Source organism: Paenibacillus sp. J31R120 (assembly GCF_056269225.1).
Genome location: NZ_JBWDNN010000002.1, coordinates 747,708 through 805,378, shown reverse-complemented (window position 1 = coordinate 805,378; position 57,671 = coordinate 747,708). Strand labels below are relative to the sequence as shown.

Annotated in this window: 51 protein-coding genes (1 of these 51 only partly in view); 11 read left to right on the top strand and 40 right to left on the bottom strand. The window is 51.6% G+C overall.

What is annotated here, in order from left to right; all coding sequences use genetic code 11:
* From AC0YNW_RS10150 to AC0YNW_RS10105, 10 genes are all read right to left on the bottom strand, one after another.
* A protein-coding gene (locus AC0YNW_RS10150) for an ABC transporter ATP-binding protein (protein ID WP_475831842.1) crosses the window boundary here: on the bottom strand, window positions 1-107 show its start. The gene continues 631 nt to the left of window position 1, outside the view; the window shows 107 of its 738 coding nt (coding positions 1-107); the start codon lies at window positions 105-107; the stop codon falls past the left edge of the window.
* Window positions 108-210: 103 nt separating this feature from the next.
* Window positions 211-1,884: an alkaline phosphatase gene (locus AC0YNW_RS10145; protein WP_475832203.1), complete on the bottom strand. Its 1,674-nt coding sequence runs from the start codon at window positions 1,882-1,884 to the stop codon at window positions 211-213.
* A gap of 258 nt (window positions 1,885-2,142) precedes the next feature.
* Complete coding sequence (locus tag AC0YNW_RS10140) at window positions 2,143-2,301, bottom strand: hypothetical protein (RefSeq protein ID WP_387469861.1); 159 nt, start codon at window positions 2,299-2,301, stop codon at window positions 2,143-2,145.
* Between the two features lie 113 nt (window positions 2,302-2,414).
* Window positions 2,415-2,537: a hypothetical protein gene (locus tag AC0YNW_RS10135; protein ID WP_475831841.1), complete on the bottom strand. Its 123-nt coding sequence runs from the start codon at window positions 2,535-2,537 to the stop codon at window positions 2,415-2,417.
* Between the two features lie 210 nt (window positions 2,538-2,747).
* Complete coding sequence (locus tag AC0YNW_RS10130) at window positions 2,748-3,092, bottom strand: hypothetical protein (RefSeq protein WP_387469865.1); 345 nt, start codon at window positions 3,090-3,092, stop codon at window positions 2,748-2,750.
* 72 nt (window positions 3,093-3,164) lie between these two features.
* The gene (locus AC0YNW_RS10125) at window positions 3,165-3,833 is read right to left on the bottom strand and encodes an HD domain-containing protein (RefSeq protein WP_475831840.1); all 669 of its coding nucleotides are present in this window, start codon (window positions 3,831-3,833) and stop codon (window positions 3,165-3,167) included.
* Window positions 3,814-5,109 carry an MFS transporter gene (locus AC0YNW_RS10120; protein WP_475831839.1) on the bottom strand — a complete coding sequence of 432 codons (1,296 nt, stop codon included), beginning with the start codon at window positions 5,107-5,109 and terminating at the stop codon, window positions 3,814-3,816. Before AC0YNW_RS10120 ends, AC0YNW_RS10125 begins: the two co-directional genes overlap by 20 nt.
* A 138-nt stretch (window positions 5,110-5,247) precedes the next feature.
* A complete protein-coding gene (locus tag AC0YNW_RS10115) occupies window positions 5,248-6,021 on the bottom strand; it encodes a class I SAM-dependent methyltransferase (RefSeq protein WP_475831838.1) in 774 nt (257 codons plus the stop codon).
* 100 nt (window positions 6,022-6,121) lie between these two features.
* On the bottom strand, window positions 6,122-7,114 hold the full coding sequence (locus tag AC0YNW_RS10110; protein ID WP_475831837.1) for an acetylxylan esterase: 993 nt from the start codon (window positions 7,112-7,114) through the stop codon (window positions 6,122-6,124).
* A gap of 98 nt (window positions 7,115-7,212) precedes the next feature.
* The gene (locus tag AC0YNW_RS10105; protein ID WP_387469875.1) at window positions 7,213-7,920 is read right to left on the bottom strand and encodes a helix-turn-helix domain-containing protein; all 708 of its coding nucleotides are present in this window, start codon (window positions 7,918-7,920) and stop codon (window positions 7,213-7,215) included.
* Window positions 7,921-8,181: 261 nt separating this feature from the next.
* On the opposite strand from AC0YNW_RS10105, the gene mgsA reads away from it, so the two are divergent.
* From mgsA to AC0YNW_RS10090, 3 genes are all read left to right on the top strand, one after another.
* Entirely contained in the window at window positions 8,182-8,616 is a 435-nt protein-coding gene (gene mgsA, locus AC0YNW_RS10100; protein WP_387469877.1) for a methylglyoxal synthase, read from the top strand.
* A 151-nt stretch (window positions 8,617-8,767) separates the two neighbouring features.
* The gene (locus tag AC0YNW_RS10095; RefSeq protein WP_475831836.1) at window positions 8,768-9,379 is read left to right on the top strand and encodes a TetR/AcrR family transcriptional regulator; all 612 of its coding nucleotides are present in this window, start codon (window positions 8,768-8,770) and stop codon (window positions 9,377-9,379) included.
* The gene (locus AC0YNW_RS10090; RefSeq protein ID WP_475831835.1) at window positions 9,369-10,562 is read left to right on the top strand and encodes an Acg family FMN-binding oxidoreductase; all 1,194 of its coding nucleotides are present in this window, start codon (window positions 9,369-9,371) and stop codon (window positions 10,560-10,562) included. Before AC0YNW_RS10095 ends, AC0YNW_RS10090 begins: the two co-directional genes overlap by 11 nt.
* A gap of 95 nt (window positions 10,563-10,657) precedes the next feature.
* On the opposite strand, the gene AC0YNW_RS10085 is transcribed toward AC0YNW_RS10090, so the two are convergent.
* From AC0YNW_RS10085 to wsfD, 16 genes are all read right to left on the bottom strand, one after another.
* Window positions 10,658-11,323, bottom strand: a complete 666-nt coding sequence (locus tag AC0YNW_RS10085) for a GntR family transcriptional regulator (protein ID WP_387469883.1) — start codon at window positions 11,321-11,323, stop codon at window positions 10,658-10,660.
* 292 nt (window positions 11,324-11,615) lie between these two features.
* Window positions 11,616-12,761 (bottom strand): Ger(x)C family spore germination protein, encoded by a 1,146-nt coding sequence (locus AC0YNW_RS10080; protein WP_475831834.1) that lies wholly within the window; start codon window positions 12,759-12,761, stop codon window positions 11,616-11,618.
* Complete coding sequence (locus AC0YNW_RS10075; RefSeq protein WP_387469887.1) at window positions 12,758-14,236, bottom strand: spore germination protein; 1,479 nt, start codon at window positions 14,234-14,236, stop codon at window positions 12,758-12,760. The genes AC0YNW_RS10080 and AC0YNW_RS10075 overlap by 4 nt, the downstream gene beginning before the upstream one ends.
* Entirely contained in the window at window positions 14,233-15,330 is a 1,098-nt protein-coding gene (locus AC0YNW_RS10070) for a GerAB/ArcD/ProY family transporter (RefSeq protein WP_475831833.1), read from the bottom strand. Before AC0YNW_RS10070 ends, AC0YNW_RS10075 begins: the two co-directional genes overlap by 4 nt.
* Before the next feature lie 201 nt (window positions 15,331-15,531).
* Entirely contained in the window at window positions 15,532-16,641 is a 1,110-nt protein-coding gene (locus tag AC0YNW_RS10065; protein ID WP_475831832.1) for a GerAB/ArcD/ProY family transporter, read from the bottom strand.
* A gap of 32 nt (window positions 16,642-16,673) precedes the next feature.
* A complete protein-coding gene (locus AC0YNW_RS10060) occupies window positions 16,674-16,883 on the bottom strand; it encodes a hypothetical protein (RefSeq protein ID WP_475831831.1) in 210 nt (69 codons plus the stop codon).
* 21 nt (window positions 16,884-16,904) lie between these two features.
* Window positions 16,905-18,089 carry a Ger(x)C family spore germination protein gene (locus AC0YNW_RS10055; RefSeq protein ID WP_387469895.1) on the bottom strand — a complete coding sequence of 395 codons (1,185 nt, stop codon included), beginning with the start codon at window positions 18,087-18,089 and terminating at the stop codon, window positions 16,905-16,907.
* Between the two features lie 12 nt (window positions 18,090-18,101).
* Window positions 18,102-19,679, bottom strand: a complete 1,578-nt coding sequence (locus AC0YNW_RS10050; RefSeq protein ID WP_475832202.1) for a spore germination protein — start codon at window positions 19,677-19,679, stop codon at window positions 18,102-18,104.
* A 112-nt stretch (window positions 19,680-19,791) separates the two neighbouring features.
* On the bottom strand, window positions 19,792-21,396 hold the full coding sequence (locus tag AC0YNW_RS10045; RefSeq protein WP_475831830.1) for a response regulator transcription factor: 1,605 nt from the start codon (window positions 21,394-21,396) through the stop codon (window positions 19,792-19,794).
* Window positions 21,371-23,212 (bottom strand): cache domain-containing sensor histidine kinase, encoded by a 1,842-nt coding sequence (locus tag AC0YNW_RS10040; RefSeq protein ID WP_475831829.1) that lies wholly within the window; start codon window positions 23,210-23,212, stop codon window positions 21,371-21,373. The genes AC0YNW_RS10045 and AC0YNW_RS10040 overlap by 26 nt, the downstream gene beginning before the upstream one ends.
* 24 nt (window positions 23,213-23,236) lie before the next feature.
* Window positions 23,237-24,070, bottom strand: a complete 834-nt coding sequence (locus AC0YNW_RS10035; RefSeq protein ID WP_475832201.1) for a carbohydrate ABC transporter permease — start codon at window positions 24,068-24,070, stop codon at window positions 23,237-23,239.
* Entirely contained in the window at window positions 24,070-24,951 is an 882-nt protein-coding gene (locus tag AC0YNW_RS10030; RefSeq protein WP_387469903.1) for a carbohydrate ABC transporter permease, read from the bottom strand. Before AC0YNW_RS10030 ends, AC0YNW_RS10035 begins: the two co-directional genes overlap by 1 nt.
* 135 nt (window positions 24,952-25,086) lie before the next feature.
* Window positions 25,087-26,469: an extracellular solute-binding protein gene (locus AC0YNW_RS10025; protein WP_387469905.1), complete on the bottom strand. Its 1,383-nt coding sequence runs from the start codon at window positions 26,467-26,469 to the stop codon at window positions 25,087-25,089.
* A gap of 283 nt (window positions 26,470-26,752) precedes the next feature.
* Complete coding sequence (locus AC0YNW_RS10020; RefSeq protein WP_475831828.1) at window positions 26,753-27,376, bottom strand: hypothetical protein; 624 nt, start codon at window positions 27,374-27,376, stop codon at window positions 26,753-26,755.
* Window positions 27,377-27,519: 143 nt separating this feature from the next.
* Window positions 27,520-28,479 (bottom strand): alpha/beta hydrolase, encoded by a 960-nt coding sequence (locus AC0YNW_RS10015; RefSeq protein WP_475831827.1) that lies wholly within the window; start codon window positions 28,477-28,479, stop codon window positions 27,520-27,522.
* Between the two features lie 192 nt (window positions 28,480-28,671).
* Entirely contained in the window at window positions 28,672-30,102 is a 1,431-nt protein-coding gene (gene wsfD / locus AC0YNW_RS10010; protein WP_475831826.1) for a glycan biosynthesis hexose transferase WsfD, read from the bottom strand.
* A 167-nt stretch (window positions 30,103-30,269) separates the two neighbouring features.
* Here wsfD and AC0YNW_RS10005 point away from each other — a divergent pair, with 167 nt between their 5' ends.
* Window positions 30,270-31,115, top strand: coding sequence for an ROK family protein (locus AC0YNW_RS10005; protein ID WP_475831825.1), 846 nt, complete (start codon window positions 30,270-30,272; stop codon window positions 31,113-31,115).
* An 81-nt stretch (window positions 31,116-31,196) separates the two neighbouring features.
* Here the strand turns inward: AC0YNW_RS10005 and AC0YNW_RS10000 are convergent, their stop codons facing one another.
* The 4 genes from AC0YNW_RS10000 to AC0YNW_RS09985 all read right to left on the bottom strand — a co-directional run bounded on the left by AC0YNW_RS10000 (window position 31,197) and on the right by AC0YNW_RS09985 (window position 38,044).
* Window positions 31,197-31,880, bottom strand: coding sequence for a PspA/IM30 family protein (locus AC0YNW_RS10000; RefSeq protein WP_387469915.1), 684 nt, complete (start codon window positions 31,878-31,880; stop codon window positions 31,197-31,199).
* An 89-nt stretch (window positions 31,881-31,969) separates the two neighbouring features.
* The gene (locus AC0YNW_RS09995; protein WP_475831824.1) at window positions 31,970-33,304 is read right to left on the bottom strand and encodes an ABC transporter substrate-binding protein; all 1,335 of its coding nucleotides are present in this window, start codon (window positions 33,302-33,304) and stop codon (window positions 31,970-31,972) included.
* On the bottom strand, window positions 33,301-35,955 hold the full coding sequence (locus AC0YNW_RS09990) for a putative bifunctional diguanylate cyclase/phosphodiesterase (protein WP_475831823.1): 2,655 nt from the start codon (window positions 35,953-35,955) through the stop codon (window positions 33,301-33,303). The genes AC0YNW_RS09995 and AC0YNW_RS09990 overlap by 4 nt, the downstream gene beginning before the upstream one ends.
* 352 nt (window positions 35,956-36,307) lie before the next feature.
* The gene (locus tag AC0YNW_RS09985; protein ID WP_475831822.1) at window positions 36,308-38,044 is read right to left on the bottom strand and encodes an ABC transporter ATP-binding protein; all 1,737 of its coding nucleotides are present in this window, start codon (window positions 38,042-38,044) and stop codon (window positions 36,308-36,310) included.
* A 222-nt stretch (window positions 38,045-38,266) separates the two neighbouring features.
* Between AC0YNW_RS09985 and AC0YNW_RS09980 the strand changes: the two genes are divergently transcribed.
* The 5 genes from AC0YNW_RS09980 (at window position 38,267) to AC0YNW_RS09960 (ending at window position 44,543) form a co-directional block, all read left to right on the top strand.
* Window positions 38,267-39,709 carry an ABC transporter permease gene (locus AC0YNW_RS09980; RefSeq protein WP_475831821.1) on the top strand — a complete coding sequence of 481 codons (1,443 nt, stop codon included), beginning with the start codon at window positions 38,267-38,269 and terminating at the stop codon, window positions 39,707-39,709.
* Between the two features lie 14 nt (window positions 39,710-39,723).
* Window positions 39,724-41,232 (top strand): ABC transporter permease, encoded by a 1,509-nt coding sequence (locus AC0YNW_RS09975; protein ID WP_475831820.1) that lies wholly within the window; start codon window positions 39,724-39,726, stop codon window positions 41,230-41,232.
* Window positions 41,233-41,363: 131 nt separating this feature from the next.
* A complete protein-coding gene (locus AC0YNW_RS09970; RefSeq protein ID WP_475831819.1) occupies window positions 41,364-43,193 on the top strand; it encodes an ABC transporter substrate-binding protein in 1,830 nt (609 codons plus the stop codon).
* A gap of 99 nt (window positions 43,194-43,292) precedes the next feature.
* On the top strand, window positions 43,293-43,751 hold the full coding sequence (locus AC0YNW_RS09965; protein WP_475831818.1) for a hypothetical protein: 459 nt from the start codon (window positions 43,293-43,295) through the stop codon (window positions 43,749-43,751).
* Between the two features lie 321 nt (window positions 43,752-44,072).
* A complete protein-coding gene (locus tag AC0YNW_RS09960; protein ID WP_475831817.1) occupies window positions 44,073-44,543 on the top strand; it encodes a hypothetical protein in 471 nt (156 codons plus the stop codon).
* Between the two features lie 43 nt (window positions 44,544-44,586).
* Here the strand turns inward: AC0YNW_RS09960 and AC0YNW_RS09955 are convergent, their stop codons facing one another.
* The 3 genes from AC0YNW_RS09955 to AC0YNW_RS09945 form a co-directional block, all read right to left on the bottom strand.
* Window positions 44,587-45,036, bottom strand: a complete 450-nt coding sequence (locus AC0YNW_RS09955) for a hypothetical protein (protein ID WP_475831816.1) — start codon at window positions 45,034-45,036, stop codon at window positions 44,587-44,589.
* Between the two features lie 205 nt (window positions 45,037-45,241).
* Window positions 45,242-46,318, bottom strand: coding sequence for a DUF1835 domain-containing protein (locus AC0YNW_RS09950; protein ID WP_475831815.1), 1,077 nt, complete (start codon window positions 46,316-46,318; stop codon window positions 45,242-45,244).
* 78 nt (window positions 46,319-46,396) lie between these two features.
* A complete protein-coding gene (locus AC0YNW_RS09945; protein WP_475831814.1) occupies window positions 46,397-46,879 on the bottom strand; it encodes a DinB family protein in 483 nt (160 codons plus the stop codon).
* A 201-nt stretch (window positions 46,880-47,080) separates the two neighbouring features.
* Between AC0YNW_RS09945 and AC0YNW_RS09940 the strand changes: the two genes are divergently transcribed.
* Window positions 47,081-48,643, top strand: a complete 1,563-nt coding sequence (locus tag AC0YNW_RS09940; protein WP_475831813.1) for a class I adenylate-forming enzyme family protein — start codon at window positions 47,081-47,083, stop codon at window positions 48,641-48,643.
* A 133-nt stretch (window positions 48,644-48,776) separates the two neighbouring features.
* Here the strand turns inward: AC0YNW_RS09940 and AC0YNW_RS09935 are convergent, their stop codons facing one another.
* The 5 genes from AC0YNW_RS09935 to AC0YNW_RS09915 all read right to left on the bottom strand — a co-directional run bounded on the left by AC0YNW_RS09935 (window position 48,777) and on the right by AC0YNW_RS09915 (window position 55,753).
* Entirely contained in the window at window positions 48,777-49,886 is a 1,110-nt protein-coding gene (locus tag AC0YNW_RS09935; RefSeq protein WP_475831812.1) for a threonine aldolase family protein, read from the bottom strand.
* Window positions 49,887-49,959: 73 nt separating this feature from the next.
* Window positions 49,960-50,355, bottom strand: coding sequence for a ribosomal maturation YjgA family protein (locus AC0YNW_RS09930; protein ID WP_475831811.1), 396 nt, complete (start codon window positions 50,353-50,355; stop codon window positions 49,960-49,962).
* A 119-nt stretch (window positions 50,356-50,474) separates the two neighbouring features.
* Window positions 50,475-51,209 (bottom strand): class I SAM-dependent methyltransferase, encoded by a 735-nt coding sequence (locus tag AC0YNW_RS09925; RefSeq protein ID WP_475831810.1) that lies wholly within the window; start codon window positions 51,207-51,209, stop codon window positions 50,475-50,477.
* A 165-nt stretch (window positions 51,210-51,374) separates the two neighbouring features.
* On the bottom strand, window positions 51,375-51,914 hold the full coding sequence (locus AC0YNW_RS09920) for a GNAT family N-acetyltransferase (protein ID WP_475831809.1): 540 nt from the start codon (window positions 51,912-51,914) through the stop codon (window positions 51,375-51,377).
* A 362-nt stretch (window positions 51,915-52,276) separates the two neighbouring features.
* Entirely contained in the window at window positions 52,277-55,753 is a 3,477-nt protein-coding gene (locus tag AC0YNW_RS09915; protein ID WP_475831808.1) for a choice-of-anchor I family protein, read from the bottom strand.
* Window positions 55,754-55,950: 197 nt separating this feature from the next.
* On the opposite strand from AC0YNW_RS09915, the gene AC0YNW_RS09910 reads away from it, so the two are divergent.
* A complete protein-coding gene (locus AC0YNW_RS09910; RefSeq protein ID WP_387469951.1) occupies window positions 55,951-56,451 on the top strand; it encodes a DUF2062 domain-containing protein in 501 nt (166 codons plus the stop codon).
* Window positions 56,452-56,466: 15 nt separating this feature from the next.
* Here the strand turns inward: AC0YNW_RS09910 and AC0YNW_RS09905 are convergent, their stop codons facing one another.
* Both AC0YNW_RS09905 and AC0YNW_RS09900 read right to left on the bottom strand, forming a co-directional pair.
* Window positions 56,467-57,033, bottom strand: coding sequence for a dihydrofolate reductase family protein (locus AC0YNW_RS09905; protein WP_475831807.1), 567 nt, complete (start codon window positions 57,031-57,033; stop codon window positions 56,467-56,469).
* Window positions 57,023-57,586 carry a dihydrofolate reductase family protein gene (locus tag AC0YNW_RS09900; RefSeq protein WP_475831806.1) on the bottom strand — a complete coding sequence of 188 codons (564 nt, stop codon included), beginning with the start codon at window positions 57,584-57,586 and terminating at the stop codon, window positions 57,023-57,025. The genes AC0YNW_RS09905 and AC0YNW_RS09900 overlap by 11 nt, the downstream gene beginning before the upstream one ends.
* Window positions 57,587-57,671 lie beyond the last annotated feature (85 nt).

The following is a 57,671-nucleotide window of genomic DNA, read 5'->3' as shown; positions in this document are numbered from 1 at the left end:
GCATCACCGCTTTGAGCGCCCCACTCTTCAATATCAATAATGAGCTGCGCGCCTTGCTGGTGAGGGAATGACTTCTGCAAGCCCTTTACCTTAATCATGTCCGCCATGCCCGAACCTCCCTGACCTCACCTTGCTTATTCATCCCAAACAGCAAACAGGAGAGCAACGCTCCCCTGTTTGCGATCTCATTCCTTCAAGCGAAGCGAATGCTTATTTCACGATTCTTTCGGATAAAACATCCCAGGTCATCTTTTGGCCAGTCAATGTGTTGAAAGCTTCAAGCGGCAGGTACAGCTTGCCGTTGTCCACGTCGCTCGCCAGATTGGAGGCAGCACCGTTAACGGTTACTTGCTTGCTGTCCAGATTAACCGCAATCGTATTGCCGTTATGCGTAATCGATGCCGTACGGTTCGACTCATTCCATACCACTTTCGCTCCAAGCGTCTCAGCAAGCGCTTTGGCCGGATACAGCACTTGGCCGTCTCTTGTTACTTTGAATTTCGGGTACAGGTACTTGGCTTGCAGCTTAGCCGTTGCATCAGCCAAGTCTACACCGATGACTTCAGCGGAAGCTGTTGCGATGCGCGTATTGTCGATTTGGCCTTTCACCAGATCAGCGATTGGTCCGTACGCCCATACGCCTACATCGACTGCGGAGTGGCCATGGCCGCTCCATCCGATCAGCAATCTTTTGCTAATAACCGCATTGTAGCCGCCTTCCTGTGCATAGGAGGAACCATCGCCTGCCAAAATGTATGCCGCTTCTTCATCCGACAAGTCCTTAATCCATGTGTTGGCATGTACAATTGTCTTCACTTCTTCAATCGTTTTGGCTTCTTTCAGCTTGCCTGCGATGAATTCAGACGAATTATTTTGCTGATCCCACAGGTCCAGATTCAATTCGTAAATGTTGTCGCGGGACAGGGACAAGCCGCCAGTCTCATGGTCAGCTGTAATGACAACGGATGTGTTGCCGTCCTTCTTCGCGAAATCAAGAGCAACCTTCACGGCTGCATCGAAATCAAGCACCTCTTGAACTGTCGTCGGGAAGTCGTTCGCATGGGAAGCGTGGTCAATGCGCCCGCCTTCGATCATGACCGCAAAGCCTTTCTCCTCTTTCGAAAGAATGCTCAGCGCCTTGTTCGTCATATCCGCTAGCGTTGGCACCGCATCCGTACGGTCAGGCACGTAGGAGACATGGGAGCCGCCGAATAATCCAAGCACTTTGCCATTGTCAGCGCCCAGCCCGTTAAGGCCTGCTTTATCCGTCACATAGTCGTAGCCCTTCGATTCGAAGTCCGCGATAATGCTTTTGTCGGAGCGTTTGCCCTTCTCATCCTTGCTCAGGAAGAAAGAGCTGCCGCCGCCCAGAAGCACGTCTACGCCGCTCTCCAAATATTGCGAAGCGATTGCCACTTCATTGTCGCGGCTTCTGACATGGGATGCATATACAGCTGGTGTAGCATGCGTAATACGCGCCGTAGTGACGAGGCCAGTCGCTTTGCCCGACAGCTCAGCTGCTTCGAGGACAGATGCGAATGGAACAGCTACATCTTCATTGGAAATACTGATTGCCGCGTTATATGTCTTGTTGCCCGTTGCAAAGGCCGTACCTGCGGAAGCGGAATCCGTTACGACGCCCGATACAATTGTGCCGCCGTCTTCTCCGCGGTCTGCATACGTCGTCGCTTGTCCGACGTAGATGCTGTCCAGCGTCAGGTGGTTGATGCCTTTGTTGTACATGAGATAGTTGCGTGCCGCACTCACTTGCGCAGGACCCATGCCATCGCCGATGAGCACGATCAAATTCTTCGATGGGGAGGCTTTGACGGGAGTCACATCTTCAGCGGATACCGCCGATGCGGATAATACGGATAATGCCATACAGCCTGCGAGAATAGCGCGTACTGCTTTTTTCTTCAACACAATCTCCTCCAAATCGAATACAAAATGTCTAGCAGAATTAGTTCCAATTATGAGAGGAGAATATAAACGGCATATTATGCAGGCGTTAAGAAATAGTAAAGGGTTGCACGGGCTGCAGCCTAATGGCGGACATCACAAAAAAACATACGGTCCTTAAGCAGGGGGGCTTAAGGACCGCATGTTTATGAGGGGGGTTTGGAGAACGTATAGTTAATGTTATACTGCGTAATACCAGTTCGTATCGAGGCCGGTCACGGGACAGTACGGAAACTTATCCCCTTCCTTGAGCGCAGTGCGGCGGCCTGCTTCGCAAATATAGTCGCCTTCTTGCTGAACATATTCACCTGTTCGGTATGCCGTATCTGTTTGACTCATGGACATGCACCTCTTTCGTTTTAGTTGGCAAGCCGCCGCCGGTTCCGAAGGTCCTGCAACGACTTGCTTGATCTTCCTTAACCCTATTCCGCCAGTTTGAAACAGCGAACCCATTATTTTTTAGATCGAGAAAATGCTTGGAGCGCGTGACCGATCTTCTGGCGTGCCGTTTTGTTCTTCAGCAAATAAGTCGCACCCATGCCGATTGCCGCAAACAGCCATTTTTTGCCCTTCATCGTCATGACCTCCTTTTCCTTTGTTAGCCATGAATACCCCGAAGTTGGATGTGCTAATCAGCCAGCCTCCTGTAATTCCTGCGCAGGTCCTTCGAATACGCCAGCGGTCGGCTCACGACAAAGAGACCGCTCGGCGCTTCCCGCCAAACGGTCTCTTCCAACTAATAAGTAAGAATAGCCTAACAAGGATAGGCTTTGTGAGTCCTTAACTTATAGCGGAATCCGGTATTCCGAATTCAGTTCAATAATATGCTCGCCTTCATTGTACACCCAGCTGAAGTGGAAGGCATTGCCTTCATAGCGGGTCCGCGTTCGTATATCCGGTACGATCGTGGAGTCCATATGGCTTATAATGATCTCTTCCATCTCCCGCAGCTTCCGCATCGTATCGGCCGCAAGCGCCTCGGCTACATCCTCTGGCTGCGAATGAAGGAAGTAGCGAAGTGCGATCTCCTCATACGATAATCCATCCTCCAGCACATAACCGGACTTGTTCAACACTTCCTTGACCGTATTGATCCAGTCGGTGACCAAATCCATCGTAATTTCGTACATGATGTATACCCCTATTCCCATAATCGTTGCTTTGTTTACCCTATCATAACCGAACAAGGGCATGCAACAAAGCTAGAGAAGTCCGTCCCACTCCGCATGAAATTGTGCGATATACTGCTCCATGTAGCGATGCCTCTCCTCGGCAATCGCCTTGGCGGATGGCGTATTGATCCGATCCTTGAGCTTCAGCAGCTTCTCATAAAAGTGATTGATCGCCGTACTGCCTTCGTTGCGGTACTGCTCCTTTGTGATCGAATCACGCGGCTTAATGCCCGGATCATAGATGGGATCGCCAATCTTGCCCGCATACAGGAAACACCTTGCAATCGCAATCGCCCCGATCGCATCCAGCCGGTCCGCATCCTGCACCACCTGGCCCTCCAAGGTGCGCATCGGCGGGTTCAGCCCCGCATTATATGACATCGTCGAGATAATCTCGATTACATGCCTGCGATCCTCCGCTGCAACAGGTTGGCTCTCCAGCCAGTCCTGCACCCGGCGCAGTCCGCTTTCCTTCGAATCGTTCAGCTTCTCATCCGCCACATCATGCAGCAACGCGGCAAGCAGCGCTACGAACCGATCCGCACCTTCCGCATCGGCAAGCCGCTCCGTCATCTTCGACACGCGGTGGATATGCCACCAGTCATGCCCTGTATCATCCTTCTCATGAAATGCTTTGGCAAAGGCCACAGCCGCCGCAATGAGGTCGTCTTGCTGCGCTTTATCCGTGATGGCCGACATCCTCGTCACCTCTTAATCGAACAAAATAAGATAAGATATAGGATACCAAAAGCAGCAGCAATGGCACAACTGAAATCAATACGCGGAATGTCGTCTCAGGATCATTACCCGGGTTTTCCCCGCTCTCATAACCGAATATCATGCCCACAATGAGGAAAGCGAGCGCGGAGATCAGGCCACTGGAGCGCGTAATAAAGCCGCTGACTGCCGTGTAGACGCCCTCGCGCCTGCGCCCTGTCTCCGCGAAGTCGCGGTCGATGATCAAGCTATTGACGACAGGCGGCGTGACAAGGAAGCCCGCCAGTCCGAAGCCGACGATAATGCCGGCTAGAATGCCGCCCAGCAGTGTGCTGCCGAACCAGAGCGGAATGACCGACACCGCATAGGCCAGCAGCGACAAGCGCCATGCCTTGACAGGGTCCAATCTTTTAATAATCCAGAACCAGACAACAACAAGCGGAATAACCGACACGAAGATGGACGCAAGCAGAAACGTAACCATATTCTCATCCACACGAAGCACATACTTCGCGTAGAACGGAATCATGGAGCTTAGCAAGCCGTTGACCGTCTGGGCGAATGAATTGGAGATATTAAAAATCCAGAACGGCTTATTCGTCAGCGTGGCGGCAAATGATTCCTTCAATCCCATCTTCGGTGTATCGCGATAGGCTGTATCTTCCTGTGTGAAGCGCATACATAGAATCATAAACACAACAAACATCAAGCCGAAGATGATCGACATGCTTCCAAAGCCAAGCGCGTTGAACAGAATCGGCGCAACAGCAGAACCAATCAAAATAGCCACGATCTGATAACCCTGCTGAATAGCGGATGCCTTCTTGCGAATCGTATCCCCGCGGAACAACTCCGGGAATAAAGCGCCGTAATTAACCCATAGAATCGTCGCAATCGCCTCATAGAACAGAAGGGCAATAAGGAACCAGGTGAACAGCCCCATCTGACTCATGCCGTCCGGTGCGCTGAATACAAACACAAAGGCAATCATAAACAAAGGTATCGCCGCATAAATCCAAGGTTTTCTGCGCCCGTACCTGCTGTTCGTCCGGTCCGAGAAGTAGCCGGCCAGCGGCTGATTCACTGCATCCCAGATCATGAAGATTGTTCTGGCGAGCGTAGCCAGAGCAAGGCCCAGCCCAAGCTTATCTACATAATAATAGCTGTAAAACGTGCTGAACGCATGACTGGGAATCATCATCGCCAGCATGCCGAACGCATACATCCACGGCGAATTGATCGCCTTTCCTTGTCCCATACCGCTTCACCCGTCCCGTGAGAGATTGACATTACTTCCTTCAGCATACTTGTATTGCTACATCCTGGCAATAAAAAAATCGACATGCCAAGCTCGTCTTATGAAGAAGAATGTCATCTGCTCCTAGGCCTCAATTCCCTACTTCCACGCACGGAAAATCATAAACGTATCGTCATGGCCCAGCGGCCTGCGGTCATAGCCGCCATATACCGCAATATCCTTGAAACCAGCATCCTCCAGCATCGCTTGAAACTCGTGGCGATAATACCATCGAAGACGCGTCTCGGAGAAATACGTCTCTGCAAGAGCGCTGTTCTCGTATACTTCGTAACGATTCCACTGCACTTGCACCTGTTCGTTGAATTGAATCTCCGAAGCTTGGTTCAACAGAATGGCGGCACCGTCTTCCCGTTCGCCAACACGTCTGACCGACCATTCCTTCCTGGAGACGGAGAGCTGCTCCCTCGGAATGAACAGCGGAATAATGAGCTGACCACCTGCTTCCAGATGTACATGCATCAGCTTCAACGCGCGCTTGGCCTCTTGCCTGGCCGTCACAAGCATAAATGACGCCAGAGGGATGAATATGGTGCGATAGACATCCGCCAAATCCATACGTTCCATGAACTGATCATGCAAGACGGGGGACAAGCCAAGCTTCTCTCCTTTGGCCAAGCAATGCTCGCGCATCCGGGGCGAAGGCTCCATGCCGTGAATTTCGTAACCTTTCTTCAAGTATGGCAACAGCAGCCTGCCCGTACCGCATCCGATCTCCAGCGCAAGCCCCGGCGCCTCCCGCATGCAAGCTTCATAGAATGCCGTATCTTCGAAGCTCTCTCCCGGGAACCATATATCATAGGTATCCGCAACGATTCCTTCATAGGAAGTGCGATCCAGCTTTTCGATCATCATTACCGCCCCTCTTCCGATCATCATTACTCATCCATCATAACCAATGAATGAAAACGGAGGAGTGGCCAGTTTAATTTAACTCATTTTTTACCAGCGGCCATCAATGGAACCAGTCCCCGAACATTTCTGCCAGATAAGCCAGCTTCTTCTCCCTCTGCCTGGAGCCGCCGCCTTCATGCCCATTGAACGGATAGATGACAATCTCCTTGTCGCTCGTAATCCGGTTATAGGTGGCAAAGTACATCCGTGCCGGACAAGTCTCGTCCTTGAGCGCAACGGATGCGAGTACGGGACAACTGATTTTATCGGCCATGTTCATCGTGTCAAAATAGCTCAGGTTATCCATCACAACATTCGTCTGCTCCGGATGCTTCTTCAAATAGTCGGCTAAGCTGGCGAACGCCCCGTGATTGCCCTCTACGCGGGCTGTCAGGTTGCTGTTGCTCGGCACATCGACCATCGCAAGCTTGGGCCGGCTGTCCAGCGCCGCTACAGCCATGCCCAGCGCGCCGCCCTGGCTCCCGCCTTCCACTACGATACGCTCCGGATCAAGCTCCGGCTGCACGCAGGCAAAGTCAATTGCCTTCAAGCAATCCATATAAGCGCTGCGGTAATAATACTCCCGCTTGTCATGTATCCCCTTGCTTGCGACATTGCTCATGAAGCCGTGGGAATAATGGGCGTAATTGCCCGTCCCGCCACCTTGATCACGGCAATCGATGGATAGCACGGCCATCCCCAACATCAGCCAATGCATGAAATCGGAGGGTTCACCCCGGTTATGGGAGAAGCCATGATAATGAATCAGGCACGGCAGCCGTTCTCCAGAATCTCTACTCGGCAGCAACAGCCAGCCCTTGATGCGTGTATCATCCATTCCGTTGTAGGCGATGTCGTATACCTTCACTCCCCTAATGGGATAGGCCAGCTCCGCTCTTTCCGGCTGCAACGGAACCTGCCGCGCTTCTTCCAGCGTCTCTTGCCAGAACGAATCAAAATCATCCCGCTTCGTCAGCGGCGGACGATAATCGTACAGCTCTCTTGTGACTTCTTCCATATAACCCACCTTGTTATCCCCCCAGCCAGCTTTCAACTAATAGTCTCATCCTAGCACGTACAACTAAAAAAGGCTCCCCCGGCAATCGGAGGGCCCAAGCGGCGCTTCTATTCTGCTTCTATATAGCGGCCCTCTCAGAAGTAAGCTCGTCTGGCCGCAATACTGACGGCTTCCGTACTGGACTGCGCGCCCAGCTTCTCAAAGATCACTTTCTTATGGTGATTCACCGTCGATTCCTTTATCTTCAGCTTATGCGCAATAGACTTTACGGTCTGTCCCTCCGAGATAAGTCTGAGCACATGAATTTGCCGATCGGTCAATACCGGCTTATTCATCTCGTTCTCAATATCGGGAATGCTGCGCATATGCATGGAGATCAGCTTGGCAATCGCAATGAGCTCGCTCTTCAGCTCTTCATCGACGGTAGAGACGTCCAGATAGCCGAGGAGCACGTCGCCCGCCATCATCGGCATCGCGTAGCAATGCCACTTTTGGAAGAAGGGGCTTTCATGCTCCTCTGGCTTCAAGTAGACGGAGCTGCGCCGCTCCATCGCCTCGGAGATGGCATTGACGCCGCAATTTTCCCTGGTGAACACAAGACCTAGCTTTATCGGAGTCTGCTCAACCAGATCCTTCATCTCCGCGCTGTTATCCATGGCCAGCAATTCGCCTTTATCATCGGTTAATAGAAATAAATATTCACCGCTCAAGTGCTCCTTCACCACTTGAATCGATTCCAAAAACGTGCTCGTCCATACATTCATTCGTTCATTCCCCAACCTCCACGAACGCCGGGCCTCATCCGATGTATCGGCTGCCGCTTCCCGCGCATTCCATATCATGAAACGCTCGTCCTTCCTAGTCTAGCCTATCTTTTAACCGCTTTCAATATCTGGAAGCGGTTAGCGATCGTCAATTTTCCGGCGGCGTAGCAGCCTATTGATCCTGATTGGTGAGGAGTAATCATTATAATGTCAGAATATCTGACACAATTGAAAAATAACACTTCATTTTTCGATTAATATGTTATATTATATAACATATACGTTACAGAACGGAGCGGTCGATCGACACGACTCCATGCCAAGAGGGAGCGGTGCTTCATGAAGATTGCCTTAATCGCGCATGATTCCAAGAAAAACGAGATGGTCAACTTTGTTATCGCCTACAAGCATATTTTCGAAAAGCATGACATCTACGCCACCGGCACGACGGGCTTGCGCATCATGATGGAAAGCAATGTTGCCGTTAACCGGCTGAAGTCCGGCCCGCTTGGAGGCGATCAGCAGATAGGCTCTATGGTCGCATCCAACGAAATCGATCTGGTCATCTTCCTCCGCGATCCTCTTGTCGCCCAGCCGCATGAACCTGATATTATTGCACTTCTGCGCCTGTGCGATGTGCAATGCATTCCCCTTGCTACCAACATCGCAACAGCCGAGCTGCTCATCAAATCAATGGAGCGCGCAGACTTTGCATGGAGAGACGTCGTAAAACAGAAGTATAAGTGCGTAGCCGCTACCGGCACAGAAGGCTAACCACTCCCCCCTCTACCCCCTTTTAAAACAGCCTGCCGAATCGACGATCGATTCGGCAGGCTGCTTTTTGTTTGCCTGAGCTTGCATGGAAGCCCGAAATAGGATACACTATTTTCGGATTAGAGTAATTACTCTAAAATGGAGGTAACCCATGAGCCGCACAAAAGAACGAATCCTGCATATTGCGATCGGGTTGTTCAACACGGAAGGAACCGGACCCGTATCGACCAACCATATCGCCGATGCAGCCGGCATCAGCCCCGGCAATCTTTATTACCACTATCCCAATAAAGCGGCTATCATCTGCGCTATTATGGACGCTATGTATACCGATTGGAATGCCGTATGGGAGCTCCCTTCCGACCGCGAGCCCGGCCTTGCTGATCTGCAGAGCAAGCTGCATGACAATTTCGAGCTGCTCTGGCGTTATCGCTTCTTCTACCGGGAAGCTATCGCTCTGTTCCAGCAGGATGAGGAGCTGAAGAGCCGCCATATCGCCATGACGAAGCAGCGTTTCCTTGAGCAAGGCGACTTTGCCAAGCGCTTCATTGCCGCAGGCGTGCTCCATTCCTTTCGCGATGATGCCCATATCGAGCAGACGCTGACCGTCTGCTGGATGATCGCTATGAACTGGCTATCCTTCCTGGAGATGAATGGCGTGGAGATTAACGAACAGCAATTTGCCAAAGGCGTCTCTCTGATCGAGACATTGCTGGCGCCTCATATGTCGCATGCTAAGGAGGATGATGAAAATGGATCCTAAAGAACCGCAAGTATCACGCCGTACCTTTCTCAAAGCTGCCTTGGCGGGTGCCGTCGTCGTCTCCGGCGGCACCGTATGGAAGGCAATCGATCAAGGCGTGTTCTCCGCAGGGAAAGGCCCTGCCTATGAAGCTTGGCGGGATTGGGATAGCGCCATGGAAGAGGCGCCTCATCCCATGCCCTTAATCAAGGCAGCCATTCTTGCCGCCAATGCGCATAATGCTCAGCCTTGGCTGTTCCGCATCACGGATGATGCCATCGATCTCTTTGCCGATGTGTCCAGAAACTTGGGCTCGATGGACCCTATGCTTCGTGAGATGGATATCAGCCTTGGCTGCGCTCTGGAGAATTTGACTCTGTCAGCACGAGCCAACGGCTATACACCTGAGGTAATACTGATGTCCGGTGAGCATGATCAAATTCATGTCGCCAGAATCGTATTAACGCCCGGAGAGAAGAGCATCTCCGATCTCTACCGGGCCATCCCGTCCAGACATACTGACCGTTCCGCCTTTCAGCAGAAAGCAGAGCTGCCTCCAAATTTGCTTACTTCCTTGCAAGGACTCATTCACCCGGATGAGAAGGTCACTCTTGCATGGCTGCAGGACGAGCCGCTGAGGTCAACGATGGGCGACATCATTATAAGCGCTACGGAGGCTATCATTTCGGATGCTGAACAGTCCAGAGACAGCCATCGCTGGTACCGCCATGACCGGGAAGTGCTTCATGCCATGAAGGATGGCACAACACTAGATGCAACCGGCAGCCCACCGCTCACACGGGCACTCGGCAAGCTGTTCCCGGTATCCGAATCTACATCCAATCAATATTGGCTCAAGTCGACAAGGGATACGCAGGTTCCGACTGCCGGCGCATTCGCATGCCTGCTCATCCCGAATCGGGATCGCAGCAGTCTGATTAAGGCCGGCCGCGTCTTTCAGCGCATGCACTTGTGGGCGGCTGCGAACGGATGGGCAATCCAGCCGATGAATCAGCCGAATGAACGAATAGACCGGGAGCAAGCCATGGACCTTGCACCCAGCTTCAGACAGGCTATGGAGAAGCTGATTCCGCTCCCGGGCTTGCATAACATCTTTACATTCCGCATCGGCTACCCGGCTAACGACCCCATGCCCAGCCCAAGACGTCCGGCTGAGGATGTGTTATGGAAAAGCTACATATAGCCCGCCTCACCCACAACGAAAAAGAACCCCGGCGTTGGATAGAAACGCCGGGATTCTTTATTCTGCTTGTATTCAAAAGTCCATTCGACACTGCCCTACATGACCGCATCCAGCTCATGCATCGGTCTGATCAGATTCCGCTTCATCCACTCGGACGCTCCATCCGAATCACGGCGCTCCAACGCTTCTATAATCTTCGTATGCTCCTCGACGGAAGCCAGCGTAGCCGCGATTGGCTGCTTTAAGAATACATACTTGAATCTGCGGATATGAATTTGCAGCGAGGCGCTGAATGATGCCACATAACTATTATCGCAAAGCTCAACAATGAGATTATGGAACTGCTCGTCCAATTCCATGGCGGGATAAGGCTGTCCGGCTTCAATCGCCTGCGCGAACTCCGCATTCAGCGCCTTCAACTGCTCGATTTGCTCCTGCGTAACAAGCTGCGCCGCGCTTTCTGCTGCAAGCGCATGGAGCGCCGCAAGCGTCGGATACAGCTTTTGCAAATCCTCGCGTTCTATATTCGTAACTCTGGTCTCTTTGCCCGGTTGCAGCGTAACCAGCCCCTGCATCTCAAGGAGCTGAAAGGCTTCCCGAATCGGCGTCCGGCTGACCGCTAGCGATTCGGCAAGCTCGGCGTCAATCAGCTTCTCGCCGGGAAGCAGCGTTCCTTCTATAATCCAGCGCTGGATTTGGGCAAAAGCCCGCTCCTTGGCCGATAATCTGGCCGGTGTTGCAAAGTTTTTTGGTACTGGCATGACATAACCACCTCAGTCTGATTCACTCATATGCAATATATCGGATATCGGGCAATGATGCAACATAATCGGCCGGCAGAAAGAAAGTGAAGCGCGCAGGCCTCCCGCTAAATCGGCTATCAACGAACAGAACCCGCGTCCCGTCTGACCCCCCCTTTGCCTGGACTTATATAGCCTGTATCCAGCTTCTTGGGTAAAGCTTATCAGGGTTGCGGGCTCCATTTATGCTGAAAAGCCATTTTTGCACCAGGCTCCATTTATGCGGCTGTCCGTATCCATCACATGTCCTCATTCAAGGCTTGGTTCCTTTATACTTGCCTGTCGTCATCAGATGGACGCGAACATCAATTTTCTTAATGGAATCGTTTTTCAAAAAATTCGGCTTGCCAGCCGTAATTCGGCGGAATTCCTTCGGCTTGGTTCGATATAAAAGTTGGCCTAGCTCGAAAGGATCACACTTCATGCTCAAACCGTTCCGGTAGGTCAGCTCGATCTCCTCGCGGATATCCTCCTCTGCATAATGCGTCAGCTTTTTCAGATCGGTATCTTGCACCATCTCCATGACGTATCCATCGGTATCTACCCGAATATCAAATTGGGGCTCTCCATCCTCCATATACGGGCGAATGCGCATCTTTGGATGCTCGAACATGATAGTCGCCACTGCCTCGCCGTCCCTGTCCACCTCTATCGGTGTACGCTCCAGCCGCTCATCGGACCATCTAACCCCGGTCAACTCATCCGTAGACATCCAGCCAGTCATCTTCATATCGCGGAAGAAGTAGGCGCCGGAGATCATGAACATCTCCTTAGGCTTCTTATCCTCTGTCCAATCCACAGAATCAAAGTCGATGGACGGTATATAAGCAGCCTGCCCTTTTTCATTCAAATAGGCAATAATCTGATTGCCGGTAACCGGGAGTACGATCGATTGCACAGAGCTCATCTGTGACGCAGTGAACATGGCGGTATCGAGCGGTGACAAATTCAAAATCGATTTCTGCGTTAAAATATCTTTGATCGGACGTTTGGTGCCATAGACGAGCACATTGTAGCGAACCTCCCGGTACCGGTTCACCGTTCCGTAGATGTTGTTAACCCCCATTTTCATCGCACTCTCTGACATCACCGCTACCTTGACATGCCCCCAGAACATTCGAAGCTGCGCTGTTCTGCCGACATCCGTCAGCGCGAGTGCCAGCGTATCCCCTTGCCCCTGGCCTACCCAAACCGGAAAACTCTTGCCCAAGGCGATCTGTTCAGTTCGGGCGACTGTGGCAAAATTGAGGATTTGCGCATAGGCAATCCACTTTCCATCAACGTAATCAATGCCGATTGCGGTCGCGTAAGCCATATTTTGCACCTCCGGCAACCGGGTGCATCCTCCGGTAAGCAAGCAGATCAAGATGCAGATGCCAATCTGCTTGGCCCGCGTCATTTCTCTCCCCCTCCCTTCTGACTATCTGAATCAATGGTATCAAGCACGCTAGGCCGCTTCTTCATCAAGCTATAAGGCAGCCGGAGGAAGGAAACAACCAGCTCCTTCACGTTAAGAGGGGACAATGGCGACAAATAGGGAACGCCAAAAGATCGCAAGCTTGCCATGTAGCTGGTAAGCAGCACGATGCCGAGAATGACTCCGAACATGCCGAGCAGCGCAGACAAGAGGAAAAACACAAATCGCAATATGCTAACCTGCGAACTTAAGGTTTGATTGACCAGCGTTACGCCCGAAACTGCCGTGATCGCTCCGACGACAACGACGGACGGCGACACCATCCCTGCGCGGATTGCAGCATCGCCGATAATCAAACCGCCGATCGACGTCAGTGTCTGGCCGATGGAGCTGGGCAGCCTGACACCGGCTTCCCGGAATATCTCCAGCAGCGTCAGAAGCAGGAACATCTCCATATGCGATGATAACGGAAGGCCAAGCCGTGATACGGAGATGGTCGCCATCATGCGGAACGGAATTTGATCCTGATGGAAGGACATAAGCGCAACCCATATCGCTGGAAGAAAGATGGAGAGAAACAAGCTGATCCCCCGAATGATTCGTGCGAAGGATACGTAGGTGTAATTGAAATGAGCATCCTCTGGCGATTTCAAAATGAGTGACAGGCCGGCTGGCGCGATCAATACCATTGGAAGCCCATCCACCACAAGCACAGCCCTACCCGACAGCAGACTATTCACCGCATAATCCGGACGTCCCGTAAAGTCCATGGTCGGCAGCAGCTTCAGGGTCGAATCCGACAACATCTCTTCAATTTGGCTTATGCTCATAATGCCGTCCACATCAATCGTGCTTAACCGACTTCGAATTTCTTCAACAATCTTCGGATTAATAATATCCCGGAAATAGAGCAGCCCGACACGCGTGCGCGATCTCCGTCCCAGGATAACCTCTTCTACCTGGAGCGACTGGGATCTGAGCCTTTTGCGAATTAGCGCAATATTGACGGTGATGTCCTCTATGAAGCCGTCTCTCGGACCTTTGACCGATATTTCCGTGCTTGATTCGTACGGCTGTCTCGTCGGCTTGTCCGCTATGCTCATATTCCCCATCACGCCGTTATCCAGAAACAACAGAACAAGCTGTCCATCGAACACAATCTCGGACAAGTCGTCATCCGTTTGAGCCTCTACTTCATGGATTGGCAGCACGCTTGACAAACGATCAATCGGATCAGAGAACGATCCATATTCCGCGTAGATTCGATTCAGCTCAGGAAGCACGAAGCGGCCAATATCAGACGATCGGGTAAGTCCATCCGCATAGACCATAACAACCTCAGGACTGCTCTGGCCCCCGTACCTGCAAGTCTGGATAATGACATCGGACGATCCCTCGAACAATGTCCGCAGTCGTTCCTCGGTCCATGGCTCACTCTTCTCGTGTCCCTTGCTCAAGTCGCTTCCTCCTTTTTGGCAGATCCCCAAATCATAGCCACAAGCATCCATATGAACGATAATGCCAACAGAATGATGAGCGATATCGGCATATAGTACTTGTACATCCATATATAGAAGGCATACTCATTCACCTTAAACTGAGTCAATACGATATAGCTCAGCATGATGATGCCGATCGCCCAATATTTGCTCCGCTTGCGCTTGATCTGAAGCAATTCTACCAAGAGATAGACCGATAAGCTGATCCTGATGCTTGCTCCCGAAAGCCATTGGAAGATAGACAGGAAGTCAAGATGCTCGATGAACTGTCCGATCTGCACAAGCCGCCACTGTTCATAGGGCGAAGTCATCTGATGCGAAGCTTCAACAGGTCCGAACTCCGTAATTGCACCAAGCAGAGGCCCCAACGTAATGATAGTTGAAAAGGCGCCATATACGAGCAGCTGCCACAGCTTGATTTTTTTATTCAAATGATGCTGCAGCAGGATGATAGCCAGCAGTTCTACATACCCGGCGCCCGCATACACGACGCCGTCCATGACCGGCTGCACACCATTCTCCAGTATGGGCTTCAGCAGTGAATAATCTTTATGGGGACCGTTAAACGCACTGACGAAGATGCCAAGAATGGCAACGATCGGAAGCAGAATACCGGAAACAACCGCAATGACCCGAATGCCCCACAACGTAATCGCGGCACAGAACAGGATGAGAAAGCTCACCATCAGCATTTTGGGGGTGAAGGGCAAATAATTGGTCGTCGTCCATGTAGCCGTATGGATGGTCGTCATCCCGCCTATCATATACATTTGAATAATGATAGGAATGACAAGCAGCCAAGCTACAATCGGCGATATGCGGCTGGAGAGCCATGACTTCCAGTGCTGCTGCCCGGAACGTTTCATAATGAAATACAAGAGCGGCATCCACAACAGGAACAGGCCACCCGATACGAGCGCCGTAATCCAGGAATCTCTTCCCGAAGCGTCCAGAATCATCGGATTCACGACGACGTGGCTGGCGAGACCATTGGCCAAAGAAAACATCATAAAAACTTGAGGAAAATTGATCTTGTCGACGTTATTCTTCATATCCCGCTCCCCTCTTCACGCTATCCTACCGTCCCTCGCATCCCTTATTTATGCCCTCCCCCAATATTTTCTATGCCAAAATCATGAAACAAGCCGCCCCAGCGCCGGGGCGGCTTGTCATTCGATCGATGAACCATGTGGCAGTGAGAAACTCCGCCATAAAGATGTCCTTGGCGTCGTCCTACTCCTTCTACAATGAGATCAGGAGCTGGCGGCTTTGCCTTTCTTTTTTCTTACGAGCAGACCGATAAGAAGCAGCAGCGGAACAAAGAAGCAGAACACAAGATCAAACCAATTGTAATATCGTTTTAGAATTTGATAATACACGGTTATGTTAGGCGTGCCGACGACGGTCAGCACCAGCATAATCATGCCAAGCGGGATCGTTAGCATTCTGCTTTCACGGAGCCTCAGCCAATGCGCCAATCCGCTTGTAAGAGCAAAAAACAACAGCAGCGTTTTGTAAAACACCGTGATAATCCATAAAAAGGCCAGAATCGCTTCCAAACGTTCAAGAAAGTTGCCAACTGCTATTTTCTGAGCCAGTACGAACGTCGGATAATATTTGGTCTCCATTAAATTCGGCCCCAGCACGAGCACGCAAAGTCCGACCACAATGAACAGAAAGAGGCCGCCAGTCGCAAAGCTCTTCATAATAGGCTTGGTCAGCTTCTTGTCGGTCGCTACATAAGGAACGAGCGCAAGCAAAACTACCATCTCCATGAATGCGACGGACACGACCGGGATGGCGCCGTTAACAATAGGCCATAACCCTTCTGCTGCAATCGGCTTTACATTCTCAATATCAGCCTGGGATAGAGACAATATGGCCAATACCATAAACAATGCCGTGAACGCCGGGAACAGCAATTCCCCCATACGAGCAAAAGCCTCTATGCCATAACGATACGCTACAATAACTACCGTCAAGAAAATGAGGATTATCGCGTTCACAGGCGTCTCCGCCATGAGCTGTGTCGTCATGAATTGGCTAAGCTCGCTTACAAGCGTCAAGCTGCACATAAAGAAGTTGAACAGAAACAGCAATCCCACAACGCTGCCTAACCATCCCCCTAACGCTCTGCGTGAAGCGTCAATGAGACTGTCTCCTTGCATTCGATTTGCAATCGCAGCGAAGAATCCCCCTAGCACAAGACCAACTGCATAAGCGATAAGCATGGATATCCACGCATTCTGCTTTGCCGAGGACGCAATAATCGTCGGCAATATCAAGATTGAATCTCCGGTCAGGCCCAGGATGATTAAGATTTGGAATTGCCTGACGGAAATTTTCGCATTCGTGAATTCCAAGTTGTTTCCCCCTTATAAGGCGGCATAAACGATCACATCACCCAACCGAACATCATCTTAACCAGCAAGAACGGATTAGGGAGGCTGACTTCCATAACCAGCGCGCCATAGAGCGCAACACCAATTGCCAATAGTACGAAGAATATAGCAAGTTCAAGCTTGTGACCCCTATGAATGAGTCGGGGCGCTTCCAGCCATACTGCAGCTGCCGCAAGGGCTAATACGCCAAACAATGAACTCATCAGCCTCACCTTCCTGCATACTTACTTCTTCAGTGTCGTATTGCCCGTCGTGCCCGTCTTGCGAATAAACACCTTAATGTCGTACTGAATCTCCGCTTCAGGGAAATATTTCTCGTTCCAGTCGTCCCTTACACGCTTCCAGTAAGCGGGATGATCCTTGCCTAATTGATTGCCGAATCCGAACACATCCGATTTTAATTCCTTTGCCCGCTTGACCGCCGCCATGGCATTGGACTCGATGGATAATGCAGAATCTTCTTCCAGCTTGCTTATCGCAGCCGGGTCTGTCAGGTCTATATGCGTGCAAGGCATATTAACGACCGCAGCCTCCGTTCTTAACTCAATCATGACTACGGGCATGCCGTCCACCAGTTTGGTCTTCATCTTGGTTTCCGAAGACGTGATTTCGATCCCAATATAATGGCGTGAGCCGCATGAAAGCTCGATCGTTGAGCTTCTTAGATTATCCGTAATATCCGTGTAGCCTTTACTTTCCTTTTCATTCAACCACCCGACTAGTCGATCATCCTTGAACACGGCAATACCTTTATAGCGGTATCTTCGTGAGGGAAGGAATGATTTCACATTACGCGGAGAGTCCCCAGCCGCCGGATCGCCGAATAGTTGGATTCCCGTCAATGCAAGCTCATAGCCGTCGCTTGACAGACGGTCAAGCACCTCATCCATCGTAATGGATACCGTAGGCGCCCATAGCTTCTGGGAGTTGCGCAGCGATTGAAGCATGCTGTACGTAGGCAGTTTCTCGATAGGGGTATACAGCTTCAGCACATTCTCCGCCCTTGTTCCTCTGGCAACAACCAGATTAAAGTCCATTCGCAGCTCATTATCTCTTAAAATATTGTCAATAAAATCATGCACCCCTTGTTTGGCGAGCGCCTCGCTTACAACGTAGAGCTGCAGATGGCCAAAATACATCTTCCGAGGCGCTTCTGCCGTAACCGCTCTTGCCGCCTCGAACACCGTCTTGCCTCTTCCTTGAAAAAGCGATCCCGGCGGACGTTCACCCGTTTTCTTCTGCGCCGATATTTCGCTTGGACTCACAACTTGGAAGGAAACGAGATACTCCCCTTCCTCCCAATCAAGGCCTACTCCGAGCACGATTAATATCTCGTTCAGCTCGCGCCTGCTCCAACAGCCAGTAAGCATGGCCAGGCAAAGCACGATAATGGTCACTCTGGTCCACATGCTTGCTCCTCCTTACCCACGCCTCCGTATCCGCGTGCTGCCAGTCCCTTCTGAAGTTCCGGGACGCTTGAACATGAGCCATCTCGGCAACCGGACAAGCGTATCCTCCAATTCAACTGCCCTAAAAGGCGAGAATGGAGACATAAACGGCTCTCCGAAGGAACGAAGAGCGCATAAGTGGAGCAGCAGCACGAACAAGCCCATAATGACGCCGAACAAACCGAAGCTCGCGGCTACTGCCATAAATGCAAAGCGGAGAATACGTACCGGGATCGACATGCTGTAAGCCGGCAGCGTAAAGGTAGATATCGCCGTTACCGATACGACGATAACCATGGCAGCAGAGACAATGCCCGCCTCCACCGCCGCTTGCCCGATCACGAGCGTCCCAACGACGGAGACCGCCTGGCCGATTGCCCGCGGCATGCGCAGCCCCGCTTCGCGCAGGATCTCGAAGGTGAGCTCCATGACAAGCGCTTCGATAAACGCCGGGAACGGGACGCCTTCGCGCTGCGCAGCAAGGCTGAACAGCAAGGAGGCCGGAAGCATCTCCCGATGAAAGGTCGTAATCGCAATGTATAGCGACGGCAGCAGCAAAGAGATAAATACGCTTATAAATCTCAGTATGCGCAGCAGGCTCGCATAGACTGATCGCTGATAATAATCCTCCGTCGATTGAAAAAACGAAACAAACTGAGTCGGGACGAGCAGCACATTCGGAGTACCGTCGACCACAATTGCCACTTTGCCCTCCAGCAGCTGGGAAGCAACATTATCCGGAAGTTCGGAGTTGAAGACTGTCGGGAACAACGAATATTTCCCATCCTCAATGAGCTCCTCAAGATAGCCGCTGTCCAGCACGCTGTCGATATCAATAGCTCGAAGACGCTTTCGCGTCTCTTCAATAACCGATGGCTTGGCAATGCCGTTCATATACATTAACGTTACGTCCGTCCTGGTCATACGCCCGATCGACATCGTCTCCAGCCAAAGCCGAGGGTCTTTAATTTTGCGCCGGATTAAAGAGGTATTGACTCGCAACGTTTCTGTGAAGCTCTCGCGCGGACCTCTAACGGAGGTCTGGTTCGTCGATTCGGTAACGTCGCGGCCCTTCCAATGGCGAATATCCGCCCGATAAGCATAAGTTGCCTCGTCTATTAGAATAATGGCTTCACCTGACAGCAGATTGCGGTACAAGTCGGCCATATGGGTAACCGTACGTATAGAGCCCATGCCGAACAACATCTCCTCGGCAATGCTTGCTATGTCTGTCTCCTGATTTCCCTTTGTCCGGCTGGCTTCCTCCTCATGTCCACCATGCTGAACGGAACGGGACAGCAAATTAGAAATAAAGCTATTGATTACAGCGGAGTCGGACAGGCCGTCCATATAGACGACCGCAGCGGCAACGGTATCCGACCCCTCACGACGCATCTCCCGGATTACGACATCATCACTGTCGCCCAGGTCCAGCATGATCCTGTTCATATTGGCTGAGACCTTCGGTTCAATCGGCAACGATTCGTATTCATCCCAAAGCCGGTCTTCTTGCTGATGAGTCCTATTACGGGCCGCTTTCTTATGCTGCATAGGCACGCTACCTTCTCCTGTTGATCATCTCCTCCCATTATGACCATCGGCATATGGAGCTAAACGCAAAAAAGCCTTGGCGCAAGTTATGCGCCAAGGAGAATCTCCTCTACTACCTCTCCACCTGATGATGCTCGCGATACTCGGATGGTGTCATGCCAGAAAACTTTTGAAATACTTTCGTGAAATATCTGCGCTCCGAATAGCCCGACACCGAACCGATTTCCGTTACGGTTTTGTCCGTCGTCAGCAGCAGCGACTGCGCCATCTCCATACGAAGCCGGGTAACGTACTCGACGAATGTCTCCCCGAAGTGCGACTTGAACAGCAGACTGAAATAACTAACGCTGATCCCCAGATAATTGGCCAGCTCCTCAACCCCCAGATCACCCGACAGTCGCCTATGGATATAATCCTTTGCAGATAACATCAGCACCTCGGCTGTTTTTTTGCTAAAGGCCTTATCCATTGCATCATCCACCAGTTCGATGATCATCTCCATCACATTTTTTACGCTAATGCTATGCTGAAGCTTTCGCCATATCTTCTCTTCCTCCTGTGGTGCAATCATATTCATCTCTCTCAATTCACGAAGCAGATGAAGCAGCAAATAATGGAGAACCTTCTCCGCACAGTAAAGCTCTTGTTCCTGCTCCTTAATGACACAATGCTTCAAATCCATCAGTGCTTGGCTCATCGCACTCTGATCCAGCTTCCTCATTTTTGAGACAATGACATCCACCGCCCGCCAAAGGGACGGGTGTTCACTCAGCTCGGCATTCGCAGCTTTATCTCTGGCACAAACCAGCTTCCAGTTGCCGGCAGACTGCAGAAGCATCCGCTGCAGCTTCTTGTACGCAGACTCCATTTCGGTCATCCTTATTCCTTCAGGGTACGCCACGAAGCTGATCGGCAGCTTCATTCGCTCCTCTATGCCTTCCCGCAGCTGCTGCAGCCGCTCGTTCGCATGGTCTGCGCGGATTCGCCAATTCGCGCCTCTTTCTCGCTGCTCGACCAGGCACCACTCTCCTTCACGCAGCTGCATGACCGCAACCGGGCATCCATCAGCTGCCACCAGTTGCCTCAGCGTCCCCGTAATCTCAGCATTTCGGCTTCTTCTCTCTTGATCCGACCATTGCAAGGAAAGCTCGGCATATTGATCGATATCGGCAAGATAAAGCGAAAACCAGAGACGATCGGGCGCCATTCCATGCTCCGGCAGCCATACACTTTCACCTTCTGTATGGAGGCCCAGCAGGGCATGATAGAGCTGCTTTTCGTATGCCATACTTGCCATACGACCCCACCGCTCTACCTCCTGCAACCGATCCTGCTTTCGGGTACGGATTTGTCCGCATACTTGACGCACAGATTGCTCCAGCTGCTCATAATCGATTGGTTTTAGAATGTAGTCGCGAACCCCTCTTTGGAGCGCTTCCCTTGCATATTCGAATTCCTGATAGCCCGTCAGCATAAGAAAGTCGCATTCCGCATCGTCCTTGCGGGCTTCCGACAAGAATGCCATGCCGTCCATGACCGGCATCCGGATATCGCACAGCACAAGGTCCGGCTTCAGCTCCCGGAAGTGCTGGAGCGCCTCCTTGCCGTTGCGCGCAAGCGCCGCCACCTCGATCCCCATGTCCTCCCATGGCAGAACAGCCTTCAAGTTAAGCAAGATCGGCAATTCATCATCAACCAGCATGGCCTTTATTTTCATGGTTATCACCCGGTCCCGTCTTTGGTAGGATGCACTGCACCTTTGTCCCGTCCCCCGGCATCGAGCATATGAGAAGTCCGTAGGTCGGGCCATACTGAATGCGAATCCGATCCGCGACGCTGCGAATGCCGAGTCCCCTGCGCTCCGGGTTATGCTCTGCGCCGCTTTGGTTCGGAATCAGGTTGTTGTCATCCGATGCCATATATTGAAATCGGGCCAGCATTTCGCCGTTCATCCCGATGCCGTTATCCTCCACCGTTACCCGTATGCGCTCACCGTCGGAGCTAGCGCGAATCCGAATGCTCCCCCTCCGTTCCAGACCGTCGAATCCATGCTGAATGCAGTTCTCGACAAGCGGCTGAAGCGTCAGCTTCTGGAGCGTACAAGCAAGCAGGCTTTCGGGTATGTCAATTGAATAATCAAAGCTGTCGGCAAAGCGGAACTTCTGAATTTCCAAATAACTGATCAAATGCTCGATTTCCTGGCGCAGCGGAATTTCTTCCTGCCCCTTGAAGCTGATCCGCAAGATGCTCGCCAGTCTCAACACCATCTGACTTACCTTCTTGCCCTCATTCTGTACCGCAAGCACATTGATGGATTCCAACGTATTAAAAATGAAATGCGGCTTGATCTGCGTCTGCAGGACACGCATCTCCGCGCGATTCTTCTGCTCTTGCTCCTGCCTAATCCTCTCCAGTAAGTGCTGGATGCGCGCGATCAAGCTATTCAATCCGCTGGCGAGCAGCCCCAGCTCATCTCTACCCTGTACGGCCATCCGTATACCTAGCTCGCCTTCTTCCACTCTCCGCATGAATCGTACGACCCGAATAATCGTCTTCGCGATCCGATTGACCGAGAACAACAGGAAGAACATCGCGAGCAGTACGGTTATAGTGAGCAAGGCCGCCACCCATCTTGCGTACTGGTCGATTTGACTCGATAACGAGCTCCAGGAGGCGACAGACACCAAATGCCAGTTCTCCTTGTGCAGGCTGACGCTGGACACGACGCTATCCTCAGATTGAAATGCCTGCCTTGCGCTTAGAAATGACGGATTAAGCTGAAAACGATTGTCGGTATAGTCCGCAATCGCCTCGCCATTCATTTCCTGAGAGCTGTCGTACAGGATTTGGCCATCCCTGTTCACAATGAAAAACCGGGTGCTATACCGTTCCTGATTGAAGCGAAAATACCGGAATACGGCATCAAGGGCAGAGTTTTTGGTCTGAACAAGCAAAATCCCCTTGTCCTCCAGCGTCTCCAGGTCCTTGACCACGCGGATTTGGGTAAAGATAGGGTCTGAGCTCGTCAGCTCCGGATACTCATACGGCCCCACCCACAAAGGCAGGCCGTCGCGGCGGCGCACTTCCGCATAAATCGGATGCTCCTTCAGCTTGGAGAAAGGCAATGCTTCGAAATAATCTTTGGAGTAAATCGGAATAACGCGGTTGTCCTCCAGCGGATACATGAGCGCGAAGCTAACGGAGGGATGATTGATCAGCAGACTGCGGAAATTTTGCTGTATCTCATTCAGCTCCAGCATATGAATCTGGGATAAGTGCTCCATGTCGTATCCCTTCTGATTCAGCATCTCTTGCAGCGCCATGCTTGCGATCGTACTGTCCGTCACCTTGTTCATCTCGCTGAATACGAACTCGACGTTCTGCCTGAGCGCCCGCAGCGTCAGCTCCGCCTGCTGCGCATAATTTTTCTCCACCGCCTGCGATATAAAGTAATACGCGGCTATGCCAAGCAGAAATAATGGCAGGATGATCAAGGCAAGAAACGCGGCGAACAGCTTGAAGCGAAGCGACATGTCTCTCTCCTCCCGCCCTGGCCCCTAGCCCTTCACGCTTCCGGCCGTAATGCCTTCAATGATCTTGTCTTGCAGGAATGCATACAGAACAAGGACAGGCAACACGCTGAATACAATGCCCGCGCATATATACGCGTAATTCGTCTGGTATGCGTCCCGAAAGCCAACCATGCCCGTAGGCAAAGTACGAAGCGCATCCTTGCTAATAAAGAAGTTGGATAATAAGTATTCGTTCCATACACCAAGAAAGTTCACAATAAATACGGTAACAAGCGCCGGAATCGTGACGGGCATAATAATCCGGAAGAATAGACCAATCGACCCGAGCCCATCCATAATGGCCGCTTCCTCCAGCTCACCCGGTATCGCTTTCATGAATGCAGCGATCAGAAGCACGCTGATCGGAAGCGCTCCTGCTGTGTAGGGCAAGAATAATGACCAGTGTGTATTAAGCAGCCCCAGATCGGATACGAGAATATATTGCGCAATGAACAATACATTGCTCGGTATAAGCATGCCAATCAAGACAACCTGATAAATCACTTTGCTCGTACGAATCAGTCGCATGCGGGTCAGCGCGAACGCCGTCGCAGCTGAGAGGATAACGCCCGCTACGCCCGATGTCAGCGACAGATAAGCGCTGTTGAAGAAATACGTGCTGATTTTGGCCGATACCCATGCATCGATATAATTTTGAAATACCAGTTCAGTCGGGAAGCCGAATGGATTCTCCGCAATATCAATATTGTTGTCCTTCAGGGAAGAGAAGACTACGAAGACAAAGGGGATAAGCACAGCCGCAACATAGATCATGAGAACGATATGCGGCAGCGTTCTTCTTGCCTTAGCGAGCAGCATCAATAAGTCACCTCTTCCTTCGTGCGGCCAAAGGTCAGTTGATACAGGGCTGTTAATACAAGCGCAATGACAAAGATCAGCAGCGCGAGAGAGGTGCCGTAGCCGTATTCGCCGTAGCGAATCGCTCGGTTGACCATATAGGAAGCCATAACCTCAGTCGAACTTACAGGCCCTCCTTTAGTCATGACAAGCACGATATCTACCACTCTCATGGCCCCTGCGATAGACAGCATGACAATTACGGAAATAATGGGCTTGATCAGCGGAACGGTGATGCGGATCGCTCTCTGGAAGCCTCCGGCTCCATCGATCTCTGCCGCCTCATTCAATTCTCGCGGAATTGCCAATATAGCAGCTAATACCAGCACGATATAGAAGCCCATCCACTGCCACGCATTCGTAATGAGAATAGCCCATAACGCGAATCGCGTATCCGCCAGCCAGTAGATCGTATCGATGCCGAACAAGCCTAGAAACTTGTTCACGATGCCGGCCTCCGGGTTATAGATGAATTGCCATAGAATGCCGATAACAGCTGTGGATAGAATCGCCGGCACGAACACCGTTGTTTTGTAGAAGCCTTGAAGCCGCTTCACGCTACCAATCAGAATAGCGAAAAAGATTATGATCGGGACCTGTACGAATACGGAAAAAAGAATGAAATACATATTGTTGACGATTGATTTTTGGAAATAAGAATCTTGCAGAGCGGTAGTGAAATTATGGAACCCGATATACTTCGGCGCGTTCAGGCCGTCCCAATCCGTAAACGCGTAATATGCCGATGAAAGCATGGGATAAATTGTGAAGAGGAAGTACATGCCGATCGTCGGAATGACGAACAAGGCGTATACGTACGGATTTTTCAAGGCGCTTCTCATCTTCAATCCTCTCTCCTTCCTACAAAATATAGCCTGTTGTGCCTGTGCCGATTGCAAGAGGAGCCCCTCTATGTGCGGGAAGAAGACGCCGCCCACAGGGAGCGGGCCGCGCCTTCATTTCGTTCATGTGCGCCCTTACTTGCCAGCCTCCGCGTCAAGTATTTTCTGAATCGCGTCGCCTGCCTGCTGAGCCGTTGCTTGCCCCGCAATAATGGCCTGGAGCTGCGTCTCTGTCTCGGTATAGACCTTCGACGGGATGCTGATCTCAAAGTGGGAGAAGGCGCCGCCAGAGGCTGCCGCTACATCCAGCACCTGCTTCACAACCGGGTCCTCTACCGTGCCCATTACTTCAGGCGAAAGCTTCATAGCCGGCAATACGCCGTCTTCCAGCAATCCCCGAAGCTGCATGTCGTCATTGTACAGGTTCTTGATAAAGGCCTTGACTGCCTTTAGCTCATTATCATCCAGAGTCGCTGAGAAGCCATAGCCATTGCCGTAGTTTCCGTTCACATACGTCTGATCGCCTTTACCCCCTGGAACAGCCGGGAACGGAACATAACCCACGTCTTCCGGCGTAATGTTTTTGGTCAGCTCCTCATTCTTGAATGCGGATGAGCGCCAGCTGCCATCGAACATCATGCCTGCTTTGCTGTTGAGGAATTCATTCAGCATCTGGTCATAGCTGAGGCCTAGCTCGCCTTTCGTGAAGTACCCCGCTTTGACCCATTCCTCATACTTCGAGTAAGCGGCTACAATTTCTGGGGAGTTGAACTTCAGGGAGCCGTCCGAGACGCGCTCTACAAGCTCATGGCCCGCATAACGGCCAATCAACGTATTCACAAGCATGTTAGGCACCCATGCCGCCTGCGACCCCATCGCGAACGGGGTAACGCCCGCTTCCTTCAGCTTGGCCGCTGCTGCCTCCAGCTCCTCCAGCGATGTCGGTGCTGCAATGCTATGCTCGGCAAACAGCTTCTTATTATAGAAAATACCTTCGTTATTGCCTCCGATCGGGAGGCCGTATATTTTGTCCCCCACCATGAATTGGCCAAGGTTCAGAAACTTGTCTTTGATGCCCAGCTCATCGAGAATCGGCGTCAACTCCAGCAGACGTCCTGCCTTTGCGTACTTCTGGGCGTCGCCCATGCCGCCGAACAAGTCGAAAATAACGGGCGGATTGCCTGCTGCCATTTCCGCTGGCAGCTTGGTGTAGCGGTTCACCTGATCTTCGACCGCGTCCAGCTCGAATTTCAAGCCTGGGATTTCTTCCTCTGTTTTCTTGACAACATCGTCGAGCAGCGCCTTGCGGAATTTCTGTGCGTCGCCGATCTGAATGTGACGGAGCGATACGGTGAAGGGCTCCACCTTATCCGGTTCAGTTGTCTCCTTATTGCCGTTATTGGTGCTTTCCCCGTTGCTTGGCTTCGGATCATTCTTGCTTCCATTACCAGAGCAGCCGGCGAGTACAAGCGTGAAGCCAAGCGCAAGAATCAGCAGCAACTTAAGTCCCTTAATCATATTCTTGACCCTCCCATAACTACTTTTAATGGTGTTGCCTCTTCATTATAGAAGCGCTTACTTAGGTCGAATAGGTGGATATTTCCACAATTAGGGACAAAAACATCCACTTTAGGAGAGGGTGCATGCCGTTGAGAATTTAAGTTCAACTTAAAGTTCAACTTACGAATACGGGTCGTTTTTGCCGCTGTTAAGCTGGTGACAATATGGGGTCAAATAAAAAAATCCTCCTACAAAGTAGAAGGATTAAATCAACTTATGGATGTAAGAAAAGCTTATGCCGTTACAGAATCAGCTTGGCGAATACGCCTGCCAATACGAGATACAGCGTAATGGCTGCAATGAAGTAAGAAGCGGTCTTCTCCTTGCTGATTCCGCTCGCTACGAGCCCTCCTTGCAAGGAAAGCGCCAGAGTGGATAACAGCGTAATCGACAGCACCATCATCGACAGTGTGAAGTGGAACGACAAAATGCCGGACAGCAGAAAGCCCGCTCCTGTTATGTACTGAATTCCGCCAATTCGAATCACAAAGAGCTTCCATGCCGGCTGCACACCGCTTCTCCACCATCCCGCCAGCCATAACGCCGCGAGCAGCGCGACGAGCGACAGCAAGCCCAACAGGAACATGCGGCTGAAAATCGCAAATGAAAGCGAATTTGGCGTAAACAATCCGCCGAAAGGTATTGCGCTGTAGAGCAGCCCGGTAATTTTGTTCCCCAGTATTAACACCCAAATCAAATAACCTACGAATGATACCGCCAGCCCCAATGCTCCGTAAATCCATTCCTTCGCTGTCAGCTGCAAGCTCTCCAGCGGGTTCTTGAGCAGGGTTAACAGCTTGTTCCGTTCCACTTTTTTGAGAGAGTCTGTTACTTCAGTAAAAGCATGATTGCTTTTCGGATCCATGCCCATCCTCCTAATCGTCATTTGGCACTATTGTACCGTACGACTCTCCCATCCGTATATTAAAAATTGAAATTTTTTCAGAAATTCCGACAATATTCCTTATATAGCGGGGTGAATCATCCTATACACGTCCGTCCGGAGCATTATTCAGGCCAGCCTTCTTTGATATACAACAGCTCCAGCACCGCTTCCGTTACGGCTTGCGGCCTATAAATCTGTATGGAGTGCCAGCTGTCCTCGACAATCGTCTGCTTCACCTTGTTCGACAAGAACAAGAGCGGCTGCTGATCCTGCTTCCATTCCTCGCTTTGCTTGCCCGCCGTCAATACCAGGACAGGCGTACCGGAGTAAATCGGGGGTGCTCCCTCCAATTGTAATGCACTCTGCTCCATATGCAGAAATTCCTCGTAAGCCGCTTGATACGCATGGTTTCTGTAGCCCACCGATATAGCGGCAGCTTGCAAATGAGCCGGAAGCCCGTTATGGCCGACATGCTTCTTCAGCAGACGCAGAATGCCAAGCGGAGACAGGCGGTATCCCCACTTGTACAGGCGTTCGTTGGCATGCCTCACTTTGGCCCTGGACTCACTTCGACGTGAGGGAAGGAAGCGGCGCTCATGCGCGGCATCGACAAGCACGATGCCAAGCACATCATCCGGATAGCGGGATGCGAACAATCTTACGATCATGCCTCCGAACGAGTGTCCGACGAGCAAGTAAGGCGGCTTCAAGTGGAGTGCCTCCAGCAGACGCTTCAAGTCATCCACATAGGCCTCGCATGTCGGCTCCCCCATCGGCTCTGAGCTCCAGCCGAAGCCTGCCCGATCATAAGACAAGACTGTCGAATGACGGGACAGCTCCTCCTGAACCAGCGACCAACCGATAGAGCAGCCGCCCATACCAGCCTCCAGAATAACGGTAGGCCCTCCCTCTCCCGTCACATGGGCATGCAGCTTTCTAGTGCCAATATCGACTAGCCGGCCTGCAGGCTTACAGATGCGGAGAGAGCGCCGGGAAGCCGCCGTTTGGAACAGCGTAAGCGGGAACAGAATCGTGGCAAGAACAGAGCGCATCCATCTATCTTTGCGAGCAATAAGAGTCATCCTATATCTACACCCCTTACCCAGTAGAATGATCGTATCATCCTCTTCATCGTAGGGGAAAAGCGATTTTCAAAAAAGTGTTACTTTGATTCGCAAAGTTTCATATTTTCACCGCTCGTTTCGTGACATAAAAAAAGGGATACAAGCCCGTTACCAGCTTGTATCCCTTCCATCGCATCCCATTCATGCTGCTTATATCGTGTCTCTCCGTCTTAATCTTGAACAGATCTGATAGATGACCCATACCGCTCCCGTCACCAGCATCATATCGAAGATCGCATTGAACAAGAACAGATGCTTGCCCATATCCGCTTGACCGTCGCCGACAATTGGAATGAGGAAGCTGAATACCCCCGTCAGTCCTAGCAAAATAAACAATTCGACTGCCGCGCGACGCTTTCTGTCCGCACTTCTCATCCATTCCCAGGCCGCAGCCGCGAAATAAGCTAGACCGACAACCGCAATGAACCATAGCTGATTAGGCAAAATCCTCTTCTTGAACTCACTCCAGCCGCTATATTGATACGACAGCGCGCCTGCCGTTTTTCCTTCGCTCTTCTCGTAATTGCCCAAATAATAAGGGCGAATCATCATGCCGTTCTCAGCAGCATATTCCATATTGCCGATCAGTCTGCCGGGATTCTTGAGATAAAACCACAAAACATCGGCATGCGAGATTCGATCGTAGAAGTCTGCCTTCAGAGATGGATCATTCTGCTTGATTGCCGTATCCGCTTGAAAGTAGTTCGTACCCGCAAGCACGGACAAATGAGCCGGGAGGCCAAGCTCCCTCAAGTCTCCCTCGACGTCAGGTGAATCCTTCAGCACGCCGAAAAATACCGTTTGATACGTATTAATATCTTTGAAGTCCTTCGGAGCCGCGATATACATCGCAGCTGAGACAATTAGGGTAAGCACGGACAGGGATAAGCCGAGCTTGCGCCATGCCTTCTCCTTCTTGAGCGTAGCGTAGCGCAGACCAAGCAGCGCAAAACCGACGCCGACCGGCGCATTCTGCGTCTTCGAACATACCAGCAGCAAAGCCGATACAAAAAACAGAACCAGCACGGCTCGCGAAGACTCCGACTGCTTGGTCAGCATCAGTCCGAACGCCATCGTCAGCAGCAGGAATACGAGTGATGCCGGCTCCCCGTACAGCGAGTTGAAGTAAGCCAGATAAGCGATATCAAAAAATACAAACAGGATGAGCGCTGCCAGCGCAATTCCCGTTAAGATAGATTTGGTTTTGTTAAATTTGATCAGCAAATAGCTCGCTGTGATCAGCAAGAGCGCATACATAACGCCCAGCACCCGGATATCAAAGGCTTCTCCGTTGAAGAGCTTGGCGATACCTCTGGCCAAGGCTACCAAAATCAGCTGCGACGTCAAATAAAAGCCGCGGAAAAACTCATCGTAAGCGAAATTTGCATGAGCAAAGCGGAAAAACCGATCCTCATAAGACTCGCTGGCATCATAATAATTTAATCCGATAGAACCCATAATACGAAGAAAATCCCCGTTATCCGCAACACCAACGAATGTTCTTGCGAATAGTAGCACGATAACCACAACAATAGCGGCAAGCAGAAAAATCCGCTCGACGTTAAGCCATTTTTTAAACATAATCACCAATCCTATTACAATAGTTTCTTGCACTTGCCTCATGCCGCCGCTAGATTCGAAATCCGATCTCATAGAAGCATGTAGAACAAATTGCCAAATATAACTTATATATGGTAGCATGTTATTCGAATGATTTCTAGTTTCGCATGTTTAGGAGGAGTTATAGAATGAATCCTTATGTAGGCATCGAGATTGACGGGAACCATATGGTCCTGCTCGCAGACACGCCGGAAGGCTTACTGAAACATTCGGTCCCAACAGGCAAAGAGTGCGAGCTGATACACCTGCAACGAGAGGTTGAGCTGTTCGTCCAGCGCTTGCCTTATTCGCCGAAGGGAATCGGCATGGGTATGCCGGGGCTTGTCGCCGGCCATGACAAGGTAGAGCTGAGTCATGTCGTACCTGCCCTGAACGGCGTCACAGCCGGACAATTCTCCACCCCATCGAACCTCCCGGTCGCCTTCATTAATGATGTGAAAGCGGCTACACTGGCAGAGGCGGCCCACCACGCAGACCGCGATACCGTCGCTGTCGTTATGATCGACACGTTCATTGCATCCGGTGTCGTCGTGAAAGGAAACCTGTTGCTGGGCGCAAAAGGCTGGAGCGGTGAATTCGGCTACATGGTCATGTCGGTTGACGGTGAACCGAAGTCTCTGGATCTGCTCGCAAGCGGCTACGCCATCACGAACCAAGCCGGCGTGGACAGCGAGACGATCCGTCTGCAGCTGGAGCAGAATGATGCGGCTGCCTTGGAGACCGTGCGAAGAGCCGGAACCTATCTGGGCTATTCACTGGCGAACCTGATTCACCTGTACAACCCGGACGTGCTGGTCATCGGCGGCAGTACGCCGAAGTACAAAGGTTATATGGAAGCGGTCATGTCCGCACTGGAGGCCCAGGCGCTTCCCGAACTGCTTAAATGCTGCTCCATTGAAGCGCCAAGGGTGGAGAGCCATTCCATGGCTTACGGCGCAAGGGAATGGATACAGAAGCTTGCATCTGCTACATAGGAACTTATACTTCATCCTTCCAATAATAACAAAAAGCCCGGCCTATGCCGGGCTTTTCTATTTCTTTGAATGCTTGATCCCCTAGGACTTCTGTCCCTCGATCTCCGCTTTAAGCGCTGCAAGCTCGTCGTCGATCTCGGTATGTTTTGCATCCTTCTCCAGCTGATCGAACTTATCGTCAAGCGACTTGCCTTCGTTGGCAAGCTCGTAAGCGGCGTCTGCCTGATCATGCATTTGCTTGATTTTCTCTTCCATACGGGTGAATGTCGCGCCCAGGTTGTCCACGCCGACGCCGCTCATCGTTTTGTTGATACGCTCTTGCGCTTTGGCCGCTTCGGCTTGGGCGATCAGCGAGCTGCGCTGCGTCTTCATCTCCTGAACCTTCGTCTTCATTTCCTTCAGCTGAGCACGCAGCTTATCCGCCGTCGCTTTCGCACGGTCATAGTTCACTTGAAGCGCGTCGCGCTTGTCCGCATGGCGCTTCTTGTCCGCCAGCGCATCGCGCGCCAATGTCTCGTTGCCGCTTGCCAGCGCTTGACGGGCCTGCTGGTCACGCTTGCCCACAATCTCAGTCGCTTCCTGAAGCTCGCGTTCGAACCGCTTCTCCACCGCAATCTGCGAAGTAACGGCAGCCGTTACCTTCTCGATATCCTCATCCAGCTCACGCAGCACTTGATCGATCATTTTCACCGGATCTTCCATTTTGTCGATTGCCGCATTGACATTTGCCTTGCCTACTCTGAACAGCCGCTGAAAAATACTCATATCCATTGCCTCCCCATTCCATCCATTAGTATACATTGTTATACGCTTCTGTCAGCCGAATGGTTTCATTTGGCTATACATTCCACGTATTACCGAAGTGCAACTTCCTTCTTCTTCTGTTCCGCCAAATAGGCCTTTAAGATATTGATCTCTTTCCCGAGCGTTCCTCTAATTTCCTTCTCCGCTTCTTTGATGATCGCGTCTGCGTTCCGCTCGCGCTCAATCCCCTGATTGATCACTTTGGACCATATCGCCTTGGCGGGCACATCAATCGGTGTGGGCACTGTCTCCATCATACGTTTAGCCAGTATTTCGTTCAAGGCATACAGGTTTTGCCCGCCAAAAAAATCGTTTTTGCGCGTCAGGCGCTCTGCCTGTCCTCTTGCCGGGTAATACGACGGCACGCTGTTGCTATTGATTGCCTTCATGCTCCATTCCGTCACACAATATTCGATAAAGGTATAAGCCCATCGTTTGTTAGTCGCTGATGAAGGCATCATAAAGCTTGAGCTGTTGACCCAGCCGTACAAATTGAACGGCAAGCGCGTCTGCCTCCATAACCCAGCCGTCTCCGGCGCCCATAGCTCAATTTGATTGGCGCCCCATGTTCCCATATAAAGCATTGCGACCTTGCCCTTCTTAATCGCTTGCGAGCCGAACTGCGTCCATATGTCCGAAGACGATATGAGACCTTCATTATAGACAGTCTTGGCCAGTTCGATCGCCTTCCGGGTTGCGTCCGTATTTCGTCCGAATTCCATATTATCTACGAACATCGGCTGCGTACTGTCGAATAACTGGATGACATCCATCGGCCAGAGCGCGAGATAGCTGTTGCTTTCTTTCAGCGCGCGCGCAATATGGAGCCAATTTTCCGGATTCTCCATATACAAGCCAAGCTCATCCGGGTCCGACGGAAAGCCGTGCTCCTCCAGAATGTCTGCGCGATAATAAGTCACCATCGGTGAGCTGCCGGACGGAAGCCCGATCAGCGAGCTGCGGTCGAACGACAGATTGCTGTTCCATAGACTTTCGCTGAAGTCGTCTTCATACTGGCCTGCGCCATAATCCAACAGATTCTCCAGACCCGTAATCGCGCTGAACTGTCCAAAGTGCTCGCTGTCGGCTATCATAACATCCGGCGTCTTCCCGTCTGCCATCGCCTGCTGGTAAGCGTTCACATAGGCATCATTCGAAAAGGTCTTCACATGCACCGTCACATTCGGATGCTTGATCTGGAACGCTTCGATGATAGGCTCCCAACCGCCATAATAGGACCAGAACTCGAGCTCTACCGGGTCCTTGGACATATGGATGGGTGTTGCTCTCAGTCGATCCTCAGCATCCTCCGGAGCTACTACAGTCTGATCGCAAGCCGTCAGCGCGATCAGAATCGCTAGAACGATTAATCGTACATTTCTCATGCTTCCGCCCCTCGTCTCTGAAAAGGTAAGCTGCGCATCTCGTTCCGGATGTAACGCTCGAATTGCTCGCTGCGAAGCGGCTTGCTGAAATAATAGCCTTGCAATTCATCACAATGCAGCCCTGCGAAGAAGGTTCTTTCCTCCTCTGTCTCAATCCCCTCCGCCACGACTCTCAGCCCCATGCTGTGTGCCAACTCGATCACCGCCCGTACGACGGCTGACTTGCGCGCGTCATGCTCGGCATCCTTAATGAACGTGCGATCCAGCTTTACGATCGAGACCGGGAGACTCTGAAGCTGGCTTAACGACGAATATCCCGTGCCGAAATCATCAATGGATATCTGAATGCCAAGGCTCCGCAGCTCAGACAGCATCTCAATGACACTCTCCATCTGCCGGATAAAAACGCTCTCCGTAATCTCGATGACAACCATATGTGGATCGATTCGCGTCTCTCTTAATATTTCGACAATGTTCTCTACCAGATTACGCTGGTCAAAGTGCTTGGCCGACAAATTAATCGAGACCGGCAACAACGGGAAGCCTCGCTCCTGCCATTTCTTCGATTGCCGGCATGCCTCCCTGAACACCCACATGTCGATATCCAGAATCATGCCCGAAGCCTCGGCCAGCGGAATAAATCTGGCGGGAGGAATAAGCCCGATCTCATGATGCTCCCAGCGCACTAGCGCCTCGAACCCTATCGTTGCACCCGTATTCGGACATACCTTCGGCTGATACACCAGGAAAAACTGTTTGTTCTCCAGCGCCCGCCGTATCCCGTTCTCCAGATGCATCTTATCATTCATCGATTGCTCCATTTCATGATCAAAGAAGTGGTAGCTGCTTCGCCCCTGCTCCTTGGCCTTGTACATCGCCATATCCGCTTTCTTCACGATATCATCAATGGTAGAACCATTCTCCGGATACAGGCTGATGCCGACGCTTGTCGTCGTATAAATAACCGATTCATTCAACTCGAATGGCATATTAAAGCAAGTGCATATCCGCTCTGCAAGCTCCACAGGCGACGAAGGGTCGACATAATGGAGCACGAATACAAACTCGTCCCCGCCTAACCTGAACACATGGCATTGATCCTCCGCAATATCGGTAAATCGGCTGGCCACCGCTTGCAGGAGAACATCGCCAGTCGCATGTCCCAGCGAATCGTTAATTTGCTTGAACCGATTCAAGTCTACGAACATAACGGCAAACCTCTGGTCGCTATGGCCGGAATCAGCCAGCATGGCCTCCAGTGTCTGCTGGAAGTGATGGCGATTCGGCAATCCGGTCAAATTATCGAAGTAAGCCATGAGGTGAAGCTGCTCTTCCGAATTGCGCAGCTGTTGGTTCATCCGCTCGGCATCCTGCAGCATTAACGATAAATTCGTGGACATATCCTTGAAGTTGTGAACAAGCGAGTCGATCTCCAATATTCCGCTATTGGGCCACTCTAGCGGCACGCCTGTCTTCAGCTTGATCGGCAGATTCGTCGTGGAGCCGGCAAGCTGCCGCAGACCGCGGCTCAGCCAGCGATTGATGCCATATGCCAATATCCCTGCCACAAGCACGCTGCCAAGGGTATATAACAAATGATAGATATATTCAAGGAAGATCTGTTCCTTGAACGACTCTACCGGTACGCTAACCGCAATAGAGACCGGAACATTCTCGAGCTGAAGCCGATAGACATAATTGGCATCCCGCCATTGCTCCGTAGGCATAAGCATGATGCTCTGCTGCTGCGGCATCTCGATGCCGAAGTTATCCGCGATGGGCTGTACGGTAACCACCTTCTGATGGTCAACTTCCCTCTTCAGCGATGTGGTCGCTAGCAAGTTGTCGTGCTCGCCCCTCATCGTAATATCGAACAGCTTTTGAGATGTATGCCGATTAATGATTTCGTTCAAATAACCAATCTGAATCACATGATGAAGACGGACGCCCAATTTATCGTCATCGCTCCACTGCGAGAGCTCATCGGATATGCTGGAAGCGGTATTGCTGACGGTCTGGAGTGTAGTGTTCGTAGAAGAATGATAGGAGTTCCAGCCGCTGATGATCATAATGACCAGAAACGGCAAGGCAACAATCGTAATCGACAAGTGAAATAACGCCCGGCTGAACGGAATCGGCTTATGCTTGTCCTCATCGAGATTCAACCATCTTCGAAGCGGCAGATAATCGACCAATATTTCCGATATGAGCGCATTGAACATGCCGTTGGCTGCCGTAACAGCCAGTAGAAGGATAAATTCTGTCGTGGAGAAGGGGCCGGACAAATAACAGCCCAGTAGTGTAAGCGGTGTGCCCAATATGATCCAGAAGGCTATCCCGGGCACAAGGACGGGAACCTGCTTCCTTCGCTGCCAGATCCCGATCCAGCAAGCTTCTACCAGGAAGATGACCATATAGAGAGGTGCATTAAAAAAAAGCACAGCAGAGCTGTAGGTGACGACCCCGGCGGCTAAGCCGATGCGAAGACCGAAGAGACGAATAAGCAGGAGGAGCATAATATTCGTAAAAGCAAATGTAATTCCATAAATCAATTGAAGCTGCTCCGAGGCGCTGATCAATGCCATTATGATAATGCCTGCAATAAACAGCGTGCTGCGTCTGGTACGGGAGCTGTCTATACGTCTCAACATATGAACACGGCCCTTTCAAAACGAATCCTACACTTGCATAATAGCACCAGAGACTACTCTCCTAAATCATACCATAATTCGTTAAAGTAGACACGGGTTATGTTCATCACCATCAGGGAGATTTTTCTATTATTTCTTGTTCAGGGATTCCGCTTGAAATGATAGACTGCCAGCTTGTCCGCTGTGTCAGTCTGCGGACATAAAAACAGTTCCAGACCGATTATGGTCTGGAACTGTTCTTTGGGCGCGATTAGCGGTGAGTGGCACCGCTATTTCCGTGTCCCTACCCAATTGATGCAATTAGCGGTGTGTGGCACAACTATCTTAACTTTTGGGACAGATCCCAAATCGCTTAGCCGTTAGCAACAGCTACCCAATGTCCCTTCGTTACTTCTATAAATTCGGAGCGCTCCAGTCCGTATGGATCGGCTTTGGATGCTTCCGTATTCAGGATCAGCTTCTTCTGCGACTCCACTTTGGGGTCTGGTACGGGAATGGCGGACAGCAGCGACTTGGTATAGTCGTGGAGCGGATTGGCATACAGCTCCTCGCTCTCCGCCAGCTCTACAATCTTGCCGCGATACATGACCGCGACCCGGTCGCTAATATGCTTCACCATCGACAGGTCATGCGCGATGAACAGATACGTTAATCCCAGTCGCTGCTGAAGCTCCTCCAGCAGCTTCACGATCTGAGCCTGGATCGAGACGTCCAGCGCCGATAGCGGTTCGTCGCAAATAATGAACTCCGGCTCGACGGCAAGCGTACGCGCAATACCGATCCGCTGGCGCTGGCCGCCGGAGAATTCATGCGGATAGCGGAGCGCATGGGAAGCGTTCAGGCCAACCATCTCCAGCAGCTCCTCCACCCGCTTCTGCCGCTGCGCCTTGCCCGTGGACATGCCATGCACGTCCAGCGCTTCGCCAATAATATCAATGACGCGCAGCCGTGGATTAAGCGAAGCGTACGGGTCCTGGAAAATAATCCCCATATGGCGCCGCATCTTCTTCATCTCGTTCCGGTTCAATTGGTGGAGCGGAATGCCCCGGAAGAGCACCTCGCCGCCTGTCGCCTCGTGAAGCCTGAGAATCGTCCTGCCTGTCGTAGACTTGCCGCTGCCGGACTCGCCTACAACGCCAAGCGTCTCCCCTGCCTGGATATCGAAGCTGATATTGTTGACTGCTTTGACAATCTGCCCTTTGCCGAGGTCAAAATGCTGCTTCAGTGAACGAACCTGCAGAAGTGGCACATCATCCTCCTGATGGATAAAGCTTGGCACCGCCTTCGGCTTCTTCTTCTCGTCCAGACGCGGCAGCGCGTTCAGCAATCTGAGCGTATAAGGATGCTGCGGATTGGAGAAGATCTCCTCCGTCGTCCCCGTCTCCACGATCTCGCCTTCCTTCATGACCACTACACGGTCACACATCCCCGCCACCACGCCAAGATCATGCGTAATCAAAATAATGGATGTGCCAAGCTGTTTCTGGATATCCTTCATCTGTTGAAGAATTTGGGCTTGTATCGTCACATCCAGCGCGGTAGTCGGTTCATCGGCAATCAAGAGGGCCGGTCTGCATGCCAAAGCGATCGCAATCATAACCCGCTGGCGCATGCCGCCGGAGAACTCATGCGGATATTGATAGTAGCGCGCTTCCGGGTTCGTAATGCCGACCAGCTTCAGCATCTCGATCGCTTGCTTCCGTGCTTCGGCCTTTCCCAGCTTGCGGTGCTTGATCAAGCTCTCCTCGATCTGATTGCCGATTCTCATGGTCGGATTAAGTGAGGACATCGGGTCCTGAAAGATCATGCCGATATCTCTGCCGCGGATCGCTTCCATCTCGGCATCCGACTTGTCGGCTAGGTTCTGTCCTTTAAAGTACACCTCTCCGCCCTTAACCATAGACGGCGGCGAGGGCAGCAAGCGCATAATAGTGCGGGCGGTCACGCTCTTGCCGCTCCCGGACTCGCCTACGATACCCAGCGTTTCTCCTTCCTTCACCTCGAAGCTGACACTGCGGACAGCCTCTACTTCCTTGTCACGCGAATAGAAGGAAACGGATAAATCATTAACTTTTAATAATATATTCATGTTGTCACCCGCATTGTTATGATTTTCCATTATGAAAAATGGTTTCGTTCATCGCTAATCCATCGTTATTCTTCTCTATTGCATATTATATAATGTATAATATAGATTGTGTATTTACCAATAATAAGGATGTTGACTTTTCGAAATCCTTAAAATAAAATCTACTATATTGATCGGAATAATGCAATTAAAAAATCCTGGAATGAAAAGGAGCGGACTTGCTTGATAGGGCACGCCACTGCAACCGGGAACGGCATGGCTGAGAGAATAGCCGCCGTCTACCGCAAAATGTTACTACATCCGACCTATAGGCTGCTCTTATTGCTCGCGGGAGCGCCCATTTCCGCCATCGTATACATCTTCTATCAATATCGCAGATCCGCTCAGGGTTATCGCGGTGTGATCGAACATACGAGAAATGAACTGCTGCAATCCGGCTATCGGGACAAGATGTTGGCCGAAGCGAAGGATCAGCTTCAGAGAAAGCACCGCTTTTTCGGCAATACCGTCAGCGATAAGCACATTGAGGCTGAAGCAGCCAGAATCGCCGATAAGAAATTCGAAGAACGATTGCAGGAGCGTCTGCAAGCTAGGTTGAACAGCGACAATGGAACGCAATATTCCTTTGGCGACACGTTCCAGAAGCTCATTCAGCAGCCTCTCTTCTTTGCAATCTCGCTCATCATCGGCTTTCCGATGTATCTGCTTATGGCGGTGTATGCCAATCCTTATTTGAAATATATTGCGGAACGCCTAGTTATGGCGATCTTCGTCATATTCGGCGTTGCGTTCGTCGTATTCACGATCCTGTACATTTCGCCGATGAATCCGGCCACCAATATTTTGGGCGAGACGGCAACCGCGGAACAGATCGCAGCCTTCAATCACTTGTATGGACTGGATCAACCCTATCTCACCCAATTATGGAATACGATTAGGGGCATACTAACGTTTGACCTGGGCAAGTCGTTCGCGGGCAATGAATATGTATCGACCGCCATTGCGAACAAATTCCCGGTTACACTGACGTTGACAGTCATCTCGACCTTGATTGCGGTGCTGATTGCATTGCCTATCGGTATCATATCGGCTACGCGGCCAAATTCATTTTTTGACTACACCTTTATGTTCATTGCTTTGCTCGGACTATCCATTCCGAACTTCTGGCAAGGCTTGATCTTTATTCTGAACTTCTCAATCAAGCTCTCATGGCTGCCTGCGACGTACAATCCTGCCAATTGGCTGTCGGCCATTATGCCGATCGTCGTGCTGGGGACAGGGCTAACTGCCGCCGTTGCCCGGATGACCAGGTCCTCTACGCTTGAGGTTATCCATGAGGATTACATTACAACTGCCAAGGCGAAAGGCCTTGCTCGCAGACATGTGCTTTGGAAGCATGCTGTCGGCAACGCCCTGATTCCGATTATTACAGTCATCGGCCTGCAATTCGGCGCTATGCTGGGCGGTGCAGCGGTGACGGAGAAAGTATTCAACATTAGCGGTATCGGCAGCTACATCGTTGACAAGCAATTTATACCCGACATCCCCGCTATTATGGGCGGCGTTGTCTATACTGCAATTACGATATCTATCGTCAATGTCATTGTCGATCTTCTGTACGCCTTCTTTGATCCTAGAATCCGGTCCAAGATGAAACAATACTAAAGCAGGTGCTTCCCGTGACAAATTCATCCATCACCAAGCAAGAAATACGCTTCAGGCTGAAGTCCAGCTCGGAATACGGCCAAGCCAGCTTTGCCGGCATCGTATCCCTGGCACTTGCCATTGTATTGCTGCTGAACAGCTATTCGCCTGCCGAAGGAAGCTTCAAGCCTGCCGTGCTTGCTGTAAGCATCGTTTATCTGTTCTTTACGCTGCTGCAATTCGCGGCTTGGTACTTCATTCGCAAAAACTTGATGGAGACTGGCGAAATCAAGCGCTCTACAAGGGCGCTTGGCCATGTGCTGATGCTCAGCCTTCTATCTGCGAACGTATTCGTAGCGACTACCGCCTTCCAGCTAGTCAAGCGGAAGAAGAACGCCTCCTATACGCTTGCGGTCTATACGTTCATCACAACGCTGCTCGTATTCGCCGTATCTGCGCTGAATGTATTCAAACCGTATGTGGCGGACAACTTTATTCTCGGCATGTTCTTATTAATCATTTCCGCAGTTATTCAGTTAGTCAGCTTGCTCCTTGTTGCAAAATATGGCGACCGGGATGTTCTGCCTCGCTGGCTGGGACTTATCGCATTATTATTGATTCTGACTTCCCTATCAGGCAATCTGTTCGCGCTTGGCCTTGGGCTTCTGCTTTTCTCCAAGCTGCGCGACAGGGACTATACATCCGGCTCCAAGCTGGGCGATGTGGTTGCGAAGCTGTCCAGAAGCTCCACTTCCATGCTGGGTCTTATGTTCATCCTGTTCCTGATGACGATATCCATTACAAGCTATTGGACCTTTGACTACAGCATGGCGATTAACAACAATTACAGCAGTATTCTTCAGCCGCCCAACCTGGCTCATCCGCTCGGCACGGATAATTTCGGCAGAGACCTGTTCTCGCGCATCGTGTTCGGCGCCCGAATCTCCCTTATTGTCGGCTTGCTGTCGACGCTCATTCCGGTCATCATTGGCGGCGCGCTGGGCGCAATATCGGGCTACTACGGCAGGCAGACGGATAACATCATTATGCGCGCGCTGGATATCCTGTATGCGATTCCCGGCTTCCTGCTGGCAATTGCGATTATCGCAGCTTTCGGCGCCAGCACCGTCAATCTGATCATCGCGCTTAGCGTAGGGGCCATTCCGACCTATGCCCGGACGATGAGAGCGAATGTCATGCTCGTCTCGACACTAGAATATGTGCAGGCTGCACGAGCCTTCGGGTCAAGCGACCGCATCATTCTGTTCAAGCATATCGTCCCGAACTCGCTCGCTCCCATGATCGTCAAGTCAACTCTAACAATCGGCACGGCCGTCATCTCGACGAGCAGCCTCAGCTATCTTGGACTCGGCGTTGAGCCGCATATCCCTGAATGGGGCAATATCTTGAAGCTGGGCAGCGCTTATCTGGAGACGCATGCGTTCACCGCGATCTATCCGGGGCTTGCCATTATCGCGCTTGTGCTTTCGTTCAACTTCCTTGGCGACGGCTTGCGCGACGCACTGGACCCTAAGCTCGACTAGAGCAGGGATGCCTTAACCTTTCGTAACCTCATTCATGTTCCATCGACTTCTACGTTTCGAAACCAGGACCGGACGATGAATGAATGTGAGTTAACATACACCATCTTTATATATTGCAGGAGGGGAATACCATGAAGAAAAAAGGCAAATTTGCCGTACTGCTGCTGCTTAGCCTTATGATTGTACTTAGCGGCTGCACCTTGTCCACCAAGAACGACACCAACGAGGTTCCGACTCCGACGGACGGAGAGCCTGTTGTAGACGGCACTCCGGTAACGATCGAGCTGCTCGGCATGAGCGCGAACGAAGCAGATCTGAATATTGTTCGCGACCAACTGTCGAAAAACGGTTTTAACGTCAAGCTAAACATGCAAGCTGACTATGGCAGCTTCAAGGCACAGCAAGACGCTGGCAATTATGATATTGCCCTGTCCGGCTGGACAACCGTAACCGGCAACCCTGACTATGCGGTTCGCTCCCTGTTCAAGACTGGCGGCGACTACAGCATACTGGCGGACTCCGAGATCGACGCTTTGGTCGACAAAGCTTCAACCCAGACGCCTGAAGAGTTCCAAGCGACTTACAAGGAGTTCGATCAGAAGCTGGTCTTCGACAAAGCTTATATCGCTCCGCTGTACAGCTCGCTTAAAGCGCAAGCTTTGAACCAAGACGTGCTGAACCTGGACTCCGTTCGTATCTCCAAGTCGCGCTCCCTTCCTTGGGAGGATGTAAGCTTCAAAGATACGGCGAAGAACGCAACCGAATCTCTGGTGCTGCAATCGACCATGCCTACACTGACGTCCCTTGACCCGATCAAAGGAAACGACGGCTCCATTAACATCATCAACACCAATTTGTACGTTCGTCTGCTCAACCTGACGGATGATGACAAAATTACATCGGAAGGCTCCTTGTCCTACAACCATGCCATTGCCGATGGCAATTCCGATTACTACTTTATCCTGCGCGACGACATTAACTTCGCACAGATCAAAGACAAAAAAGCAGTTGATACAGGCGAGCGCGTAGGCGCGGACGACGTTATCTTCGCTCTGAACCGCGCGAAGGACAAAAACTCCGTACCGGATCACCGTACGTACACGCTGCATGAGCATATTCAAAACGTTGAAGTGGTAACGGATATCGCTGCCCTTGAAGGCGTGAACGTATCTGGCGGAGGCGACAGCGTAAAAGCCGCTCTGGAGAAAGGTCTTCCAACCAAAATCTCCGCGCTTGTAGGCGACAAAAACCAAGCAAGCACAAAAGACGGCAAGTACCAAGTCGTGAAGCTGACAACGACAGTTCCGTTCCCTCAGGTTCTGAACTATCTGGCTCACCAATCGGCCGGTATCGTATCCAAGAAGCAAGTGGAAAGCATCAACACGTACGACGTTGAGAAGTTCGACGTGAACAAGGACATTCCTTACGGCGACCAAAACACCGTGACGGAAGGCAGCCAGTACAACAACACGCTGTACACAAGCGGCCCTTACATCCTTTCTTACAAAAACGATTACGAAGCCATCTTCCTGAAAAACCCGGCTTACATGCCTGGCACTGACCATGAGCCGAATATCAACAACATCAAAATCCGCTTCATCAAAGACGCTGACAGCGCGCTTGCCGCACTGCGCAGCGGCGAGATCCACCTGTTCTACGGCATCAGCGAGACGAAGTTCGACGTTGTGAAAGGCGACAGCAAGCTGGCTCTTCAAACATTGCCGAGCAACGCGGTTTCGTACCTGCTGTTCAACACGAAGAACCGTCCGGTAGCGGAGAGCGCGGATCTGAGAAAAGCCGTTCTCTACTCCATCAACCAAGACGAGTTCCTGGCTTACTACGGCGGCAACAAATTTAAAGCCGTATCCACGCTTAGCCCGCTCGTGAATACAGGTCTTGAGCTGAAAGCCGACGCGGCTAAAGTGAAAGAGCATCTGAACGCATACAAAGCAAGCAAATAAGAGGCAAGAGCATGGGAAGAGACTGCATCCGTCATCGCTGATGGCGGAGAGGTCTCTTTCTCCTATTGATCTAAAAATTAATTAAGGAGCGATATGAACATGGGAAAAGGAACGAAGCCAGAGACGAAGCTGTCACAGTGGGACGCGCTTTCACTTGAATCGCTGAAGACACAAGGCTGGACTGACGATGAATTGATTAATCGCGTGCAGACGGGCAATCTGCCGAAGGACGACAGCAAGTTCAAATTCGATTATGCCGGATTGACCACGCTCGCGGCAGAGCAAGCCTTGACCTTCACACAAGCCGTTCGTGACGGCTATCAGATCAAATTCAATACCATTCGCGGCATTCATAGCTGGATCTTGATTGTATTCGGACAAGAAGCGGAGCTGGCACTTGAACCTGGAGCCGAAGCGGTCATCGCTTCCTTGTCAGAGGAAGAAGCAAGCCGCCTGGAATCCGTCCTCTCCTTCGGCTGGACGCTGAACCTGCAAGAGGATGACGCTTCCGCAGCGGAAGGCAAACAGCTTTACAAGATCGTGCCTGTGCAGGGCTAACGACTCTACTACCTATTAAAATGCTGATCATAAACCGGACAACCTGCGGCACATGCAGAGTGTCCGGTTTTTCCGTTGCCTCCATAACCATATTCTTGAAGCTGTGCTATACTGAACTTTAAATGCTATCAGAAGGAGTGTCCTACCATTTCAGGATTTGCGCGCAGATTAATCGGTTATTTCTTGATCTTTTTATTTTGCTTCTGGTTAACGTCAATCGGAACACCCAGACCTTATGTTTACCTCATTCTAATTGTGCTCGCTGGCTCCTTGTTCGTCCCGTTCTTCTACTCTCTGCTGCGGGAGACCCGAATCGACCGGTTGGAGAAATTTTTAATCAAGCAGCATAAAAATCCGGATCTCTATATCTGTTATTTGATGGCCAACAATCGGACAGCTGAAGCCGAAGCTCTGCTGGAGAAGCTGCTCGCCAAGCATAAGAACCCTACCCGAAGAGCTTTGTATACCGCTATGTATGCTTCGCATCAAAAAAATACAGATACCATTCAAGCAGTACTTCCTCACATTCCAGCCGGGCAATACCGATCGTACTATGAAGCAGCCGTTCATATCGGGGAGGGCAATCTGGAGAAAGCCCACAGCTTGGCGGCAGGCGTATCCAAGCCGTGGATGAGAAACAGTCTGCTATCGGAGATCGAGCTTGCCAAGGGCAACCGGCAACAATCAATCATGTATGCCCGGCAAGCTTGGCAAGGCTGCAAAGGCGTACAGCGTTATGTCTCCTATAAGACTTATGAGCGAGATCTGCCTGAAGCGCTCGCCACTGCATAGTAAATAACCAACAAAACAACCGCCTGGATTCAGGCGGTTGTCGCTATTCTATGGGGATCGCAGAATCTCCCCTCATCTGTCTCCGGTTCAGCCAGAATCCCAGCGATACCGGCAAGGCAAGGTAGAACGGATAAGCAACCGTCATTGCAATGATGATAAGTCCTGTAACAGGAGCCGGGCGGTCTCCTTGGTGAGTCTCAGGAAACAGCTGGGCAAAGAGGGACACGAACAACACAAAATAAGGAACCCACAATAGCAGCGACCAATAACTCGAAGCTCTGCCCTCCAGCCACTTCCACACCATAGATGCAATTAAGATTGGCGCTAGCGCCGCTAACCCGATATTGATTCGTTCTACGCCGTCTACAACCGCGCCAAGCTCCCACTCCCCTATTCTGCTTATGCGATACACATTCACCATTAATTCGGTGCTTATAAATATCAATGCGCCCAATATCGCGCTGACAACATTCAATTTCCAGAAATACTTCATCCCCTTCTCCCTTCTACCTATGCCGCCTATACAGGATGCAAAGCCCGGTGCCCAGCGATTCTGTCATTCTGTCTATTCCGTCTCCTCAAATGCTTGATTCTACAAAATCGGAGGTTCACTTATACAACGCTTGGAGGAAAGAAATGGTTGCTATTCTCTCTGCTTTCCTATCATTCTAATTCACAGCACAGAACAAAGGACCGCCCTATTCAGGCGATCCCTTCACTTCCGGCGCGTACGAAGCCGGACTTCTTACACTATAGTATCTCATAGCGCGGGGCACTCCCTTAATCTGAAGCCTTCCCCTATAGATGAGCTCCCGGAGCCGATACTCCAGAAAGCTGTCATCTGCGTACTGCTCACAATAGCCGAGCGCTTGTCCGATAACACGGGCAGCCTTCATGAAGTCCCGATTGCCGCGTTCCCGATGGAGCTGCTCGATTGTCGCCATCAAATAATCGTCATAATAATGGTCGGAAACGGATTGAATTCCCTCCTGCTCCCATATGCGCAGAACCTCTTCCGTCTGCTCCAGCTCCAGCCATTCCCGCGCCAGCAAGCTGCGCCTTGCAGCGTCCAGTTGCTGCTGAGCTCCCGCTTTCCATACTTCGGCCAGCTTCTCGTCCGGAATTTCACCGGAATGAAGGTAGCGGATACTCCGATCAGGACGATCAAATAGCTTATAGCAAGTCTCTGCTGCCACAATCGTATAGCAGGTCTGGGTCATATCCTTGGTCAGGTAAGCCGCATGCCGCAGTCCCGTCTGCTCATAGGCATTCCCGCTGCTCCATAGCATAATCGACGCATCATGCGGAATGGCAGCCAGCTGTCTCCTTACTTGCTCCGCACGATCATAAGCGTCCCTGTCGTCATCCTCCGCATTAATATGATCACGCAGCCACTCACCTCTGCGGGCGAGCCCTTCCGTCTCATGGAGCCGCCAGAGCGGCCCCATCGCATAGCGCTCCCGCAGCACGATGATCTTGTGTTCCGCCTCCAGGCCCAGCTTGTGAAGCGCCAGCTTCAAGCTGCCGGCGAATGAATCCCCGTATACGATATGTACATAACGGCTGCTGCTGTCCGGCTCCCAGGAACGAACGCCATACTGAGCCCTAAGCACAAGCTGCTCCTGCAAATTCATCATATCCTCGACCAGCTGATCCTTTGATTGCGGGTTGTCGTTCACCATCTCCGCCCTCAGCAGCAAGTGCAGCGTATGTGTCCTGGCTTCATCGGACGAGATACGGCTGATCGCATCATTTAACCTGTCCAAATTCGTCAATGTTCGAATCATCCTTCACGGTTCTTATTTCTCCGTATAATGCCTTTGCCCCATTCATTCGAGCGCGTCCGGGCGACGCTACCGATCACCGATCTGTCTCTGATGGTGCATATCATGCTCGATAAATTCTTCTGTAATATAAATTAAAGAATAAGGCGTTCCGGTATGAGGGCATAAAGTCGTTCCATTAGCCGTGATGGGAAGCTCCAGAAGCTCATCTCCGATACTCTCCAGCAGCCTGCATAGCTCCAAGCGGGTTGACCTGAATTGTTCGATCAGCTGCAGCTTGGCGATGCCAGAGCGAGCATGCGCATAAGCCCCCGCATTAAAGGAATCAAAATCCGGGAAAACAACTCCCTGCCGCTGCAATGCGTCAGGCACCGCTGTTGCAATGAGATAGCGGTCCCACTGGGCCAAATGAGCGATAATTCCCGCAATCGAAGCCTTTCCTTCGGCAATTGGCGCGAACCATTCCTGATCTGATACTTCGGCCAGTTTATCCACCCATTCCGTTAAGCTAGCAAAACGGTTAATAACCGCTTGGTTGCAAGTAGAGATCATCTCATCTTCCTCCTATAATCATCATACTACTAGTATAATATGGGAACGTATGTTTGTAAAATAGTCCACCCGTTTGTTACATTTTATAAAGAAAGGTTCAGCTTTCAATAAGCAAAAATAATTGGCCTCTCCACTCGGAACATGTTACGTTCATATAACCAAGTATAACCATATGCATAATTTGAGATTGGAGGGTTCTTCATGCTGTTGTCCCGCATTATGCCAACTAGCGCAAGTATGCATCCCAATCGAATCGCGATGAAGCAAGAAGGCGAGACACTTACCTATGAACAGGCATGGTATTATACCCGGTGCGCGGCGCATGGTCTGCGCGAGCTTGGCATCCGCCCCGGAGACCGCATCGCCTTAATCGGCCACCCCTCACCCACGCTTGCCGTCGCAGAGCTTGCAGCCGTCGCCATAGGCGCGATTCCGGTCGCGCTCTTCCCCGGACTTGCGCCGTCAGAGCTTGCTCAGATGCTTCAGGATGCGGCGCCCATCGCCATTGTCCATGATGAATGCCATACCGATCTTCGTCCGGTCCTGGCAATCATCAACGACAGCCTTGGTCGGGAGCTTATCTCCATTAGCTGCAAGCCGGGAGCCGCTCCCTGCTCCATAGCAGGATTTATAACAAACCAGCCGCCGCTCGAGGATAATCATGTAGCATTGCCAGATGACATCGCTATGATCATCTACACTGGAGGAACAACAGGCCGCTCCAAAGGGGTCATGCACTCTCATCGCTCGATCAGCCGATGGTCCTTCCTGAATCCGGAGCTTGGCGGCGGGCACCATCCGTCCAAAGTATCCATCGTATCGAATCAGGCACATCTGACAGGACAATTTGTTCTGTGGACGACACTCTATGAAGGCGGCTGTCTGCTCTATCCCGAGCGCTTCCCGCTTCAAGCGGAAGAGGTTGCCGATCTGATTGAGCGGGAGTCTATTCAATCTCTCGGCACGGTAGGCCTGCTGTTCCGCGATCTGGTCTATCTGGACGGCCACGCAAACAGGCAGTTTCAATCCGTCCAAAGGATTTCCTGCGGCGGAGCACCCATCAGCGAAAGCACGTTCCGCAAGGCACGCGAAGTATTCCCGAATGCGCAGCTAATCGAAGTGTACGCCCAGACGGAAAGCGGCCAATTCATCAGCTTTTTATCCGTAGACCAATGCTTTGCAGAAGGCAAAACCGGTCGGCTGCGATCTGTAGGAAGACCGACTGATCTGGCGTCCTGGGGCCAGACTCCCTTCCAGATTCGAATCGTAAATGATTCAGGGCAGGAGCTTCCGCAAGGCGAAACAGGAGAAATTATGTGCCAGGGCGGCGGCATGATGCTCGGATATTGGAACAATCGGGAGGAGACAGACAAGGCGATCAAGAACGGATGGCTGTATACGGGCGACATAGGCTATTTCGACGAGGATGGCTTTCTTTATCTGACCGACCGCAAAAAAGATATCATTATCGTCGGTGCCTCCAACGTATACGGCTCAGAGGTTGAGGCGGCTCTCGGCTCACATCCGCATATCGGTGAGATTGCCGTTATCGGCACGCCGTTGGAGGAAGACGGTGAGGCCGTTACAGCCGTTATCGTCCTGCGTGACAGCTCATCTAAGATAGACTTGCAGGAGCTAAGGAGCTACGGCTCGGGTCGCTTGGCCGCTTACAAGCTGCCTACCCGCCTTGCCGTCACCGCGAAGCTGCCTCGGACATCGGTCGGCAAGATCGACAAAACCGCCCTCCGCAAGCTCTGCTTGTAAGGAATTCACGCATAATCTACTAATCGCCACTTCAAATTCCTTCACCCCGGCCACAAAAAAAGCAGCGTCCCCGTACCCTTACGGGGGCGCTGCTTTACATTTACCAAGCTTGCTGTTAAGCATCTCCTCGGCCTTATTCTAGACTTCCGCTTTCTTCAGCCTTAAACGCTTCATTCAATACTCCGAAGGCTTCCTCCAGCTTAGCCTTCGGGACATCGGCATAGCGATCGCCAATGCTCACTTCGAAATAAATGCCGCCTGCCTTATGCTCCCGTATCGTGCTGCACAAGCCAATTCCAGTCTCCTGCGCTACACGGATAAAGGCGGCTTCCAGCTGTGTCTTCTGCAAGTTCGAATGGACATGGAACATGTTCGACACAGGCACCTCCGGCCTTACACGCAACGCGCCGCATGTGCGATAGTATCCCGCAAGCTCAACAGCATCCCGGTAATATTGCGCCATGCGCGGCAGCCGCTGCTCCATATAATAATCCGCGGCGACAATATACGGATATAAGCTGATCAAATCGCCGCCATGCCTTCTCTTCCATACTTTAGACTGCTGGACAAAGCTTCTCTCTCCCGCCAGCACAGCACCCGCGATCCCGCCAATTCCTTTGTAGACCGAGATATAGACACTGTCAAACAACGCGCATACTTCCTCAGCAGACTTGCCATAGTAAGGCAGCACTTCAAGCAGCCGGGCTCCGTCCAGATGAAGCCTGATGCCTCTTTGCCTGCAATAAGCCGACATCGCTTCAAGCTCCTCATATTCCGGCAGTTGGCCGCCAATCTCCCGCTGCGGAAGCTCCAGCAGCACGACCGATACATCTTCGGGCAGCTCCTTAAGATCGCGAAGCAGGACTGGACGATTCTCGTCCGCCAGCAGAATCGGCTCCAGATGATGAAGCTCCTTCAGCCCGTCCTCTTCATGAATCTCCAGATGGCTTAACGGATGGTATGCGATCTTCTTTGAGCCCTTCTCATCGCTCCATAGCCGCAGAGCGATCTGCTGCGCCATCGTCCCGCTCGGAAAAAACACCGCCGCTTCCTTCCCTAATAGCTTGGCCATCTTATCCTGGAACTGCTCAATTACCTTGCCCGAGCCATACATATCTCCGTTTAGCGAGTCGTCTATATTCGCGAATGCTTCTTTCAACACCTGCGCATTCCGCTTGCCATGTCCAATGAGCGGATAGGTTGATTCATTATAGGCCGTGAGCAACGTTATCGTCTTCTCCATTAAGCTGTCCTTCTTTCGCATGATATGTATGTATGATAGCAACGCAGCCCGTCATGCGCAAACTTCACCCTTATCATTTTGCCTGACTGGAGCGGACCAATCGATCCGCAGCGTACACGATCAGAATGCCAACGACGTATCTGATTAAATCGACGAACAAAAAACCTCTGCCTAATACAAGTCCGCCAAGCTTCGTCTCCCTGACGGCATGAATCCAATCAGCCTGATACAACTGACTGATCTCAATGGCGAAGCAGAAGCCAATACTGCATGCCACCGCCCACTCCAGCCTTTTATGCGCGCCTATGACACGAAATCCGCCATAGATCATAGCCGCCCACAACGCATCGCCGGCATGCAGCGCCACAAATTCCGGCATATAGCTTGCCCATGTCCTTGTAGCAAGTCCGGCAGCAAGCATAAGTACAGTCACCCCGACGTAGATCAACCTGTCTTTACTATGACTCACGAGTATCCCCCTTCAAACCTAGAATAGCAGATACTTCCTCTCCCGCCACCCAGCCAGGCAAGGAGCATAGAATGCCAAAAGACCGCGCAACACGCGGCCTTCTCATTATTCCAACTTTTCTATGCCTTCACTGCCGCAATGAGCAGAAAGATTGGCCGGCGGGCCTCATCCTTCATCTCGGGATACTGCAGCAGCGCCGCCTCAGTCGGCTTCGGCTCCGCGACCTTCGTAATGGCAAATCCGGCTTCAATCAGATTATTCATAAATGTCGCAACTGTCCGGTGGTACTTCATGACATCATGGCCCAAAAATCGAGCTTCTCTCAGTCCCTCTTCCTGATAATCGTCAAGCGGCCAGTGCAGCCGCTGCCCCTCCGGACCATAATGCCAATCCTGCTCTGCCCGAGCTGTAAAGACGGGATGCTCTACGGAGAAGACGAATGCTCCGCCCAGCGCCAAGCTTTGATAGACCTTGCGGCAAGTCAGCTCGAACGACTCCACATAATGAAGCGCAAGCGAGCTCAGAATGACGTCGAATTGCCCTTCTTCAAAGTCGAAATCCTCAATGGCCAGCCGGCGATACTCAATATGCGGATCGTCGGTCATCTCCCTGGCACGCGCCAGCATATTGTCGGACAGGTCGACGCCAACTACGCTCTCTGCTCCCATCTCTCTAGCATAGCGGCAATGCCAGCCATATCCGCAGCCGAGGTCGAGCACCCTTTTGCCCTGAAGATCGGGCAGCATTCCCCGAAGTACAGGCCATTCCCCTGCCGCTTCCAATCCGCCTACCGAACGCGCCATCTGACTATATTGGTCAAAGAAACCTTGATCATCGTATTTGTTCTGTTTCATCCGTGGCGATCCTCTCTATTCATCCAAATTCAATTCCAATAGCCCATCCTTACTTTATCATTAACCGCGCCATATAGAGCGGGTATTAATCGGTTTAAAAAGAAAAATCGGCCTATTCTTATACAAACTCCGCTCCGCGTACCTTCGCATAGATGCGCGTATGGCTTAACTTGCCGTAGACATCGCATTTCTCATTGCGAAGCGGACCTCCAGTGTAAATCCGAGCCGTTCCGCAACACGAATGCTTCTCTCATTGCTCGCATCAATACGGATTTCAATCCGGTTGGCCTGCAGCTCTTGAATCGCAAATTCCGTAATGCGCTCTACCGCTTCCGTCATATAGCCTTGCCCGCTATGCGGTGTATTCAACCAATAGCCAATCTCGAACTTCCGCGCTTGCCAGTCAATCCGGTGCAGACCGCTGCTCCCGATGAATTGCCCGGTCTCTTTATGAATCACATACATTCTAAGATCGGCCCGCTCCAGATAATGAATTCGGCCTTGCCGTGAGATGACTTCCGATTGCTCCTCCGTCGGCACATTCCGCGCCCAAAGCATCCATGGACGCAGCTCGTCCATACTGGCTTGCACAGCTGCGTTGACCAGAGGGCCATCATCAAGCAGCGGCGCCCGTATAATGAGCCGTTCGCTCTCGAACCGTTCAGGAATGGAGATTAGAATAGGATTCGTCGATTTCATATCCATGGATAAGCCTCCCTGTTACAAGAATTCCAACTACTATATCGCATGTGCTGGCGGCTTTCAAGGTTGAAAGGATAGAACTTTTTCATAGCGAAAATAGCAACCTGCGCAAGAATTGTTCTTCCGATCGCTGTTGTATCCAGATTCCCCTATTGAAGGCCCAAAGGTAGGAATTCGGATACAAAGGCGCACGCTTTGCTTATCCAGAACATTTTGCTCCGTTTTGTCTCGGCCATGGCCATATAGTAAAAGAATGACAACCAAAACACAAAATGGCGATGCCAGGAATTGATCCTGGGCACCGCCACTCGTTATTACCGCTATTTTGCTCGATGAAGAAATCCGTTGAAGCGGAATAATCTACTCTATTCCTTCACGAAGAACGATACGATCTTAGCAATCTCCGCTCTGGTAATCGTCGCCTTCGGATTCAGCTCGCCGTTCGCATTGCCCTCCAGCACGCCCGCCTGCGTCAGCGCCTTGACGGCTTCCACGGCCCATGCCGATACATCTGCTTCATCGGTGTAAGCCGCGCTTGATCCCGCCTGGCTGTCAAGCTTATCCTTCAGCGCACGATACAGCAGGACGAATGCTTCCTCACGCGTAATCTCACTGCCCGGGCGGAAGCTTCCATCCGGGAATCCAGAGATGATGCCCGCCGCGCTCAAGCTGCGTATATCTGCGCTGTACCAAGCTTGCTCTGGCACATCATCGAATGCTGCCTCCGCTTGGTCCGGCTTAAGACCCAGCAACCTGTTCAGAACAGCCGCATATTCCGCTCTTGTCATCTTCTGATCGGGCTGGAAGCTGCCATCCGGCTTGCCGAGCAGGATGCCTGCCTTCGCCAGCTTGCCGATCACATTCTTCGCCCAGTGCCCGTTCACATCGTTGAAGACAGGCGTCTCTGGCGTAGGCTCAGGAGTTGGCTCCGGCTTCTCCGGCTCTGGCGTTGGTTCCGGTGTCGGCTCCGGGCTTGGCGTGCTTCCGCCGCCGCTTGAAGTTACCGTCACGACTGCTTCCGCGCTGCCGTATCCGTCAGCGCTGATGGCTGTAATGACCGCTTTGCCTGCGCGAAGCGGCCGGACTGTGCCGTTCGCATCCACCTTCGCTACCGACTCATCGGAGCTGGACCATGTGACGCTTGCTTCTCCCTCTGCCATCGGCACCACCTCGGCAGCCAGCTTAACCGAAGCGCCTCCCGCCGTTAACGATGCAGACTTGCGATCCAGCGTAACCTTGGTGACCTCCAGTTGGTATACACCTACCTTGCCGCCAACTTCGTATGCGACAAGCAGAAGCGGCAATCCAGTCGGGCTAATCGTGGCCGGGATAAATTCCAGTCCTTCCGGCCCGGTATCCGTATCCAGGTTCACCTTGCCGCTCTCATTCAGAAATACGCGGGAATTCGTATAGTTCACGAAAGACGGCGCATGCGGATCGGTCACATCATACGTCATGAAGCCGCCGACACGCTCCAGACCGATAAAGGCCATCACTCTATTGCCGACGATACCTGTCTTAATATCCTCCGGCTCAGGTCCTTTTTTCGTGCTGCGATCGTCCATTGTAATTTTGCTGTTGCTGACATTGAAGAAATCGGGATATCTCTGGCCGGTGATGGTTTCAAAATCGCTGCCGCTGTCATACACCCGCTCCATCGTGTCCGCATTGAAAATCGAGAAGGAACGTCCGCCATACAGATAGATGCCGTCATGTCCCATATCCGATACGACTTCAACACTGTCATATTTGCTTGTGCCGTTCAGGAATTTGTAGGCGTCGGAATCCGGGTTCAGTGAGTCCTTCATCGCTCCGATTGTGCTGGCGTTCGTGCGGCCCGGCCACTCTGTTGCATCGCCTTCATTTGCGGTGAACAGATACGTCTGGCCGTTGATGGTGTGGGAAGCGATTCCGTCAGGCATATAGATACCCTGGAATGGAGCATTCTCCAGCAGAATCGCGCCATCGCGCTGCAGATCCAGCGCATTGGCTGCATCGCTGAAATCTTTGAAGCCCAATCCTTTCACCGCATCCACTTTTTTGCCCGCAATATCAATAACCGCAATTGCATTGTTTTCTTGAAGAGCTACATACGCTTTCTTGTTGTCTTTGGACAACGCGATATATTCTGGCTCTAGATCGCGGTATGCGTCTTCCTTCGTACCTTTGCTCTTGATGCGGCCGTCAGCAGGATCTGCTGCACCGCGAATGTGTACCAGATCATCGATGACCGACGGATCACTGAAGTACACTTGCGTCGATTGTCCCGTCTTCGTATCCACAATCGTAACGCTGCCCGGAGGATCTTCCGTGCCCAGACGCGGCTCTGCTTCATCTGCCGTCAGCACATAACGGCCGTCCGGCGTCGACTTGATCATATCCGGCTGAATACCTGCCGCATATTCTGCGATCAGCTTGCCGTCATAGTCCAAGGCAAGAATTTTTCCTTTCTTATTCGGGTCCGCTTCCTGTACGGCGACGTAGATTCGCTTGTTCGCCGTATTAATATCAACGCTCGTCAAATCCCCGAATGCAAAACCGTTCTTCTCAGCCAGCTCTTTCACCAGTACGCTCTTCTCCTTCTGAAGAGTGCCGGTTGCATCGCCCAGATTGACAATATCCAGACTTGGCGGGTTCGCAGCGCCATTAACCAGATAGAAGCGTCCATTGTCGCTGTTGAACTTGACGATTTCGGCTACACCGCCATCCGCATTGAATTGCCCCACGGCATATTCACCGATTTTGGAGATACCAATTTGGTCCTCAACGACAGCCTGATACACCTGAACATTCAGCGCCAGCTCCTTCGCTGCTACAGAGGCTGGTGTCCCGCTATCCTTAACAGTTACGGTCACCGCATAGCTGCCGGTTGCCGCCGCCGTGCCGCTAATGACACCCTCTTTCGTAATGGTCAGACCCTCTGGCAGTCCAGTAGCTTCATATTCGTAAGGAGCTGCTCCGCCCACCGCTTTAACCGTTACAGAATAGGGCTGGCCGGCATAGGCCACAGGAAGAGAAGCGGTCTCCCATACAAGCGGATCAGGCATATTCGCCCAGTCGCCATCGGAGCCATCGCGCGGACTAATGGCCGCCAGCTCTGCACCGACCGCCGTCTCATAGTCGACTTGCTTGAAATCCGCTTTGTTGTTGTCCGAATCCTTGAATTCCACGCGGCGCACCGCTTTTTTCTTGGAGGTTCCTTCTGTGGAGCCTGTCGGATAATCCGTCTCGTAGCCGTCAATCGTGCTTCCCTTGTCATTGCTCGCTGTGCCCAGCATATCTACGTAACCTTCAGGCTTCGACTGATACGGATTGATATCCAGTACATCATCAAGCGGCAGCTGGTTGCTCATCAACACAACCTTCAGCCCTTTATTGTTAAGATAACGATCCCACTCCAGGTCGCCCTTGTCCGACAAATCTAGCTTTGGACTTGCGGAGCCGGTTGGTTTGCCTTTTACCAAATATGACGATTTCGCTTTAATGACGCCCCTCAGATCAAGCTTCTGCCAGCCCAGCGTCGGTCCTGTCTGCGCATTGCTCCCGCGATCCGCATAATGAAGCGACCAGCCGGACAGATCGATATCTTGCTCAGTCGGGTTAAACAATTCAATGAAGCCATGCGACACAAGCACGCCTGCATCCTCTGCAAGGCCCGCTCCATATACCTGATTAATAATGATATGGGGCACTTCCGCATTATAGCGGTTGCCTGCTTCATAAGGCGTGCCCGGGGTAAGGCCAGCATCAGGCTCTGCCGCCGCAACTCCCGCCATGATAGAGCCGACTGTCATCTGCGCAGCTAGCGCGAAGGTCAACACTCTCTTCGTCGTCTTGTTCACTCTTCAATCACTCCTAGCTATCGTTGTTATTCATTAGTCTAAGGAGCAACTATTTGTCCATTGTTATCGATTGAGTTAAACTATTGTAAAGCCGTTAACAAAACGTTAATCAAATATGAAAAACCGTATACGTTAAGCCTCCTCTTCTGCTACACTACTACTAATATTCCACATCTTGTCTGCAAGGAGCCACCCATGTGCTGCATAAGCTAAAAACATACTTGACCTATTACGGCATACGCATGCTGCGCATCAAAAAAGGCGATCATCGGATCGCCATTGGATTTGCAATCGGCTTCTTCCATTGCTGGTTCCCTACCTTCGGCATTGGTTTGCCGTTGTCGATTGCAATGGCACGTCTGGTACGGGGCAATATGCCTTCAGCGATATTAGCGTCATCGCTCGGTTCCGTTCTGTGGCCGTTGTTATTCTATATGAACTACTGGACAGGCCATCTCGTGACCGAGCTGTTCACTTCTCCATCATTCGACCTGGACGACGTGATCAATGAACAGATGCCGGAGCCCGATTATGTAGAGACAATCGGTCATTTCAAGGATGTTAGCGATATCGGTCTGGACTTTCTAATTGGATCGATCATAAACAGCATCCTGTCTACGATTATATTATATGCGGTATGCAGGCTGCTCGTGAGAAAGTACCGCGTTCCGCTGCTCAACCTGCTTAGACGCAAGTAAGCGGCTCCCGCGCAGCTATCGTGTATATCGGAGCCTCACGACACCGGAGCGAAAGACTTGCGTATCTGCCAATTGCAGCTTCTTGGGTGCCGCAAGCACCGGAAACATCCGCTTGCCGCCTCCCAAAATAACCGGAAATACATACACGTGATATTCGTCGATCAAGTCAAGCTTTATAAAGGATGCCGCCAGTCCCGGACCGCCAACCGACAGGTTCTTGCCTGGCTCCTCCTTCAACCTCGCAACTTCTTCAGCTATATCCTCGCTCGCCAATGTTGCATTCCAGCCCACTTCCTTAAGCGTCCGCGAAAACACGACCTTCCTCATATCGAGCCATAGACGAGCATAGGCCAGCTCTTCCTTGGAAGCCTTCGGATTGTCCCGTGCCGACGGCCAATAACCAGACATATTTTCATACAATCCGCGTCCGTACAGATGGATATCTATGTCCTTCTCTTGCTGGTTGAAATGATCATGCAGCTCTCCGTCCGGCATCGACCAGCCAATATCGCCATCCGGACCTTCGATATAACCGTCCAGCGAGACCGACAGCGCATATATAATGGCTCTGTTATGATCCATCCCGGTCACCCCCAATGATGCGGTAGCGCAGCAGCACATTGCCTGAGAGATAGCTCTCTGTGTGGACCAACTGCAAAGGGACCTGTGGGTGGATGTTCCGGAATAACGGGATGCCATGGCCAAGAATGATCGGCACAACCGTTAATTGCATTTCATCGACCAGTCCTGCACGGAGCAAGGATGATGCCAGCAACCCGCTCCCAAGCACCGCCATGTCTTGTCCCGCTTCCCTCTTCAGCCGCTTGATCTCTTCGCACGCATCGTGTGAAACCAGCCGGGTATGCCGCCAATTCGCCGAAACCAACTTTTTGGAGAAAACAATCTTCTCTCGCTCATTCATGACCGAAGCCAGCTCATGCTTTGCCGTTGGCCAGAAAGCCGCCATTAGCTCATACGTCACCCGTCCGAAGAGAAGCAGGTCAACGGATTGCAGAAATAAGCCCGCATAGGCCACATAATCCTCATCCGCACGATGCCAGTCGATCTCTCCTTCCGGTCCCGCAAAATACCCATCCAGCGATACCATCTCTTGTACAATCAATTTTCTCAACATGCATGACTCCCTTCCTCTGCTCAAAGTTATGGTTAGCTCCATTATAGAGGAGCCGCCTTGCGCATACTTCTTCTTGATTGCGGAA

Bases quoted from the DNA above. Each gene is read 5' to 3' on its own strand.
- AC0YNW_RS10145 (WP_475832203.1), bottom strand. From the start codon at position 1,884: ATGGCATTATCCGTATTATCCGCATCGGCGGTATCCGCTGAAGATGTG.
- AC0YNW_RS10140 (WP_387469861.1), bottom strand. From the start codon at position 2,301: ATGAGTCAAACAGATACGGCATACCGAACAGGTGAATATGTTCAGCAA.
- AC0YNW_RS10135 (WP_475831841.1), bottom strand. From the start codon at position 2,537: ATGAAGGGCAAAAAATGGCTGTTTGCGGCAATCGGCATGGGTGCGACT.
- AC0YNW_RS10130 (WP_387469865.1), bottom strand. From the start codon at position 3,092: ATGTACGAAATTACGATGGATTTGGTCACCGACTGGATCAATACGGTC.
- AC0YNW_RS10125 (WP_475831840.1), bottom strand. From the start codon at position 3,833: ATGTCGGCCATCACGGATAAAGCGCAGCAAGACGACCTCATTGCGGCG.
- AC0YNW_RS10120 (WP_475831839.1), bottom strand. From the start codon at position 5,109: ATGGGACAAGGAAAGGCGATCAATTCGCCGTGGATGTATGCGTTCGGC.
- AC0YNW_RS10115 (WP_475831838.1), bottom strand. From the start codon at position 6,021: ATGATGATCGAAAAGCTGGATCGCACTTCCTATGAAGGAATCGTTGCG.
- AC0YNW_RS10105 (WP_387469875.1), bottom strand. From the start codon at position 7,920: ATGATATGGAATGCGCGGGAAGCGGCAGCCGATACATCGGATGAGGCC.
- mgsA (WP_387469877.1), top strand. From the start codon at position 8,182: ATGAAGATTGCCTTAATCGCGCATGATTCCAAGAAAAACGAGATGGTC.
- AC0YNW_RS10095 (WP_475831836.1), top strand. From the start codon at position 8,768: ATGAGCCGCACAAAAGAACGAATCCTGCATATTGCGATCGGGTTGTTC.
- AC0YNW_RS10090 (WP_475831835.1), top strand. From the start codon at position 9,369: ATGGATCCTAAAGAACCGCAAGTATCACGCCGTACCTTTCTCAAAGCT.
- AC0YNW_RS10085 (WP_387469883.1), bottom strand. From the start codon at position 11,323: ATGCCAGTACCAAAAAACTTTGCAACACCGGCCAGATTATCGGCCAAG.
- AC0YNW_RS10080 (WP_475831834.1), bottom strand. From the start codon at position 12,761: ATGACGCGGGCCAAGCAGATTGGCATCTGCATCTTGATCTGCTTGCTT.
- AC0YNW_RS10070 (WP_475831833.1), bottom strand. From the start codon at position 15,330: ATGAAGAATAACGTCGACAAGATCAATTTTCCTCAAGTTTTTATGATG.
- AC0YNW_RS10060 (WP_475831831.1), bottom strand. From the start codon at position 16,883: ATGAGTTCATTGTTTGGCGTATTAGCCCTTGCGGCAGCTGCAGTATGG.
- AC0YNW_RS10055 (WP_387469895.1), bottom strand. From the start codon at position 18,089: ATGTGGACCAGAGTGACCATTATCGTGCTTTGCCTGGCCATGCTTACT.
- AC0YNW_RS10050 (WP_475832202.1), bottom strand. From the start codon at position 19,679: ATGCAGCATAAGAAAGCGGCCCGTAATAGGACTCATCAGCAAGAAGAC.
- AC0YNW_RS10045 (WP_475831830.1), bottom strand. From the start codon at position 21,396: ATGAAAATAAAGGCCATGCTGGTTGATGATGAATTGCCGATCTTGCTT.
- AC0YNW_RS10040 (WP_475831829.1), bottom strand. From the start codon at position 23,212: ATGTCGCTTCGCTTCAAGCTGTTCGCCGCGTTTCTTGCCTTGATCATC.
- AC0YNW_RS10035 (WP_475832201.1), bottom strand. From the start codon at position 24,070: ATGCTGCTCGCTAAGGCAAGAAGAACGCTGCCGCATATCGTTCTCATG.
- AC0YNW_RS10030 (WP_387469903.1), bottom strand. From the start codon at position 24,951: ATGAGAAGCGCCTTGAAAAATCCGTACGTATACGCCTTGTTCGTCATT.
- AC0YNW_RS10025 (WP_387469905.1), bottom strand. From the start codon at position 26,469: ATGATTAAGGGACTTAAGTTGCTGCTGATTCTTGCGCTTGGCTTCACG.
- AC0YNW_RS10020 (WP_475831828.1), bottom strand. From the start codon at position 27,376: ATGGATCCGAAAAGCAATCATGCTTTTACTGAAGTAACAGACTCTCTC.
- AC0YNW_RS10015 (WP_475831827.1), bottom strand. From the start codon at position 28,479: ATGACTCTTATTGCTCGCAAAGATAGATGGATGCGCTCTGTTCTTGCC.
- wsfD (WP_475831826.1), bottom strand. From the start codon at position 30,102: ATGTTTAAAAAATGGCTTAACGTCGAGCGGATTTTTCTGCTTGCCGCT.
- AC0YNW_RS10005 (WP_475831825.1), top strand. From the start codon at position 30,270: ATGAATCCTTATGTAGGCATCGAGATTGACGGGAACCATATGGTCCTG.
- AC0YNW_RS10000 (WP_387469915.1), bottom strand. From the start codon at position 31,880: ATGAGTATTTTTCAGCGGCTGTTCAGAGTAGGCAAGGCAAATGTCAAT.
- AC0YNW_RS09995 (WP_475831824.1), bottom strand. From the start codon at position 33,304: ATGAGAAATGTACGATTAATCGTTCTAGCGATTCTGATCGCGCTGACG.
- AC0YNW_RS09990 (WP_475831823.1), bottom strand. From the start codon at position 35,955: ATGTTGAGACGTATAGACAGCTCCCGTACCAGACGCAGCACGCTGTTT.
- AC0YNW_RS09985 (WP_475831822.1), bottom strand. From the start codon at position 38,044: ATGAATATATTATTAAAAGTTAATGATTTATCCGTTTCCTTCTATTCG.
- AC0YNW_RS09970 (WP_475831819.1), top strand. From the start codon at position 41,364: ATGAAGAAAAAAGGCAAATTTGCCGTACTGCTGCTGCTTAGCCTTATG.
- AC0YNW_RS09965 (WP_475831818.1), top strand. From the start codon at position 43,293: ATGGGAAAAGGAACGAAGCCAGAGACGAAGCTGTCACAGTGGGACGCG.
- AC0YNW_RS09955 (WP_475831816.1), bottom strand. From the start codon at position 45,036: ATGAAGTATTTCTGGAAATTGAATGTTGTCAGCGCGATATTGGGCGCA.
- AC0YNW_RS09945 (WP_475831814.1), bottom strand. From the start codon at position 46,879: ATGATCTCTACTTGCAACCAAGCGGTTATTAACCGTTTTGCTAGCTTA.
- AC0YNW_RS09940 (WP_475831813.1), top strand. From the start codon at position 47,081: ATGCTGTTGTCCCGCATTATGCCAACTAGCGCAAGTATGCATCCCAAT.
- AC0YNW_RS09935 (WP_475831812.1), bottom strand. From the start codon at position 49,886: ATGGAGAAGACGATAACGTTGCTCACGGCCTATAATGAATCAACCTAT.
- AC0YNW_RS09925 (WP_475831810.1), bottom strand. From the start codon at position 51,209: ATGAAACAGAACAAATACGATGATCAAGGTTTCTTTGACCAATATAGT.
- AC0YNW_RS09920 (WP_475831809.1), bottom strand. From the start codon at position 51,914: ATGGATATGAAATCGACGAATCCTATTCTAATCTCCATTCCTGAACGG.
- AC0YNW_RS09905 (WP_475831807.1), bottom strand. From the start codon at position 57,033: ATGGATCATAACAGAGCCATTATATATGCGCTGTCGGTCTCGCTGGAC.
- AC0YNW_RS09900 (WP_475831806.1), bottom strand. From the start codon at position 57,586: ATGTTGAGAAAATTGATTGTACAAGAGATGGTATCGCTGGATGGGTAT.